Origin of the sequence: Flavobacterium chungbukense, from assembly GCF_020805785.1 — a bacterium.
Lineage (GTDB): Bacteria > Bacteroidota > Bacteroidia > Flavobacteriales > Flavobacteriaceae > Flavobacterium > Flavobacterium chungbukense.
Genome location: NZ_JAJGZV010000002.1, coordinates 865,071 through 922,741, shown reverse-complemented (window position 1 = coordinate 922,741; position 57,671 = coordinate 865,071). Strand labels below are relative to the sequence as shown.

Here is a 57,671-nt window from a genome sequence, read left to right as displayed (position 1 = left end):
AAAACAATCTGAGTTAATTGATTTTTACAAAAATATTTTAGGCGGAAATAATGGCGTTGGAAGTATTGTTGGGGATTTAGATTCTAAAGAAACAGCAAAAATCTTAGAAAATACTTTTGGAAAATGGAATTCAAAATCAAAATATGAAATTGCGAAACCACTCTTTTTTGAAACTAAAAAATTAGATAAAGATTATTTAACGCCAGACAAAGAAAACGCTGTTGCGCTTGGAAGAGTAAGTTTTAAAATGGATAGAAATAGCCCAGATTATCCAGCTTTTATAATGGCTAATGAAATATTAGGAAGTGGAGGGTTTTTGAGTGCTAGAATTCCGATGAGATTACGCGAAAAAGAAGGAATAAGTTATGGAGCGGGAGCATCCCTAAATGTTCCGATTACCAATGATGTAGCATACTGGCAATATTTTGCCCTTTTAAATCCAACTAAAAAGAGCGCGGTTGAAACAGCAGCTAAAGAGGAAATTTCTAAAGCACTAAAAGATGGTTTTACAGCCGAAGAATTGAAATCAAATTTAGGAAGCTGGCAGAACGGTAGAAAAACAAGATTAGGAAACGATAATACTTTAATCGGATTGGTGAATACTTATTTGCAATATGGAATTCCGCTAGAAGATTATGATGATTTAGAAACCAAAGTAAAAGCGCTTAAATTAGAAGATATTAATGCTGTTATTAGAAAATACTTGAGTTTAGAAAAGATGACTTCAATCTATGCAGGAGATTTTAATAAAAAACAATAAAGCTTAGAAAAATTCAAAATAAAAACTCCAAATTCCAATTTTTGAAATACCAAATTTCAATTTAAAGGAATGAAAAATTTAAAAACCGAAATGCATTTTATAATGTTATTTCGGTTTTTTTATTCTCTGCTTTTAACCTTGGAATTTTGAATTTTAAAAATTGGAATTTCAATTTAAGAATTAGCAATTTAAGAAAATTCAAATTTAATTATTCTTTTAAGCATATTTTTAGGTTTTTCAAACAATTGTGTTGATAACTTAAGTGCTTTAACTACTATTTTACTGGATATATAGCTTGCGTTTTTATATATTTGCCTGTTAGACAATAATTACATTTTTTAGAATAAATTATATGAGCGAAGAAATCAAGAAGAACAATTATTCAGCAGATAGTATTCAGGCATTAGAAGGGATGGAGCACGTAAGAATGCGTCCGTCTATGTATATTGGTGATGTAGGGGTTCGAGGACTCCACCATCTGGTTTACGAGGTTGTTGATAACTCTATTGATGAGGCGATGGGAGGACATTGTGATACAATTGGTGTTGCAATAAACGAAGATGGTTCTATTACAGTTGAAGATAACGGTCGTGGTATTCCAGTTGATTTACATAAAAAAGAAGGAGTTTCTGCACTTGAAGTTGTAATGACTAAAATTGGTGCTGGAGGTAAATTTGATAAAGATTCTTATAAAGTTTCTGGAGGACTTCACGGGGTTGGGGTTTCTGTAGTAAATGCACTTTCAGTTCACATGAAGTCTACTGTTTTTAGAGAAGGAAAAATCTACGAACAAGAATACGAAAGAGGAAAATCATTATATCCGGTTAAACAAATCGGAGAAACAGATAAGAGAGGTACTCGTCAGACTTTTTACCCTGATGATACTATTTTTACTCAAACTACCGAGTTTTCATACGATACGCTTTCAGCTCGTATGCGTGAACTTTCTTTCTTGAATAAAGGAATTACAATCACGTTTACAGACAAGAGAGAAGTGGATGAAAAAGGCGAATTTAAAAGTGAAGTATTTCATTCTGATGAAGGTCTTAAAGAGTACATTCGTTATTTAGATGGTAATCGTGAGCCAATTGTTTCTCATGTTATCAGTATGGATAATGATAAAGGTGAAATTCCAGTTGAAGTTGCCTTAATTTATAATACAAGTTATACGGAGAATATTTTTTCTTACGTAAATAATATTAATACTCACGAAGGAGGAACGCATTTACAAGGTTTTAGAAGTGGTTTGACAAGAACACTTAAAAAATATGCTGATGCTTCAGGGTTGTTAGATAAATTAAAATTCGAAATTGCTGGGGATGATTTCCGTGAAGGATTAACGGCTATTATTTCCGTAAAAGTATCTGAGCCTCAATTTGAAGGTCAGACAAAAACAAAGCTTGGAAACAGAGAAGTTGTTTCTCCGGTTTCTCAGGCAGTTGGGGAAATGTTAGAGAATTATTTGGAAGAAAATCCAAATGACGCAAAATTAATTATCCAGAAAGTAATCTTAGCAGCTCAGGCACGTCACGCAGCAAAAAAAGCACGTGAAATGGTTCAGCGTAAAACCGTAATGGGCGGTGGCGGATTACCAGGAAAATTATCTGACTGTTCAGAGCAAGATCCAGCAAGATGTGAGGTTTACCTTGTCGAGGGAGATTCGGCTGGTGGAACAGCAAAACAAGGACGTGATCGTAATTTTCAAGCGATTTTACCATTACGTGGTAAAATCTTGAATGTGGAGAAAGCGATGCATCACAAAGTATTCGAAAACGAAGAGATCCGTAATATTTTTACTGCTTTAGGCGTTACAGTTGGAACTGCAGAAGATAGTAAAGCATTAAATCTTGAAAAACTAAGATATCATAAAGTAATAATCATGTGTGATGCCGATGTCGATGGTAGTCACATTTCTACTTTAATATTAACGTTTTTCTTCCGTTTCATGAAAGAGTTAATTGAAGAAGGTCACGTATACATTGCAGCACCGCCATTGTACTTGGTTAAAAAAGGACAAAAGAAAGAATATGCTTGGAATGATGTTCAGCGTGATCAGGCTAACGAAAGAATGGGAGGAAGTGCCGCTATACAGCGTTATAAAGGTCTTGGAGAGATGAACGCGGAGCAATTATGGGAAACTACAATGGATCCGAATTTCAGAACACTACGCCAGGTTAATATTGATAGTTTGGCAGAGGCTGACCAGGTTTTTTCTATGTTAATGGGTGATGAAGTACCGCCTCGTAGAGAGTTTATCGAGAAAAATGCAGTTTATGCAAATATCGACGCATAAAATGAAAAATTAATAATTTCAATTCGTTTAATTGTTTAAATTTACTAGACAATTAAGCGAATTGTCTTTTTAAGGAGTAGACAATAAATTAATAACCGATAAAGTGAAAAATATGAAAGTTACCATTGTAGGAGCAGGAAATGTTGGAGCTACATGTGCAGATGTTATTTCTTATAGAGGAATTGCAAGCGAAGTAGTATTGTTGGATATTAAAGAAGGTTTTGCCGAAGGTAAAGCGTTGGATATTGCACAATGTGCTACAAACACAGGTTTTAATACTAAAGTATCTGGCGTTACCAATGATTATTCTAAAACTGCTGGAAGTGATGTTGTAGTAATAACATCGGGTATTCCAAGAAAACCAGGAATGACAAGAGAAGAGTTAATAGGTATAAACGCAGGAATTGTAAAAGGAGTTGCTGAAAATGTACTGAAATACTCTCCTGATACAATAATAGTTGTAGTTTCTAACCCAATGGATACTATGACTTATTTAGCTTTAAAAGCGACTGGTTTGCCAAAAAATAGAATTATAGGTATGGGGGGCGCTTTAGATAGTTCTCGTTTTAGAACCTATCTTTCACTAGCTTTAGATAAGCCTGCAAATGATATTTCGGCAATGGTAATTGGAGGGCATGGTGATACGACTATGATTCCTTTGACACGTCTGGCATCTTACAACGGAATTCCAGTTTCTCAATTCCTTTCTGAAGAAGTATTGCAAAAAGTTGCAGCAGATACTATGGTGGGAGGAGCAACGCTTACAGGCTTGCTGGGTACTTCAGCTTGGTATGCGCCAGGAGCTTCTGTAGCCTATTTAGTAGATAGTATTTTGAATGATCAAAAGAAAATGATTGCATGTTCTGTCTTTGTAGAAGGAGAATATGGTCAAAATGATATCTGTATCGGTGTGCCTTGCATAATAGGTAAGAATGGCGTAGAAGAAATTTTAGACATTAAATTAAACGATCAAGAAAAAGCATTATTTGCGAAAAGTGCAGATGCAGTTCGTAGCATGAATGATGCTCTAAAAACGATTTTAGTATAATAAAAACGGCAAAAAATAGAAAAGGCTGCACTTTTGCAGCTTTTTTTTTGAGATTAATCAATAAATAAATTGGTTAATATTTTCGTTAATTATATATTTGCTCGGTTTAAAAAAAAATTGGTAATTCGTGATCTCGTATTTTTGTTTTAAAAAATCATGTCAGGGCTTATTTTATGGGACTTTAAAACAAAAACAAAAATAAAACATAATTAATTTTTAGTAATAATGCAGAATAAAGGACTTATTAAATTTTTCGCAATTCTATTTGCATTGGTAAGTATTTACCAACTATCATTCACTTTTGTGGCAAATGGTGTCAAAAGTGAAGCTAAAGCTTTTGCAGGGGACAATCCTGATAAAGAGCTGAAATATTTAGATTCTATTGGTAAAGAAAAAGTATTAAATCTTGGTTTTACTGATTTCACTTACAATGAAGTGAAAAACAAGCAGCTTAATAAAGGTCTTGACTTAGAAGGAGGAATCAACGTTATTCTTCAAATTTCTATTAAAGACGTATTGAAAGGTTTGGCTAATAATTCTAAAAATCCAGTTTTTAATAAATCATTAGCTGATGCATCTGCAAATTTAGAAGGAAACAAAACATATTTAAATAAGTTTTTTGAAGCTTTCGAAGCAAATTCTAAAGGTTCTGTAAAATTGGCTTCGCCAGATATTTTTGCTAACAGAAGTCTTCAAGGAGAGGGTGGAGTAGACTTTCAAATGTCTGATGCTCAGGTTCAAAAAGTTATCAAAAGAAAAGTTGATGAGTCTGTAGAAAGTGCTTTTAAAGTATTAAGAGAACGTATTGACAAATTTGGTGTTACGCAACCAAACATCCAAAAATTAGGAGAAACAGGAAGAATCTTAGTTGAGCTTCCAGGTGCTAAGGATGTGGATAGAATTAAAAAATTATTAGGTGGAAAAGCTCAATTAGAGTTCTGGGAAACCTATAAAATGGAAGAAATTGGAAATTTCTTAGTTGCTGCTAACGAAGCTTTAAAGAAAACTGAAGTTTCTAAAGTAGAAACAAAAACTGTTGCTAAAGATTCATTGAATGCTTTATTGACAGACACTAAAGATTCTGCTGATGTTAAGAAAGGAAATAATCCTTTATTTGATAAAATCGTTGGTCAAGGTGGTGGACCAGTTTTAGGTTACTTTGCTACAAAAGATACTGCTGCTATTAATGGTTATTTAAAAAGACCAGAAATTAGAGTTTTATTAGCTGCTGACCAGCATTATGCTAAATTTGTTTGGAGTAAACCAACTACAATTAAAGATCAGAAAGCAAAAGATTTAGCAACGGCAAAAGATCTTGAAGTTGTTGAATTATATGCTTTAAAAGGAAATAGAGATAATAACCCAGCGATGAGCGGTGGTGTTGTTACTGATGCAAAAGATACTTTTGACCAAATGGGTAAACCTGCTGTTTCTATGCAAATGAACAGTCAAGGTGCTAAAGTTTGGGAAGAACTTACAGGTAGAGCTTTTGCTCAAAAAAGTTATATTGCTATTGTTTTAGATGATATCGTGTATTCTGCTCCAGGTGTAACAAGTGGTCCTATTGCTGGAGGAAGATCTGAAATTACAGGTTCTTTTGATGTTGCTGAAACAAAAGATTTAGCTAACGTATTAAATGCGGGTAAATTACCAGCTTCTGCAGATATTATTCAGTCAACTGTTGTTGGTCCATCTTTAGGACAAGCGGCTATTGATGCAGGTACAATTTCTTCTGTATTAGGATTCTTATTAGTTTGTGTTTGGATGGTATTCTATTATGGTAAAGCTGGTTGGTATGCTAACCTTGCTTTATTATTAAACTTACTATTCTTATTCGGAATTATGGCAAGTTTTGGTTTTGTACTGACATTACCAGGTATTGCAGGTATCGTATTAACATTGGGTACTGCGGTAGATGCTAACATTATTATTTACGAAAGAGCAAAAGAAGAATTACGTGAAGGAAAATCACTTTCTGAGGCAGTTGCAGCTTCTTACGGATGGCATGGTGCAATGCGTTCTATTATTGATGCTAACGTTACTCACGTTTTAACTGGAGCTATCTTGTTTATTTTTGGAACAGGACCAATTAAAGGTTTCGCTTTAACATTATTAATTGGTATCGTAACTTCATTGTTTACTTCAATTTTTATTGCTAGAATTTTTATTGATAGAAATATTGCTGGAAAAGCAGATTTGACTTTCTCAACAAACATTACTAAAAACTGGTTTACAAACTTCCACTTTGATTTTATTAAAGTTAAAAAATTCACTTATATCTTCTCTTCTATTGTAACAGTAGTAAGTTTAGTTTCTATCTTCTTCGTTAACGGATTAGATGAAGGTGTTGATTTTGTTGGAGGTAGAACTTTCCAAGTTAAATTTGAAAAAGCTGTAGATGCTACCGCAGTTTCAGATGAATTATCTGCTGCTTTCGGTACTCCAGTTGAAGCTAAAATTTTAGGAGATGATGATCAATTGAAAATCACTACTAAATACAAAATTAAAGAAGATGGTGTAGCTATAGATGAAGAAGTAAATCAAAAGTTATATGCTGCTTTGCAGAAGTATTTCCCAAATACAACTTATGATAAATTCATAAACTCTTACAACGGTAAAACGGTAGGGGTGTTACAGGCTTCTAAAGTTGGAGCTTCTATTTCGGAAGATATTAAAACTAACTCATACTGGGCAGTTCTTGGTGCGATGGCAGTTATTTTCTTATACTTAATGATATCTTTCCGTAAATGGCAGTATTCATTAGGTGCAATTGCAGCTGTTGCGCATGACGTTGTATTTGTATTAGGAATTTATTCATTATGTTATAAATTCATGCCTTTCCACATGGAAATGGATCAGCACTTTATCGCTGCGATTTTAACGGTAATTGGTTACTCTATGAACGATACAGTAATTGTATTTGACAGGGTGAGAGAGTTTATCATTGGAAACCGTAAAGGAAGTTTTGAAGATATCGTAAACGCTTCTATTAATACTACATTATCAAGAACATTGAATACTTCATTAATGATGATCATTGTATTATTAACAATGTTTATTTTTGGTGGAGAATCAATCAGAGGATTTATCTTTGCAATGTTAATCGGTATTATTGTTGGTACTTACTCTTCATTATTTATCGCAACTCCAGTATTGGTAGATACGATTTCGAATGATGAGAAACATACAATCGAAGACAAACACAACAAAGCATAATTTAAAACTTTGTTTTAATAATAGAAAGATCCAGTGAAAACTGGATCTTTTTTTTATGTTTGTGTTTAAGTTATAAATGCTAATTATGATTAAAAGGATATTTTTCGTTATTACTTTTTTGTTTTCCATAATGCAGTTAAATGCGCAGAATAGTAATTTTAGAATAGGACTCAGTTATGGCTTTGGAAGTGAGTTCAATAATAAGAATTATACTTTTGCTAATCATTTTTATAAAGCGCAAGTTTATTATGGTTTTAAAGAATCTCGGAATTTTGAATATGAAATTTTATTGCAGCCAGAAATTAATTTTGGAAAGCATCAATTATTGAATTTATATTTCGTAAAACCAGAAACTCCTAACTTTGAGCAAAAAAGAATTGAATATATGAAGTTGAAAGAAGTAAGAGAATATGTATTGAATATTGGTTTTATAATTAGAAAACCATTTGCGAAATCATATTCGATCTATTTTCTTGGTAGCGTTGGCCCAATGATAACTGATACAGAAACAGAACGCATGTCTAGTGGTTTTGCTTTTGCAGATGTTTTAGCTGTGGGTTTTACTGCTGATTATAATCAATTTCGATTTGATGTTCGTCCAAGTTTGAGGCATGTTTCTAATGCTGGCTTAGGAAGTACAAACGCGGGTTATAATACAAAAAATATTGAATTTGGTATTTCGTATCAACTGTAAAAAGAAAAGCCCAATATCTTAGATATTGGGCTTTTTATATTCGGAATGGTTTTTTAAGATTCTGCAAGCGGATTTCTCTGTGCTCTAATGATAAAGAAAAGACCAATTATGATAAAAGGAATACTTAACCATTGTCCAGTAGAGAAATATCCTAAAGTGTCTTCTAGTCCTCCTTGTTTTGATTTAACAAATTCTACAATAAAACGAACAACAAATAAAAGAACTAAAAATAAACCAAATAATAGTCCTGTTTTAAGTCTTGCATTTGTTTTCCAATACAGGAAAAACAAGATTGCGAATACAAAAATGTAGCAAAAAGCCTCGTATAATTGAGTTGGATGTTTTACAGGTACTTCTGCTAATAAATTAGCAAATTTTGGATCTGTTACAACTGCATTATAAGCTTCTTTAGGATCGGTAATTCCTGTTTTGCCCACAATTTGATATTTGTCAAATTTATCGTGTAAAAAACGAATTCCGAAAGAAGATGTAGTTTCGTTACCAACAATTTCCGAATTCATAAAATTACCAATACGCACAAAGATGGCTCCACTTGCCACCGGAATTACAACGCGATCTAATATCCATAACATAGGACGTTTTAAGATTTTTTTGCTGTAATAATACATTGCCACAATAATTGCGATTGCTGCACCATGACTAGCTAGACCTTGAAATCCAGTAAAATGAAATTCTGGTTCAAATTTAACAGGCAGAATAATTTCTAATAAATGGTCTTTAAAATAATCCCAGTCATAAAAGAAAACATGTCCTAAACGTGCTCCGATTAAAGTAGCAAGTACTGTCCAAACAAATAATGAGTCTAGTTTTTCAAGTGATTCATTTTCTCTTTCAAAGATTTTTTTCATTATAAACCATCCTAATCCAAAGGCAATTACAAACATTAAGCTGTAATAGCGAATCATAAAAAAACCTAGATCGATTCCTTCAGAAGGATTCCAGATTAAATGTAGGGCATGTGTCATGTAGTATGTTTTTGTATTTATGTAAAAGTAAATATTTAATGTAAAGTACTTATTTGTATAAAGTTAATGTTTATGATTGCATTTTTTTTCTGGTACAGGATCATAACCAGTTCTTCCCCAAGGATGGCAGCTTAGAATCCGTTTTATTCCTAAAAAGCCACCATAAAATAAACCATGAATTTGTAATGCCTGAATCATATAACTGGAACAAGTTGGTTCAAATCTGCAAGTTGCCGGAGTAAACGGGGAAATCGCAGTTTGGTAAAAGCGAACCAATAGTACAAATGGATATATTAAGATTTTGGAAAGCATCTTTATCAATAATTATTTTCTTGCTACGAACTCTTTAATTAGTTGTTTTTAAAAGAACTTTGTTACAACCAAAATTGAAATAGTTCTTACTGTATACTAAACGAAGTTCCTTCTTTTCCGTCTTTTAATTGTATTCCCAAGGCAATCAATTGATCGCGGATTTGATCGGACAATGCAAAATTTTTGTCTGCTCTCGCCTGATTTCTCATTCCGATAAGCATATTTACAACACCTTCTAATTTGTCGTTATCACCATCTGCGTTTTTCTCATCACTAAGACCTAACACATCAAAAACAAAAGCATTTACTGCTGTTTTAAAACTTTCTAAATCTTCAGTTGAGATCGTTTCTTTTCCGTCTTTTAATAAATTAATAAAGCGAACAGCTTCAAACAATTGAGCAATTAAAATAGGGGTGTTAAAATCATCATTCATTGCGTCGTAGCAAAGCTGTTTCCATGCGCCGAAATCAATTGAACTTGTTTTTCCAGCAACAATGTTTGGTAATGCTTCAACAGCTTCCATTAATCTTCTGTATCCTTTTTCAGCTGCAACAATTGCGTCATCAGAAAAGTCTAGAATACTTCTGTAGTGCGCTTGAAGCATAAAGAAACGAGTTACAGAAGCTGAGAATGGTTTGCTTAAGATATTGTTATCTCCACTTAGAATTTCGCCTGGTAAAATATTATTTCCAGTCGATTTTGCCATTTTCTTTCCGTTTAAAGTCAGCATATTGGCGTGCATCCAATAGTTCACTGGAGATTGTCCTGTGCAGGCTTCATTTTGAGCGATTTCACATTCATGGTGCGGGAATTTTAAATCCATTCCACCTCCGTGAATATCAAAATGATTACCAAGATATTTGGTACTCATTGCAGTACATTCAAGATGCCATCCAGGAAAACCATCGCTCCACGGTGATGGCCATCTCATAATATGTTCTGGTTCGGCTTTTTTCCAAAGTGCAAAATCCTGTGGATTTCTTTTGTCTGATTGCCCATCAAGATCACGCGTATTGGCTAGCATATCTTCGATATTTCTGCCGCTTAAGATACCGTAATTGTTGGTTTCGTTATATTTTACAACATCAAAATATACAGAACCGTTGGCTTCATAGCCAATTCCAGTTGCCATAATTTTTTTGATGATCTCAATTTGTTCGATAATATGCCCAGTTGCAGTTGGTTCAATACTTGGCGGTAAGAAGTTGAAAGATTTTAAAATATCATGAAAATCTACCGTATAGCGCTGTACGACCTCCATAGGCTCTAGCTGTTCTAAACGTGCTTTTTTGGCAATTTTATCTTCACCTTCATCTACATCATCTACAATATGTCCAACATCAGTAATATTTCGAACGTAACGAACTTTATAATCAAGATGAAGAAAATATCTGAAAATTACGTCAAAAGACATAAAAGTTCTCACATTTCCTAAATGCACATTGCTATAAACCGTTGGACCACAAACATACATTCCAACATTTCCTTCATGGATTGGTTTGAAATCTTCTTTTTCACCCGAAAGTGAATTGTATATTTTTAATGGTTGCGATGTGTATAAAGGCATATTGTTTTTTACTATTTAATCGTTTATTTTTTTTAATACTTTAATAATTAATCTAATTATAAAATTAGCTAATTAAGCGACTATTAAAATTGTGTTTCTAACTTGATGTAATCTAAGAATTCTCTTTTCGTTTGAGGATCTTTGAATTTTCCACCAAATTCAGAAGTTACTGTACTGCTTTCGATATCTTTAATTCCGCGTGAATTTACACAAAGATGTTTTGCATCGATAACACAAGCAACATCTTCTGTGCCTAAAGCTTTTTGAAGTTCCTGAACAATCTGCATAGTTAAGCGCTCTTGAACCTGAGGTCTTTTTGCGTAATATTCTACAATTCTGTTCATTTTTGATAAACCGATAACGCGTCCGCTTGAGATATAGGCTACGTGAGCACGTCCGATAATTGGCAATAAATGGTGCTCGCAAGTAGAATAAACCGTGATGTTTTTCTCCACAAGCATTTCGCCATATTTGTAATTATTATCAAAGGTAGAAGCTTTTGGCTGTTTTGCTGGGTTAAGACCACCAAAAATCTCTTTTACAAACATCTTTGCAACTCGATTTGGAGTTCCTTTAATGCTGTCATCTGTCAAATCCATTCCAAGAGTTTGTAGAATGCTTTCAACATCTTTTTTAATTTTTTCTATTTTTTCTTCATCAGTTATGTCAAAAGCATCCGGTCTTAAAGGGTTTTGAGCGTTACTGCTGAAATGATTATCTCCTATTTCGTCTAAAAATTCTTCGTTGTTTATCATTAAAAACTACTATTAGTATATGTATTCCTTTTTAAGGCGGTAAAGATAATTAATAAATAGGAAACCTTTTCTATGGTTTTTAGGATTTAATTGCACGTTTTTGAAGATAATTTAATTTCGAGATTTATATTTTGTTATTTCAAAACAAAAAAGACAATAACGAAATGGTTATTGTCTTTTTAAAATTGTATTTAATCAATTGATTATCTGTTGTTATAAGCCAATAATGCTTCTTTTAAGATATTAACAGCTGTAATTAAATCTGATTTATTTAAAACATAAGCAATACGAACCTGATTTAATCCCATTCCAGGAGTCGAATAGAAACCTTTGGCAGGAGCAATCATCACTGTTTCGCCATTTAAATCAAAGCTTTCTAAAAGCCATTGTGCAAAATCGTCAGAGTTTTCTATTGGCAATTCTGCAATGCAATAAAAAGCACCTTTTGGTTTTGTTACAATTACTCCATCAATTTTATTTAATTCTGCGATCAAAGTATCACGACGTTCTTTGTATTCTGAAATTACTTCATCAAAATAACTTTGAGGTGTGTCTATCGCGGCTTCGCAAGCAATCTGCTCAATTGTTGGCGGACTCAAACGAGCCTGAGCAAATTTCATAACTGTTGCTAAAACTTCTTTGTTTTTAGTTACTAAACAGCCAATTCTCGCACCGCACATACTGTAACGTTTCGAAACTGAATCGACCATGATTACATTTTGCTGTACATCTTCTAAATTCATTACAGAAAAATGTACATCATTTCCGTCATACAGAAATTCACGATATACTTCGTCGGCAATTAAGTATAAATCGTGTTTTTTAATTAAACTCGCTAATTGTTTAATTTCTGCTTCAGAATATAAATATCCAGTCGGATTTCCAGGATTGCAAATCAGAATGGCTTTAGTTTTTGGTGTAATCAACTTTTCTACTTCTTCAATGCTAGGCAAAGCAAAAGCAGTTTCAATTGTAGAAACAAGTGGTACTACAGTTGCGCTTGTTGAAGATGCAAATGCATGATAATTAGCATAAAAAGGTTCTGGGATAATGATTTCATCTCCCGGATCTGTAATTGTGGCCAGCGCAAATAGTAAGGCTTCAGAACCACCTGTAGTAACAATGATGTCTTCTGAGTTAACGTTTACATTTTGGCGCTGGTAAAAATGAGCTAATTTTTTTCTATAGCTTTCATATCCGGCAGACGGACTGTATTCTATAAGAGTTAAATCAATATTTTTTACCGCCTCGATGGCCACTTCGGGAGTCTTGATATCCGGTTGACCAATGTTTAGATGATACACTTTGTGTCCTTTTTTCTTTGCTAAATCTGCAAAAGGAGCCAGCTTGCGTATCGGAGATTCAGGCATGTTTCTGCCTTTGTGTGAAATTGTTGGCATGAGTATAAATTATTGAAGTGCAAATTTGCATTTTTTTTTCGAATTTAACGTAAACAATATGGGTACTTGCAAAAATGTAACAATAATAAATATATTTACTAATTTTATAATAAAATATTGTCAATGAAAAAATATATAGTATTGTTTTTTGGGGTATTCTTACCTTTTACGCTTTTTGGACAAGGCGATTTTTTAATGGAGAACAATGCGACTAAGGTTACAATCCCTTTCAAATTAATAAATAATCTTATTTTTATTCCCATAAAAGTAAATGGAGTGGAGCTGAATTTTTTGCTTGATTCTGGTGTCGAAGAAACTATTTTGTTCAGCATGGAAGAGAAACAAGAAGTAAGCTTTAATAATGTTGAAAAAATCAAACTTCGCGGATTAGGAAGTGAAGAAGAAATCGAAGGACTTAAATCGACTAAAAATATTTTAGAAACTCATGGTTTAAAGTCAAACGACCATATGGTTTATATTATTTTGGACCAAAGTTTCAATCTTTCTTCGCATATCGGAATTCCTGTTAATGGGATTATCGGACATAAATTTTTCAAGAATAATTTGGTTGAAATTAATTATCAAAAAAAGAGAATTGTTGTTCATTCTAAAAACACTAAATTTCAAGAAAAGCTCGATAAAAAATTTAAATTGATTCCGATAACTATTGAAAGATCAAAACCATATATTGTGACCATAGCCACGGTAAATAATGAAAAAATAGATGCAAAGCTTTTAATTGACCTAGGAAACAGTGATGCTTTTTGGATTTTTGAAAACAGTAAAATCAAGCTTCCGGATAAAAATTTCCCTGATTTTTTAGGAAAGGGATTTAGTGGTGATATTGAAGGACATCGTGCCAAAATAGACCAGTTTTCTATGGATGATTTTGATTTTAAAAAGCCTATCGTTTCTTTTCCAGATTCACTATCTATTCGCAATGTAAAGATGGTTCCGGGGCGTATTGGTTCGATAGGTGGCGAAATATTAAAAAGATTTACAGTAGTTTTAGACTATAAAGAGAAAAAACTTTATTTGAAAAAGAATACCAAATTTGGAGAACCTTTTACATATAATAAAAGTGGAATCTCCATTCAGCATAATGGACTTCAATGGGTTCAAGAAACCGTGCATATGGAGACTGTTAGAGTGGCCAATACACTTGAGGAGTTTCAAGGAGATAAGAATAACAATAATTTTAAATACAAATTTGCTCTAAAGCCGGTTTATGAAATCGTGAATGTCCGTAAAAATTCTGCTGCCGAAAAATGCGGATTACGTAAAGGAGATATTATTGTTAGCATTAATAAAATTCAGCCCTACAGATACAGCTTGCAGCAAATAAATAATCTCTTAAAATCAGAAGAAGATATTTGGGTTAATATGGAAGTGGAAAGAAATAGTGTGGTCTTAAAATTTAGATTTAAGCTTGAGGACGAACTGTAATCTCATGTAAAATAGATCTGTAGTATACTATTTTGCTTTAAATTTATTTTTGTGAAAAAATGTTTGTTAAAATCGTGTTTAATATTTAGATATTTTATTATGTTTAACAAAAATTTAATCTATGACAAAAAACTACATTAATTTATTAAGGTTTATAATAATTTTTATTTTTTTAAACTTTTATTCTTCAAAAATTAATGCTCAATGTGCAGGTACAGATGGACAAAAAATAATTTGTGATATTGAGAATCCAGTTAATGAGTCATTGTCTTTATTTTCATTATTAGGAGGCTCTCCAGTTCCCGGAGGTACATGGTCTGATGATAACAATTTAAAAGGTCTAGATCCTGCTACAGGAATTTTGCGTCCTCAAATTATTACTAAGGGAGGTACTTATCATTATACCTATACAGCTCCTGATAGTTCAGGTTGTACCAATAATAAAGCGGTGGTAACTATTACAATTGGTGCATTTCCAGGAGTAGGATCACAAGCAACTGTTTGTAACGATAGTAATTATTTTAACCTTTTTACGGCATTTGATAGTAATTCAATGGGGCCGCATTCAAATGGGCAGTGGAGAAATAGCTTGGGAGAATATGTTGAACCTTCTATATATATTGGTGATATTGATAAAAAAACGACACTTCAATTTACATATACAGTGCCACCCGTATTAGAATGCTCGCCTGCATCAAAATCGACAACAGTCTTAGTAACTGTTTTAAGAGCTCCTAAACCTGGAAGTCCAGAAAATTTACAGTTGTGCGGAAGTAATGGATTAACAGCATACACCAATTTAGATTTGAATGATCGACTTACAGGAGAAGATAGTGGAGGAACATGGACTGGTCCAGGGATTACCTCTAGAACAGATCACAATGTTAATCTTCAAGAATTGTTTGACACTTCTGGACCCGGGACATATAACTTCCGATATAATGTTTTGGCAGTACCTGATAATTTTATATGTAGTAATAAATATTCTGATGTTTCAATTGTACTAGAAAAAAGACTTGATTTTACAGGTGCAAAAATTGAGGTTTTTAGTGATATTTGCGAATCTAGTATTTCTACGGCATCCTACTACGGTAAAATTACTCAAGGTCCTGATAGCATACCTATTGGGCAGTATGAATTATCATATACGATTACTGGACCAAGTTCTGGATCTGAAAAGATATTAGGGTATTTTATAAATGGAGAATTTATTTTTCCAATCAATTCTTCTTATTTTCGCCAAGTTGGAAAATTTACTATAAATGCGACAAAAATTGTAGCAACTTCTAGCTATAATACGTGTACAGATATTTTTAGTCCATTTTCGACAGTTTTGACGATTTACCCATTACCGCGTTTAAATGGAGCTACACTTACTTCAACTCCGACTTGTCAGAACAAAGCGGGATTAATGCAAATAGATGCGCTTCAATTACTTGATGGAGACTATCGCATAACGTACAATGTAAATGGTGATAATATAGCAACAGGGCAAACTGCAATTATAAAAGCAGTAGGAGGAAAGGCAACTTTTGAGGTTCCTGGAAATTTAAATACAAAAAGTGGATTATCGGTTATTACAATTTTGAATATCGTAAACATTACTAGTCCAGCACCACAATGTGCAAATACATCTAATTTAGTTGGAAATTTAAACATACTTCCACTTCCAAATGCTACAACTGTTAGTGTTGCGGTTAATAATTATTGTTTAAATGATCCCGTTTCTGTTGCTATTTCAGGATTAGGAAATTTAACAAATGCTAAGATTTCATATCAGTTATCAGATAGTAATGTTTCTGCTGTCCAAACTATTACACAAGCAGTAACAAACGGAAGGTTAGATTTTGTCATTCCAGCAGCTTTGCTTCAGAATTTTGGCAGCACTAAGATTAACTTACTAAATATAACTAATACTGTCACAACCTGCGATGTTAATTTGACTAATATAGCAGATGATTTTGTTCTGTATCCACTTCCAGTTGCGCCAAATGTGACCGATCAGCAATTCTGTAAAGTGGATGAGGCAGCAATCGCTATTTTGGAACCGAGAGGAGCGCAATATAAATGGTATAATTCTCCAACGGCAACAACACCATTAGCATCTACTTTACTTTTACAATCGGGTAATTATTATGTAAAGGAAACTTCTGCAACCGGCTGTGTCTCTCAAGCATCCATGGTTACTGTTACAATAACTGATACACCAGCTCCAGTTTTAAATTCGGATGGGCAAAATTTCTGTGGATTAAAAAATCCTACTATTGCAGATTTATCTAATAATACCAATGTATCTTCAACAGTAGTTTGGTATGATGCTCCAAACAGCGGAAACTTATTAGCTTCAACGACTCCTTTGACAGAACAAGGCAGATATTACGGATTCAATTTCCCAGATACAGATTGTTTTTCTTCAGAATATATTGAAGTCACTGTAACACTAACATCTTGCGATGATGTATCGAATGACTTTTTTGTGCCCGATGGTTTTTCTCCAAACGGAGATGGTACAAATGATTCGTTTGTGATTAAGGATATTGAATTTTTATATCCTAATTATACTCTCGAAATTTATAATAGATATGGAGTCGGAATGTATAAAGGAGATAAAAATAAACCAGCTTGGGATGGAAAAAATTATGAAAAGAGTGGAATAGCAGGTGGAATAGCGCCCAATGGAGTTTATTTTTATGTGCTTCATTTCAATAAAGAGAATAAACCGCCGAAACAAGGCCGTCTTTATTTAAATCGATAAATCTCTTTTATATTTTTAATATAATTTCCAAATGAAAAAAATACTATTCTTTATAAATTTCCTTTTCTATTTGTCCGTTTCTGCACAGCAAGATCCAGAATACACGCATTATATGTATAATATGAGTGTTGTGAATCCTGCTTATGCAACGGGAGTTCCTGCCATGATGAATTTTGGGGGACTTTACAGAACACAATGGGTTGGTGCTTATGGTGCTCCCAAAACATTTACATTTTTCGGACATAGTGCTATCACAGATAAAATAGAAGCTGGAATTTCGTTTGTCTCAGATGATATTGGTGACGGGGCTAAAAAAGAAAATAATGTCTATGCTGATTTTGCATATGTTTTAAAATTAAGTAATAAAGATAAACTGTCGCTAGGTTTAAAAGCCGGTTTTTCATCTATGCAAAGCAATTTTAATGGATTTCGATTTACAGATCCTCAAACCGATTTTGCTTTTTCAGAAAATATAAATGCAACAAAACCGAATATTGGAGTTGGAGCTTATTATTTTAGAGATAATCTTTATGTTGGATTGTCTGTTCCTAATTTACTTAAATCGAAATACATTCAAGAAAAATCTGGAATAAATGCTTTTGGTTCTGAAGAAATACATACCTTTTTAACGGCAGGTTACGTTTTTCAGCTGAATGATATGTTGAAACTGAAACCTGCATTTATGTCCAAATTTGTCAAAGGTGCGCCTATTACTTTAGATGTTACAGCAAATGTATTGTACAATGAAAAATTTGAATTTGGTGTAGCCTATCGAATTGAGGATTCAGTAAGCGCATTGTTTAATATCAATGTGACACCAACATTGAGAGTTGGTTACGCTTACGATTACACACTTACCAACTTCGGACAGTTTAATTCTGGTACTCATGAAATTATGCTGTTATTCGATTTAGACTTGTTAGGAAAAGGATTTGATAAATCACCAAGATTCTTCTAAGATGAAAAATATGAAAAAACTACTTGTTATTATATTCGTATTTTCAATACAGTTTATAAATGCTCAAGATCAGGAATTGATTAGAGCAAAGAAATTTTTTGATAGAACATATTATACTGAAGCGATTGTTCTGTATCAAAAATTAGCAGACGAAAGACCTTCGCAAGAAGTAATTAAAAATTTAGCAGATTCCTATTTCTATACAAATGATTTAGTGAAGGCACAGCGCTATTACAGATTATTGGTAAAGAATTACAATAAGGATTTAAATAGAGAATACTATTTTAGATACGCTCAGACTTTAAAAGCAACAAATAGTGTTGAAGACTCAAATATTAATTTAAAAGAATATTATGCATTATCTGGAAATCCTGATGATGTTGTAAATTTTGAAAAAAGCTTAAAAACGTTAGAAAATGTTTCAGCAATTGGAAAACGTTTTGAGATCAAAAATCTTGCTATCAATACACCAAATTCAGAATTTGGAGCCGTAAAATATAATGATGATTTAGTCTTTGCCGGAGTAAAACTAAAACCTGGACTATTGGATAAAAAGTTTAAATGGGACAATGAGACCTATTTAAATTTAGTTTCAATTCCATTAAAAAATTTAAATTCAGCTGATTCCGTTGTTCATTATTTTGCTAAAGAATTGAAAACTGGAATGCACGAATCGAATGCTGTTTTTACAAAAGATGGCAAAACAATTTATTTTACCAGAAATAATTCCAAAAACGGAAAAAGAAGAAAAGACGAAAAGAAAATTTCAAATCTTCAAATCTTTAAAGCGGAATTGGTTAATGGAAAATGGACTAATATTACATCACTTCCGTTCAATAGCCCAAATTATTCTGTGGAACATCCGGCTTTAAGTGCAGATGAAAAAGTATTGTATTTTGCTTCAGATATGCCAGGTTCGTTGGGATCATTTGATATTTATTCTGTCAATATAAATAAAGGTGCATTTGATACTCCAAAAAATTTAGGTCCGAATGTAAACACAGATAAAAGAGAGCAGTTTCCTTTCGCTTCAATGGATAATAAACTTTATTTTTCTTCGGATGGACATTTAGGATACGGATCTTTAGACGTTTTTGTTTCTGAAATTAAAGGTTCAGAATATGGAGAAGCCGTAAATATCGGATTGCCTTTAAATTCAAATTTAGACGATTTTGCCTTTAATATTGATTCAAATTCCAAAGAAGGATATTTTGCTTCGAATAGAGAAGGAGGAAAAGGAAGCGATGATATTTATCAATTTAAAGAAATAAAAGACTTAATTGTTGAAGATTGCAAACAGTTTATTGCAGGAACAATCACTGATGTCGATACCAAATTGGCTTTAGAAAATGCAACTGTAATTTTGCAAGATTCAGAAAATAAAACTTTGAATACTATTACAACTACTGCAGACGGGAAATTCAGTTTTACAGTGGCTTGCGAGGCTTCTTATAAAGTTAGTGCTTTCAAAGAAAATTATACTAATGCTTCTACAATTCTGACTTTAGATAAAACCAGAGATAAAAGTAATGATGCTTCATTAGCTTTAAAATCTTTAGAAGCCATTAAACAGGAAGAAAAGTTGATTGCTGAAAATAAGAGAAAGCAGGAAATTATTATAGAAGAAAATAATAAGAAGAAAGAAGCACTTGCAGCAATTGAATTGAAAGAAAAAGAGAAGAAAGCCAAAGAAGCAGCAATAGTTGCTGCTGAAGTGAAAAAGACTGAAAAAGTAAAAGAGATTTTAGCACAGGAAAAAGATGTTATAAAAGATAAAGACAGATTAATCATTAAGACGGATCCGATTTATTTTGACTACAATATGTGGTACATTCGTAAAGAATCGAAAGTCGTTTTGGGTAGAGTTGTCGAATTGATGAAAAAATATCCAGGAATGGTAATCGAAATTGGCTCGCATACCGATTCTCGAGGAAATGCAAAATTCAATGAAGATTTATCTCAAAAAAGAGCCAATTCAACTAGAGAATTTATTATTCAATCAGGAATTGATGCTAAAAGAGTTTCAGCAAAAGGATATGGAGAATCGGTACCAATTATAAAATGCAAAACAGATGAAGCTTGTTCTGAAGAAGATCATGAATTGAATAGAAGATCTGAATTTGTAATTAAAAATTTGTAGATATTTAACTAATAAATTTTAAGAAAGAAGCCTTTATATTGGCTTCTTTTTTATTAATTTTATAATATAACCCTGAAATAAAATATTCAATTATGAGAAAGCTAGTTTTATCTTGTTTGATTTTGCCTTTAATAGGACTTCAAAGCTGTAAAAATGATCAAAAACAAAAAGAAGCTGAAGCAGCAAAAGCTGAAGGAGAAAAAGTTGTAAGTAGTGCATGTTATAAAGCGATTTATGAAAAGGACACTTTAGATTTGACATTGAATACATTAAAAAACGGAAAACTTGCAGGAGATTTGGTTATGAAAGTTGCGCCTTCAACTGTGAGAACAGGAGAAGTTGCGGGTGAGTTTCATGGTGATACTTTATTTGTAGATTATACTTTTAAGGATAATGTGAATAAAGATAAAACTTTCAAAAATCCAATGGCACTTTTAAAACGCAATAACCAGCTTATTTTAGGAAACGGAACCATGCAGACTACGATGGGTGTTACGTATTTAGTTAAAGACAAACCAATTGATTTTGAAAATGTAAAATACAAATTTGATTCAGTTGAATGTGCTGGTAAATAGAGAAAAGATTTGAGTAGCAAGATGCTTTTCGGTAAAGAGAAAATAGGCTGTCTCAAAAGGACAGCTTTTTTGTTGGATATAAATATTTATAAAAAAGATATATCTGAAAAACCCCAGCGGGGTGAAATATTTATAGAGTCGTAGTAGGACAAATGAAAAAAGCTCCAGAGGAGCGATATATTTTTTCTACAGTCTTAATATATTTCGCTCCTCCGGAGCTTTATGCTGTAAACATTTTTTTGCTATAAATATTTCGCTTCTCCGAAGCTCATAAAAAAAGGCTGTCACTAATGACAACCTTTATGTTATTTTTAGATATAAAATCCTTATTGAACTTCTCCTTTAATTTTTAAGGCAACTCGTCCGTCAGGATAATTTACTGCGTTTGTTTCAACGGTAATGGTTTTACGGATAGGACCAGCAACCATATTATATTTTACGTCGATTTTTCCTTTTTTGCCTGGCTGAATTGCTGCCGCTGGTTTTGTAACGATTATAGAACTTACGGTAGATTCTGCACCTGTAATTAATAAAGGAGCATCTCCAGTGTTTGTAAATTCAAAGGAACGAAGTCCATTGTCACCTTTAGAAATCTTTCCATAATCAATTGTATTGTCTGGGGCTGCAAATTCAATTTTTGGGCCATTTTGTGCATAACCTATTGCACTAAACAATAAGACTGCAATAAAAGAGGCTGCATTTTTCATATGAAATTAGTTTTTAATTGTAAGTAAATATACATTCTTTTAATTAACACACAAATTAATAATTCGCTTTTTATAGTCTACTTAATTATTTACTTTTGCTCTCAGTTATAATTACAAAAATTGAACCAATTTTTTTGTTTAACTCTTTAATCGTTTATTTGTTTAATCGTTGAGATTGAATTGTAAATGATGTTAGCAAGATAGAAAAACAATCAAAATAATTCAATTTTACATTATAATAATCAAAACCGATTAACCGGTTAAACAAATAAACGATTAAACATAAATAGATGACAATTCCAGCACAATTTGACGCTAAGACGATTGAGAACAAATGGTATGATTACTGGATGAAAAACAATTATTTTCATTCAGAACCAGATCATAGAACACCGTACACCATTGTAATCCCGCCGCCGAACGTCACTGGAGTCCTTCACATGGGACATATGTTGAATAATACGATTCAGGATGTTTTAATTCGTAGAGCAAGACTTAAAGGTTTCAATGCCTGCTGGGTTCCTGGAACAGATCACGCATCTATTGCTACTGAAGCAAAAGTTGTGGCTAAATTAAAAGCAGAAGGAATCAATAAAAACGATTTAACTCGTGAAGAATTCCTAAAACACGCTTGGGAATGGACAGATAAATACGGAGGAACAATCTTAGAACAGCTTAAAAAATTAGGTGCTTCTTGCGATTGGGAACGTACCAAATTTACCATGGATCCAGATATGTCTGCATCTGTAATTCGCTCTTTTGTTGATTTGTATAACAAAGGATTAATTTACAGAGGATATCGTATGGTAAACTGGGATCCTGAAGCAAAAACGACTCTTTCTGACGAAGAGGTTATTTACGAAGAACAGCAAGGAAAATTATTTTTCTTAAAATATAAAATTGAAGGTTCAGAAGATTTCTTGACTATCGCAACGACACGTCCAGAAACTATTTTTGGAGATACTGCAATCTGTATTAATCCAAACGATGAGCGTTTTACACATTTAAAAGGTAAAAAAGCGATTGTTCCAATTTGCGGAAGAGTAATTCCAATTATCGAAGACGAATATGTAGATGTTGAATTCGGAACAGGATGTTTGAAAGTGACTCCTGCACACGATATGAACGATAAAACGTTAGGAGAAAAACACAATCTTGAAATCGTTGATATTTTTAATGAAGACGCAACTTTAAATAGTTTCGGATTACATTATCAAGGAAAAGATCGTTTTGTGGTTCGTACTGAAATTGCGAAAGAGTTAGAAGAAATTGGCGCTTTAGCAAAAACAGAAACGCATTTAAATAAAGTTGGAACTTCTGAAAGAACCAAAGCGGTAATCGAACCAAGATTATCTGACCAATGGTTCTTGAAAATGGAAGATTTAGTAAAACCAGCAATTAAGGCGGTTTTAGAAACAGGAGATATTAAATTACATCCAAAACGTTTCGAGAACACCTATGCGCATTGGTTAAACAACATTCGCGATTGGAATATTTCTCGTCAGTTATGGTGGGGACAACAAATTCCGGCTTACTATTATGGAGATGGAAAAGAAGATTTCGTAGTGGCTGAAAACATCGAAGACGCGTTAGTTTTAGCAAAAGAAAGAACCAACAACCAACAACTAACAACCGACAACTTAAAACAAGATGTTGACGCGTTAGATACGTGGTTTTCATCTTGGTTATGGCCAATGTCTGTTTTTGGTGGAATCATGGATCCAGAAAGTCCAGATTTCAAATATTACTATCCAACAAATGACTTGGTAACTGGTCCGGATATTTTATTTTTCTGGGTGGCGAGAATGATCATTGCTGGTTACGAATATGCAGGAGAAAAACCATTTACAAACGTATATTTAACTGGTTTAGTTCGTGATAAACAACGTCGTAAAATGTCTAAATCATTAGGAAATTCTCCTGATCCTTTAGATTTAATCGAAAAGTTTGGTGCAGATGGAGTTCGTGTAGGATTGCTTTTAAGTGCTTCTGCCGGAAACGATATTATGTTTGATGAAGAATTATGCCTACAAGGAAAATCATTCACAAACAAAATATGGAATGCCTTCAAATTGATTAAAGGTTGGGAAGTTTCTGAAACGATTCCACAGCCAGAATCATCAAAAGTAGCAATCGAATGGTACGAAGCAAAATTGCAACAGACTTTAGTTGATATCGAGGATAATTTTGAGAAATACAGAATTTCAGATTCATTAATGGCGATTTACAAATTAGTTTGGGATGATTTCTGTTCTTGGTTCTTAGAAATGATCAAGCCAGCTTATCAACAGCCAATTGACAGCGTAACTTTCGCGAAAGCGATAGAAATGTTAGAAAGCAACTTAAAGTTATTGCATCCGTTTATGCCTTTCTTGACAGAAGAAATCTGGCAATTAATTGCAGAAAGATCACCAGAAGAAGCTTTAATTGTTTCAACTTGGCCAGAATTAAAACCATTTGACGCTAAATTAATTGCTGATTTTGAAAATTCTATTGAAGTAATCTCTGGAATTAGAACGATCAGAAAAGACAAAAATATTCCGTTTAAAGATGCAATCGAATTAAAAGGAATTAATAGCGAAAATGTTTCTACTTATTTTGATTCAATCATAACGAAATTAGGAAATGTTTCTGCTTTCGAATATGTTTCTGAAAAAGTAGATGGAGCATTGTCTTTCCGTGTAAAATCAAATGAATATTTCATTCCGATTACAGGAAACATCGATATGGAAGCAGAAATTGCAAAATTGAAAGAAGAATTGAATTACACAAAAGGATTCTTGAAATCTGTTGAAGCAAAACTTTCTAACGAGAAATTCGTAAACGGAGCTCCAGAGAAAGTTTTAATTATAGAAAAACAAAAACAAGCCGATGCGTTAGCTAAAATTGCTACAATCGAGCAGAGTTTGGCTGGTTTGAAGTAAGAAATCAAACTTAGTTTTAATACTAAACCCGACAGATTTTTAAAATTTGTCGGGTTTCTTGTTTTTATACATCTTGTTTGTCATTCCGAGGAACGAGGAATCACACTAGTGAATCAACAAAGATTGGCGACTTTCTTTGTGGAATTTCGCGTGTAATTCCTCGTTCCTCGGAATGACAAAAAAGGTACTTTCGTTTATAAAACATGCTAGAATTGTTATTTCTATTAGCATCGTTTTTTCTCAAAAAATAGTTGTTATTTTTTAATTTTTATATTTCAAAATGATATAAATTTAATACGATTTTACGCTATCTAAATTTTCTTTTTCTAATGAAAAAACACTTCTTTTTTGCCTTTATTTTAGGCTTCTTTTTATCTTGTTCGAATAAGATTGAAAAGGTTGAAAAAGCCATTTATTACTGGAAAAGTAACGGTTGGGAATTGAATTATAAAGAAACTTCAATTCTGAAAGATTTAAAAATAAGGAAGTTTTATATTAAATTTTTTGAGATAGACCATAACGAAGCTTATGGAGATTTTCCAATTTCTAAAACTTCTTTACGTCTTTATCAGTTGGACAGTCTTGATATTGTTCCAACGGTTTATATTAAGAATGAAGTTTTCAAAAATACCAATAAAGAAAGATTAGACACATTGGCGAGCAATGTTACTTTTTTAATTAATAAATATAAAAAAGATAGATTTTTAAAAGCCAATCCAATTAATGAGTTTCAAATGGATTGTGATTGGACATTGACTACAAAAGAGAATTATTTCTATTTTTTAAAAAGGTTAAAATTAATTTCCGGAAAAGAAATAAGCTGCACCTTACGGCTTTATCCTTATAAATATCCCGAAAAAATGGGGGTGCCTCCAGTAGATAAAACCACTTTGATGTGTTATAATTTGATAAATCCATTAGAAAATCATTCTAAAAATTCCATTTTAGATATTGAAGAATTAAAACTTTATCTCGATAAGAAAAGGAAATATCTATTGCATTTAGATATTGCGCTGCCCACTTATTCTTGGATGCAGGTTTATAAAAACGATCATTTTTATAAAGTGATTTATGATGGACAGAAAGAGGTTTTAAAATCTTTAAAAGAAATAAAACCGTTATGGTATGAGGTTACAAAAGATACCGTAGTCGATAATTTTTACTTAAGAATTGGCGACAAGATTAAATACGAAAATCTAACCTCAAAGAAAATTAATGAAGCAATTGAAGTAATCAAAAAAAATGTAGACTTTGATGCTAACACAACAGTAACATTATTTCATTTAGACGAAGAACAATTAAGCAATTACAGCAATGAAGAACTTTCTGGGTTTTATAGCAATTTTAGTAAGTAATAGCATTTTTGCTTGTGGTTTCTATCCGTTTGGAGAAGAAATCAGATATTCATTTCTAAACCCTTCAAATTTTAATTACTATTCTTATTCAGAATTTAATTATTCTTATAATACTTTTTATCCGAATGAAAATGGAGTTTACCCAAAAGGCTCAATTGATGAAAATGAGAAACTTTGGATAAAATATTGCCATGATAAAGTTTCTGTTGAAGCGATAAGAAGTGTTTTGTATGATTTTAAAGAACAAGATATTAACGAAAAAGCTTCTAATGAAATGCTTCAGTATTTATATAAGACTAAAAATATTGAAGCTATAAATTATTTGAAGTTTGCTAAAACCTGCGAATTTTTTAATGGCATATATGAAGATCCGTGGGAGAGAAGGGAAGGCGCAACAATGCCAAAAAGACAAAATCTTATTGATAAAGCAATAGCTGTTTCAAACAAAACGAAAGACAATGAAATCAAACTTCGATATACTTTCTTGGCGATTAGATTAGCATATTATAATTATGATTTTGAGAAAATTAAACTATTGTATGATACGGTTTTTAAAACTCAAAAAAAGAAAGATATATTAAATTATTGGAGTTTGTATTTTAGAACATTTGCTGAAACAGATAAAGCTTTAGCAAATTTTTATGAGGCTCAAGTTTTTGTAAAAGCGCCCGATAAACGTTTTATGATTTCTCAGTCTTTCAATTCTAAAATTCCTTTAGAAGAAGTTCTAAAATATGCTACAACTAACGAAGAACGAGCGAATGTATATTTTCTATCTGGCATAAAAAAGAGCGATCAGGCATTGTTTTGTCTAGAGCAAATATATAGATACAATCCTAAATTTGAAGGGCTTTCGTTTTTATTGTTGCGAGAAATCAATAAAATTGAAGATTGGGTTTTTACTCCTTATTATTCATTATTTAATCCGGCAATTTCAAAATTTAATGATTGGGATCAAGTAAAAAGTAATTCAATACAAGATATTTTAAATCGAGTAGAAAATGACAGAACTTATGCACATAAAGTATTTCAATTTGTAAAAAATGTAAATCTAAAAAAGATCAATGATCCTATTTTGTGGAAAATAGGAAAATCTTATCTGTCTTTTATAACCAGAAATAACCAAAATTGCCTGAATGAAATTGCAACTTTAGAAAAAAAGATTACTAAGAAAGATTCTCTTTATAATCAAATACAAATCATAAAAGCTTTGGCTTTAACTGCAAATCAGGAAAAAGGAAAAGCTGTAATTTTGGAAGAAGTGAAGCCAATTCTGCTTAAAAATCAAAAACACAAAAAATTTCTATTCGCGATTGGAAGAGAATTAGAATACAAGCAGAATTTTACAGATGCCGCTTTTTTATATTCAAAGCTTGATGGTGCAGCAGCAGAATATGGTGATCATTATGAATATAATATTGCGGTTTGGAAAAATAAGAAAAGCAAAAGCAGTTATAGAGATTTTTATTCGGACTATTTCGACTACATTGATGCAAGTTACACGCCAGAGCAAGTAATAAATATGGTTGAAGAAGTCGAAAGTAAAAGCAAAAATTTGGATTCTTTTTCTAAATGGAAAAAAAGTTATGTTAAGAATCAAATTCCGAGGTTGTATGACTTAATTGGAACAAAATATATTCGACAAAATAAGTTAGAACTTGCAGCCCTGTATTTTGCTAAATTGGATAGCAAAAAATTGGCTAGTTATACCGACTGTCTTTGGGAAAAACCAAATTGTACGGGAACAGATAAGTATAATGTAAATCCGTTTTTTGTTCTTAAATACACGCCAACGTTTATTAAGCAGGAAAAGCTTTTTAAATTAAATAAAAGAAGTATTACCGAACATTTGATATTGTACCTTAAAAAAGCTTCAAATCCTAAAGAAGAAAATAGAGACTATTATTATTTTTTGGTGGCGAATGCCTACTATAATATGACTCATAAGGGAAATTCATGGATGATGCGCCGTTATTATTCGAGTTACATAGATGATGATCCTTTTGAAGATGAGAAAGAATATAATGAAAGTAATCTGGCACAGAAATATTATTTGCTGTCATTAAAAAATGCAAAAACGCATCAATTTAAAGCTTTGTGTTTAAGGATGATTGGTCGTTGTGAGAAAAATAAATTGGAATATCAATATCCAAATAATTATGAGAATAGAATTGAAAACTATGATAATTTCCTTTTGAGTAAAAATAGATATTATCAAGATTTAAAATCAAAATATAAAGATGATTATGAGATTCTAATGTCTGATTGCAGTTCTTTTGAAGAGTATTTTAAAGCGAGAAGATAATTAAACCCGACAGATTTTAAAATCTGTCGGGTTTGTTGTTTAGACTTGCAATTTGTCATTCCGAGGAACGAGGAATCTCCACAAGAAACTCCGTAAAGTATATTAATATATTGTCGAGCCACTTACGAAGATTCCTCGTTCCTCGGAATGACAAAAAACACGTATTATTTATTCTTCCTCAAAACCAAAAACAACGGATAAGAAATCGCCGTAATTCCGACAATTATAATAAAGCTTTTCGGATCACTGTAAATAAAACCCATCAATAAACCTATTGAAGCAATAATAGCAATTATGGTTGTCCAAGGATACCAAAAAGAACGATAAGGTCTTGGTAAATCTGGTTCTGAAGTTCTTAGTTTTAAAAGCGAATAATAGGCAAGTCCCCAAACGATAATCGAGATAAATGCGGCGAAAGAAAACAAGACTTCAAAAGAGCCAATACAGATTAGAAATAAACTGAAAAATGACGAAACCAAAAGAGCCACAATTGGAGTTCCGCCTTTATTTACTATTGTTCCTTTTTGAATAAAAAATCCGTCACGACTCAATCCGTAAAGGATTCTTGGCGGAATCATCATAAAGGCATTCAAAATACTGATTAAAGAAAAAATCGAAATTACCGTTACTATTTTAGCTCCGTTTTCACCAAAAAGAATTTTGGCAACATCGGCAGCAGCTAGATTTGACTTAGCCAAAGTTTCAATTGGCAATACATGAAAAAAAGCGGCATTCACTAAAATATAAATCGCAACAACAAGCAAAACACCACTATACAAAGATTTCGGAATGTTTTTACTTGGATCATCGTTTTCTTCGGCAAAAAAGCAAACAGCATTCCAACCATTATAAGTCCCAATAATAAGTTGTAGTGATTTAAAAAATCCGAAAATTAAACCAATTTGAAAGATAGAATTGTCGGTTTGAATGTTAGGAATCTCAATGCCAGTATACATAAAACAGTCAATCACTAAAGCAACGAAGCAAATCACCTTTAAGAAACTGGTAATTTGCTGAATAACACTTCCGTTTTTTACACCACTTAGATGAAGTAAGACAAATGCGGCCAATAATGAAATAGAAATTACAGTAGAATAGTTGGCAAGTTCAGGAAACAAAATGATTGTATATTCGCTAATTACAATACAGTAAAAAGCAGGCGGAATGGCATTAACGATATAATCATACCAGCCAGATAAAAATCCCGCGTATTCTCCTAAAGCTCTTTTGATGTAATTATAAGATCCGCCGGCTTTTGGTAACATTGTAGCCAGTTCAGAATAAGAATTTGCGCCTAATAAAACATATAAACCTCCGAAAAACCAGCAAGCAAGAATAAGCCAGTAATTGTTTAGCATTTCTGCAATTGTTCCGGGGGTTCTTAAAATTCCAACTCCGATTGTTCCTCCAATTAATACGGCAATATTAAAACTAAGGCCTAAGGTTTTTTTTAATTGGTTTTTATTTAAATCAGACATGTTTGGATTTGTTTAAGGGAACAATAGTTAAAGCAAAAATAGTATTAATTGAATTACAATTAGATTTAAAATAAAAATCCCAAGATTTTCTGTTTTCGAAAAATGAAATCAGAAAATCTTGGGAAAAACCAACCTAATTCAATGTTTTTAGAATTTGTAGCGTAAGCTTGTCATAAATTGACGAGGCGCTATCGGGTTCACACTATAATTTTCGTGAACAGTATAATTTAATTCGTTTGTAATATTTGATAATTTGCAAAGAATACTGAACTTATTCCAAGTATAACCAACTGAAGCATCAACAGTAGCATAACCTTTGATTGGAATTTCTCTATGGTAAATTCCGTCAGGATATTTAACAAGATCTGTGCTATATTGATCATTCCATCCACCTAAACGATCACCAATGTAGTTTCCTATTGCTCCAATAGATACACCTTTAAAAAGACCATCTTGCACAATATAATAGAAACTTAAATTTGCCGTATTTGCCGGAGTTCTAACAAGACGATCTCCTTCAATAAAACTTCCGTTTAAACCAGATGTTTTTGTGTAACGCATGTCATTGTAGCTATATCCAGCAATAATATTTAAACCTACTACAGGTCTTGCAGTTACATCAATTTCGATACCTTTACTTTTAGTTTCTCCGCTTAAAACTTTTATGTTTGTATCAGAATTTAAACTTCCGTCAGCTTTAAATTCTGCTGTTTGAGCTAAGTTGTTATTTACGATTTGATAAACAGTAACATTTGTGCTTAACATTCCTTCTAAGAAATCAGTTTTAACTCCAGCTTCGTATTGGTCAATAATAGAAGGTTCAATTGGTTTTAGATCTGCTGTAGTTCCTGTGTTAGGCGTAAATGAAGTAGAATAACTAGCAAATAAAGAAACATCTTTTCTTGGCTGATATATCAATCCAAATTTTGGAGAAAAAGCATTATCTAATTTCTTTGCACCAACGGTTGGAACTGCATTTTCAGGTTTTACAGTTTGAACTCCAGAAGCAAAAGTTTCTTTGTAAGTTGTTACTTCAGCTTCTTGCCATGACCAACGAATACCTGCCAGTACTTTCAGTTTTTCTGTTATTGAAATCAAATCCTGAAAATAGACGCCAAAGCGATTGGTTTCTGTTTTTGCAATTTGAGTCGCTCTAGCATTTGGAATGTCATTTCTTTGCGTTGAAGGATCAAAGTTAAAAAGATTGATTGTGTCATAATTTGCAGGATTGAATGCAAAAGTATAAGCAGTTGCAAATGAGTTTTCCCAATCGGCACCTGTGAAAATCTGATGTTTTACAGATCCAGTATTAAAATTTCCTTGAAGACTTATTTGATCTCCTAATATTTGTTCTGAGTTGTCGTTTTGAACCAATGGTCTTGTCCAATCTCCATTATCTTTTACTGTAGATAATTGTGCTGTAGATTTTGAAGCTCTATTGTAAGTTTGGTAAGAACTGTTAAAATTAAGCTTCCAGTTTTTATTAAAATCATGATTTAATAAGACAGAAGCGCTGGCAGATTTTGTATTTCCATTTGACCATAATGATCCGTAAAAAGTATTGCGAGGCAAATCAAGGATTTTAGTGCCGATAATTCCAGTTCCAAAATCTGGAGTCCAGTCTGCTGTTAAATAATCTCCCTGTACAGTAATCTGCGTTTTAGGATTGATTACAAAAAGTAGGGAAGGATTGATGTATAAACGCTCGTTTTTTACAACATCTCTAAAGCTTTCTGAGTTTTCGTAAGAACCGTTAAGTCTAAAAGCAATAGATTTACTTAGACCACCATAAACATCGAAAGCAGGTTTGTAATAAGAAAAACTTCCTACTTGCATTGATATTTCGCCACCGCTTTTAAATTGAGGAGTTTTAGTAACCAAGTTAAGAATTCCTCCTGGCGCAACATTTCCAAACAAAAGGGCAGAACCACCTTTTAAGAATTCAACCTTATCTAAACCAGAAACATCTGGAATTGATCCTGCGTTGTAACGAAAGCCGTTTTTAAACATATTATTGGCAGACATATCGTAACCTCTTGAGAAAAAAGATTCTTGAGCGCCACCACGAGCAGAACTAACATAAACTCCGTTGGCATTTTTTAGAACTTCACTTAATCTGATAGCTTGCTGCTGTTCAATAATGTCAGATCCGATAACTTGTATAGATTGCGGATTGTCCATTGGCTTTAGGCCAGAACGAACGGCTGTAACTGGTTTTGGCTCTTTATTTTTAGTAACAACTACTTCGTTTAAGATTTCTCCTTTTTTATTTTTTACAGTATCATTTACTGTAGAAGTGCTTTCGTTGCTTGAATAATCTTGACCATAAGAGGCAAGGCTTAATAATCCTAGTGCAAATAGTAAATTATATTTCATGGTATTTATTTAGATTCAATAAAAATTATCGAGTGCAAATATAAATACACCAGTTCTTTAACATGAAATTACGAAGTGGTTTTCTTACTTAAACCTTGCTTATTTTTTTCTTAAGATTTGCTTAAGAATTTTCTAATGTTATTTTAATTTTGTATTTACTTAAATAAAAAAACCTTGCCGTTAAGCAAGGTTTTAAATTGAAATTAAATCTAAGAATGAAATTTTCTAAAATTATTTTACTGCAATTTGGTAAGTAGCCATTTTCCAGATTTCATCATATTTTTTACCATTATGGTCACCAGATGCTTTTTCAGTATGAGCATATTCTACCATATAATTTCCTGACCAGATTGGTGTAAAAGAGAATTCTCCTTTATCATTTGTCCATAATTCTTTTTCCCAACCGTTTGGTGCAATTACTTTAATTTTTGCTTCTTTAGCAATAGCTCCATCATAAGAGGCAACACCAGTAATTTTAGTATCTTTTTTTGCTATATCTGCACTTTCTGAAAAAACAGCAATTTTATTAGTGTTTGATGTAATGTTATTTCCTGCAGCTTTGTTTCCAACAACAACAGTTGCGCTTGAGTTATAATCTAAAACCATAGTTCCGTACACATCTTTAACTTTATGGTGCATTACGACAGTGTAAACTCCATCTTCGTCTGGTGTAAAAAATGCTTGATATTTATTGTCTAAAGCTTTAGAAGTTAATTTGGTTTCTTTTTTTGAAGGAGAAACTAGTATTAAAGAGAAATCTTTTAAATCAGAAAACCATTTATCTGCTTTTGTAATGTCGTTATCAGAGAATTCTCCAAAGTAAATTGAGATTTCTTGCGCTTTACCTTTTGTTCCAGTTGCTTTAGTTTCGATCCAAAGGGCGTGAGCGAAGATCTGCGGTGCAGCAAAAAGCATTAGAAATAAAAAGGTTAATGTTTTTAAAGTATTTGATTTCATAAGATCAAGTTTAAATTATTAGAATGAAATTTTCTACAAACATAAGTCTTATTTAGAATAATTAAAAATAAAAATCATAAAAAAAAGCCTCGAAATCCATTAATATTAAATGATTTCGAGGCTTTTTTGTGATTTAAAGTTGATCTAGAATTTATAAGCAAAACTTGCTACAACGTTTCTAGGTTTTTGCGGGTTAACGGTTGACCATCCTCCGTTAAAATAATCTTTGTTTGTAATGTTATTAACATTTAAGCTTACGCGGAATTTAGTTGTGTTATAAAACACAGAACCATTAATAACGGTGTAAGAAGGCAGGATAAATTTACCAGTAACTTCACTATCTAAAATGGCATTGTCGCTAGCATAATTTCCACCAAAGCCAAGACCGAAGTTTTCTAAAGCTCCTTCTTCAAATTTATATGTCGCCCAAAGATTTACCAAGTTTTTTGGACCAGCCCAGAAAGGTCTTTTCCCTTGATCCAACCAAACATTATTTTCGTCTCCTTTTGTAATTTCACTTTGATTATAGCTATATCCTGCAATAATGCTTAAACCTTTTACCGGCGCGGCATTCAGATCAAATTCAAAACCTTGACTTCTTGCTTCACCGCCTTGAGCGCTGTACATTGGGTTGCTAGTAACTAAATTAGCAACATTAATGTCGTAATAACTCATTGTAGCGGTTAACTTGTTTGAAAACAAATCGGCTTTAATTCCAGCTTCTAACTGATTGGCGTGTTCTGGTTTAAAAGTTTGAGAACCAATAAAAGTTCCATTACTATCGTAAATCGCACTTGGAGCTATATTTCTGAAACCATTCATATAGTTAGCAAATACTGATAATTGATCTTTAATTGGCTGATAAACTACCCCAAATTTTGGAGAAAAAGCTGTTTGGTTATAATTGTCTGTATCGGTTTTAATATTTCCTTCTGTATCAAAATAATCAACTCTTAAACTTGCCATTGCTAATAATGAAGGCGTAATATTTAAAACATCTGAGGCATAAGCGCTATAAGTTGCATCTTTAGAATTATAATTTGGTCCTGCTTCTGATGCTAATAATTTATCTACGGATGTTTGGCTAAGATTATAAGGATTTGCAGGATCAATTTGTCTCACTTCGCCTTGAGCGGTAACATTGTATAATTTTCCGTAACCAGAACCAGCAAACATAAGATTTCTGTCAAAATAATCTAAACCAATAACAAGACGATTTCTCATACTGCCGATTTTAAAATCGCCAATAAAATTCTGCTGAATATCAGTTGTTGCTGTTTGAGAATTCTCTTTAGTAATCCAGAAGGCAAAATCGCGGTTTCCATCTTCATTGTCATAAATATAAGAATAGTATCCTTTTGATTTAGAAGATGTTCTTGATAAAACTGTTTGAGATGTCCATTGCTCAGAAATTTTATAAGTCATTTGTCCTTGCAAATTAAATCTCGGATTTTTCATCGGAAGATCGTTGCTGTAAAAAGACAAGTTGGTATTGTAGTTTAAATCGGCTAAATCGGTAAATTGTAATTGTGAATCTCTTCCTAAAAACAACATGGAAGGCGTTGTTTTTTCTTCAGACATAAATTCTGTATTAATTAAGAAAGACAATTTCTCATTTACTTTATAAGAAAGGGAAGGAGCAACGAAAATTGAAGTACGGAATCCTGCATCTTGAAAACTGTTTTCTGTTTGGTAAGCAGCATTAATTCTAAAAAGTACATCGTTATTATCGTCTAGCGGAGTATTTATATCAGCAGTAACTCTGTTTAAACCGAAACTTCCGGCTAGATAAGAAACTTCACCTCCAAAACCGCTGTAAGGTTTTTTAGTAACCGTATTGATAAGTCCTCCGTAACTTACTAAACTGCTTCCGAATAGAGTTCCAGAAGGTCCTTTGATTACTTCGATTCTTTCAATATTTGAAGGATCTAAAGTTCCGCTTGTAACTCCTGGCAAACCGTTTACAATATTTGCCTGAACTTCAAATCCGCGAAGTGAATAATAAGAACCTCCATCGCCGCCACGACCTGTAGATTCCCATAGTTTCTGAATTCCAGGAACATTTTTTAAGGCATCTTCATAATTCGTAATCGCTTGTTCTTTCATCAATTCAGAAGAAACGATATTGTAAACCTGCGGATTTTCAACGTTTTTTAAAGGCATTTTTGAAACATAAGTACTTTGTTTCGGAAATGCTTTTCCTTTATTATTGGTAATAATAACTTCTTGTAGTTGTTTATTAGAAACAGTCAATTTTAAATTAAGAGAAGTCGTTTCGTTAGCTGTAACTGTAACTTGTTGTTCTAGAGTTTCGTAACCAGTTAAAGAAACTTGTAAAGTGTAAGTGTTGGGTTTAACACGATTAAATTCAAAAGCTCCTTCTTCGTCACTAACGGTGCCATATTTTGAACTTTTAAGGATAATATTGACTCCAACTGCATTTTCTCCGTCAGAGGTTGTAATGATTCCTTTAATTTTTCCTAAGTTCTGCTGGGCAAAAATACTGCTGCAAAATAAGAAGAACAGGCAGAATATGGTACTTATCTGCTTGATACTGCGATTTGAATAATTCATTGGTAATTTTTTTGGATTAATTTCTGCCTTTATTATTTAGAATAATTAAAAACAAGGCAAAAATAGAAATTATAATTTCCTTAACAAAAAAAATCCACTATTTGAAGGTTAATAAATTATAAAAAAAGAAGCCAATTTTTATTAAACTGGCTTCGGAGTTGCTTTTTTCTTCTTATTTCGTCCCCACCAAATTAGAAAACCTGTTATGGGTAAACTGGCACATACAAGACTTGCAAAGAAAGCTAATACTTTTCCTGGAAACCCAAGAATGCTTCCCACATGCAGATCATAATTTAAGAATCGAAATTTTTCGCCATTATTTTTGTCTTCATAAGTTGTTACTTTAAGGTTCTTACCAGTATATTGGTCAAACTCCATTGATATATCATCAAATCGATTTTCGTAGCGGGTAAAGGTTTGATAAGTTGCTAAAGAATCCTTTTCTTCAGGTGTAAATAGAAAATAACTTTTTGCCTCAGGATGTGCTTTTATAGTTGCTAAATATATTTTATCAGTAGCACTAATTTTGGTGTAATAGGTGGTGTCAGATACAATTCTTTCTTTTTTCGGAAATGTTTTTCCGCCATTAAATAACCATTGAACACCTTTATCATAACACTTAAAGGCCCAAACTAATCCAGTTAATGCAATTATTAAAGCGAAAATCATCATATAAAAACCCATAATATTATGCAGATCGTAGTTTTTACGTTTCCATTTTGTCGTGTTTTTCCATTGAAACCAAAAGCGTTGTTTTGCCGCACTTTTATTTTTTGGCCACCAAAGTATCAAACCTGTAATTAGAGAAATAATAAATATAATAGTTGCAGTTCCCACAATTGGATCTCCAATTTCACTATTTAAACAGAGTGTTTGATGAAGCATTCGAACAAAAACGAAGAACTCAAAGTTGTAATCTTCTACCTTTTTTACGCTACCTGTATAAGGATCTAAGTAAATATAAGTGGTATGATATTGATTCCAGTACCAAATAGCGTCTTTATCCAGTTCTTCATAAAACCAGGTTTCAATGGTACGTTTGTCATCATTAAATGTCTTGCATCCGGAAAAGGTTTGTTTAGGACAAATCTTTTTATTGGTTTCCTTTGCGATTTCTATTAAATGACTAATTGGTAGCTTCTTATCTTTTACCTGGTCAACATAATAATGATTGTGAATTATAGGACGTAATTCTTCTTCAAAAGCATACAAGCAGCCCGTAATTCCAAGTATGACAACGATTAATCCAGAAGATAATCCTAGCCATAAATGTATTTTTAGTATTAGTTTTTTAAATGTCATTGAAGTTGCTCTAGCTTGTTATAATTAAAAAGCGCCTCAATTGATAAAATTGAGGCGTTATTTTAAAGGTATGAGGTTTTAAAACTTAAGAGTTAAATTAGCCAAGATGTTTGTTGGAGCCTGAGATGATCCCCAGAAATCCCAGTATTTCTCGTTGGTTAAATTATTAAATTTCAGACCCACTCTCCAGGAAGGTTTTTCGTAATATACTGTTGCATTATAAACAGTGTACGATGGCATATAAAAAGTGTTATCGGCTGTGAAATAATTTTTATCTATGTAGTTAGCGCCTGCACCAATTCCTAAACCTTTTAATTTATTTTGGAAAGTGTAAGTAGCCCAAAAGTTAACTACGTTTTCTGGAGACGATGTTGCTTTGTTTCCTTCAATCGCTGCTACAGATGCTTTTACAATTCGATTATCATTATAGGAGTAACCAGAAACAATACTTAATCCTTGAATTGGAGTTGCCATTAATTCAAAATCTACACCTTTACTAACTTGTTTTCCGTCCTGAACGGTAAAACCTGCAGAGTCAGTTCTTGTCGCGTTATCTATTGTGATATTGTAGTAACTTACAGATCCGCTAAGTTTTTTGCTAAAAGCTTCTGCTTTGATACCACCTTCATATTGTACGGCATAAATTGGGTCTAAAACCAATTGTGTTGCGTCTGGCTGTGTTACAGGCTGCATGTTTTGAAATCCATTCATGTAATTTCCAAATACAGAAACTTGTTCTTTAACCACCTCATATACTAAACCTAATTTTGGCGAAAGTGCTGTTTGGCTGTAACCTTCAACAGTACCCACTTTGGCACGTTCAAAATTATCTAGACGTAAACTTAACATAGCTGAAAGTCTATCTGTAAAGTTGATCACATCAGAAGCATATACACTAAACGTTTTTTGATCTGCAACTGGAGAAGAAGTTAACACAAGTCCAGCATCAACAGCTTTTCTTCTAATTGGAGAAAAAGGAGCCGTTACATCTATATTGTCAAGTGTGAACGTACTTCCGCCAGAGAAATTAGAACTGTAAAGTCTATAATTTACACCCGTTAAGAATTTATGTTTAATGCTTCCTGTAGAGAATTTTCCGTTAATATTTTCTTGGATATTAGTGTAGTTATTGTAAATAGGCCCCCAAAGACCAACTCTTCTAGCCACCTGTGTTGGAGAACTCCAAACAGCATAACTCTGATAACTGCGTTCAACATCTTCTCCAACAAATGAAAATACGGTTGTAGATGTCCAATTTTCTGATATTTCATACGCTGCCTGAGCAAAAACTTTTGTTGCTGTTGATTTTGCATCATTATCGTCATGAAACATCGATTTTTTGTAATCAATTTTCAAGTCATTTGGATTTGTAATTCCAGAAGTTGCGCCGTAAGTATTATAGGTACGTCTTGTGTTATTAACGTTGAAAAGCTCTGCATCAAAATTAATAGTAAGTTTTTCAGACGCTTTGTATGTAAGGCTTGGTGCCACAAGAAGTGTATTATTAAAGCCATAATCCAGAAAACTTTTCTCTCTATTTACAGCAAGGTTTATTCTAAATAAAACCGTTTTGTCCTGATTTAAAGGTGTGTTGATATCAGCTGTAAGTCGATTTAAGTTGAAACTTCCCGTGGTGTACGATACTTCAGCCGCCGTAGTTTCGAAAGGTTTTTTAGTAACAAGGTTTACTACACCACCAAAAGAAGAAACAGACGAACCAAATAAAGTTCCAGAAGGTCCTTTCATGATTTCGATACGTTCTACATTCCCAAGATCAACAGAAGAACGTCCAGAAGCTGTTTCCATTCCATTTCTTGCATTTACACCAGTAGAAAATCCTCTGAAAATAACACCAACACCTCCAGAAGGATAACTGATGGAAACTACACCTGGAGAGTTTTGCACAGCGCTTTTAATGTCAACTGCAATTTGTTCCTGTAAAAGTTCCTTTTGAATAACGCTGTAAACTTGTGGGTTTTCAAGATTTGTTAATGGCATTCTCGCCACATAATCTGTTTTTTTGGATAAGATGCTTTTTTTACTATTTACTACAACTTCTTTTAATTCCTTGTTAGAAACTTTTAATTGTAAATTAATTGATGTGCTTTCTCCTTCCGTAACAATTATTTGACTTTCTGAAGTTTCATATCCAGTTAAAGAAACTTGTAAGGTATACGAATTTGGTTTTACTCTGTTGAATTCAAAATTTCCGTTTTCATCAGAAACAGTCCAATATTTTGAGCTTTTAAGGATAACATTAACTCCAGCGGCCAATTCGCCATCCGAAGTCGTGATGGTTCCTTTAATTTTTCCATTTTGTTGGGCAGATACTATTAAGAACGAAAAGACAAAACAAATTGTCAAAAATAACGTCTTTAGATTAAAATATTTCATTGGTTTTAAAATTGGTTTATGAATAAATTTATTTAGAATAAATAAAAACAATGCAAATGTAAAAATTAAAATAACTTTAGCAATTTTTATTTTTCTCATTTAATCATAAAATTGTTAAATGTTAATTTTAGAGACATTTACAGAAAATCTTATAGAAAGTTGTAGTAAGATAAAGTTTAAAAAGGCTTAATTTTGCAGTCTGAAAAACAATTTCATGATTTTATCTTTCTTTAAAAAAATTCAAAATACACCTAGAGGATACCGAATAGCCAATACTGTTTTTTTCTTTTTATCAGGTTTTGGATATTCTTCGTGGGTTTCTAGAATTCCGCACATACAAGCACAATTACATTTATCTGAAGCACAGTTTGGAGCTGTTTTATTTGCATTTCCAATTGGTTTAATGTTAACAATGCCGTTTACCGGAAAATTACTAAATAAATACAGCAGTCGATATATTATGCTTTTAGGAGCTATTATGTTTAATATTGTACTCTCTTTGCCAGGTTTGGTGGCTTTTGTGTGGCAGTTGGTTATTGTACTTTTAATTTTTGGAGCTTCTCGAAATATTTTCAATTTATCGATTAATGCACAGTCTCTGGAAGTGCAGAAATTATATCCAAAATCTATTATTACTCGTTTTCATGCCGTTTGGAGTATTGCTGTTTTCTCAGGAGCTGGTTTAGGATACGTTATGGTAACACAGAAAATCGCGCCATCACATCATTTATTAGGTGTTAGTGTTTTTATGCTGGCGCTTACGGCTTGTTTTTATCCAATGAGTATTCATAACGAACCAGTACCGGTTAAAAAGAAGTTTTTCTCAATGCCTGAAAAAAATCTGATAAAATTTGCCTTGATTTGTTTCGTTTCAATGGCTTGTGAAAACACGATGTACGACTGGAGCGGAATTTACTTCGAAAATATATTGAAAGCTTCTCCAAAATTAACCAGCGCCGCGTTTGTATTTTTTGCCTCTGCAGTAACTTTAGGACGTATTTTTGGAGATTATGGTGTAATGAGATTTGGAACTAAAAAAATCCTTCTTTATAGCGGAATTCTAATCACATTAGGTTTTGGAATTTGTTTTATTCTTCCGTACGCGTATCCAACTATTTTTGGTTATGTTTTAATCGGATTTGGAGTTTCTTGCGTTGTTCCGCTTGTATTTAGCATTGCCGGAAGATCATCAAAATTAAGCAGCGGTTCTGCTTTAACTTCTATTTCTACAATTGGTTATCTCGGATTTTTATTAGTTCCGCCAATGGTTGGTTTTATTTCTGAATACTTAAGCATGAAATGGGCGTTTTTAGTTATGGCGCTTTTAGGTATTGTAATGATTTTTATGGTCAATAAGATCGGGGAGAATGAGTGATTTTTTTAAGGTGCTAAGGTTCTTAGATACTAAGGTTCTGAGGTTTTTTTAAAGATGGGCTATTTAACTGTTTTGTTTCTGAGTAAGTATTTTTTCTTTTAATTTCTTGTCATGTTGTATACTTTTTATTTTAGAGTTAAGTATCCAATAAATAGCATATCCAAAAGCGATTGACATCATTACTGAAAATAAATTGACACCCCAAAAAGTTAAGGAAGCAATTATTAAAATGAAAAAAAAGATTTCTATATAATAAGTTTCTTTTTGTTGTGTACGTTGCTTTATAACCATAACATTCCCACGTCTTTTCCCAATTCTTTCAATAACTTTTTTGGTGATTTTGTCAATACTATACATTTTATCAAGATCAGGTATAGTAAAGCAAATACTAAATTCGAGCTCTAGTCTTTTCATAAAAGCATAATACTTTTTAACTCCTTTGAAAGAGTTTTTTATATTGTCCTTTTTATGTGGAGGAAATGTTAGGAAATCTAGAAAATGAGATTCTTCAAAGTTTTCATTTGGCTTTTGTCTTTCTTCTGTAAAAATTTCAATAATCTTTTCTTTTATTTCGATTTCAGTCATTACTTTGAATTTAATTTTTACTTTTCATTAAGAAGGTTGTCCAATTTCAGATAATTTATTTTCCTCTTCTTTTGCTATTTTTTCTCTCAATTTGAATGCAAAATTCATCAAAATTATAGCAACAATGTTAATGCTAAATGTGGTAATATTTGAATCTGAATTCCATTTGAAATTAAATGTAGTTAAACCAATATTATACGTAAACAAAGTATCTTCAGTTAAATTCAAACCAAAATAAAGAAATATACCAGATGTATATTGAAAGGTGAATCCTAAAACCGAACAAGTAATAATCTGTAAAACCTGATTGATAATAGATAGATTTAAACCTTTTAAATAGCTTTTTTTGAGCAATAAAAATCCGCAAAAAACCGAAAAAGAATAAAGCGATAAAACAAAAAGGGTAAGTATTAAAATCGGAAAATTAAAAACACCAGATTTACTTGTAAAGTATAGACTTAGAGCTATTCCCATGATTCCTCCCACAATCTGATAAATACCTAAAGCACTAATTTGCTTGTTTATTTTTTCCATTCGAGTTTTCCTGTTTTTTTAGGTTTTAAGCTCAACTTGTCTATTTTCAATTATGCGATTTGTCCATTTTGAAAAGAAAATAACAAGTCCAACAATTAAAAAAAATGATCCTGTTACGATAAAATTTAACTGATAATCATCTATAAAACTACCTATTGCTAAAATTCTAAAATAATCCCATCCTAGAGAATTATATCGGTATAAAAGATAAATTAGTATCAGTACGATGAAGCTATTCAAAACAGACCATTTTTTAATTCTTGAGATTGAAATTGATAAAACAAAAGCAAAAACAATTCCTATCAAACTAGAAACATTAGGCCAAAAACTAAAAAGAGCAATTTCTTCTGGAGTTATTTGAAGATTTTCAAGATTTTCCATGACATATTTAGGACCATGAATTGTCGTTACTTCAATCAGTTTAATATAGTTGAGCCACGAAAATGTTTTAAAAGAAAACATAATAAAATAAGCCGCAACGAAATGAAAAATTATCTGGAAATAATTTATTTTCTGTTTCATTGAATTACTTCTTCGTCATCACAAACTTCTCCGAACTCGGTTTTCCGTTCAAATTCCCAGAAATCTCTGCGGTTAAAGTATTATTTGCTCCTTTTGTATACGTGATTTTTTGAGGATAATCGTGTTTCGGATTTTCGAAAACCAATTGTTGTTCTGTTTCAGAAGTTGATGGAAAAAAAACTGGTTTATCTTCGTTTTGACCTTTTACGGTTGCTTTATAAGTCAATGTTTCTCCCAATTGTGCCAAAATAATGCTTTCAGAATGAATGGTGTCTTTTCCTTTTATAAAATAAGAAACCGCACTAAAAGTGCTATCGTTTAATTTTTCCCAGTTTTCAGTTAAAACGCCATCTGGAGTTGTATTTTCCCAGTTTCCGATTAACCAGTCGGCTTTTTTGATTTTATCTTTTTCAATGGTTTCTTTTTTCTGGCAAGAAACAAAAGCTATAACAAGTGCGATAAGGGTAATTTTCTGAAACATATTTTATAAGGTTTTTGATAGCACTAATGTATGAAAAAAATGTTTGCCACGAATTACACAAATTTCCACAAATTTTTTTCTCGTAGATTTTAATTCTTCTAATCTCTGGCAGATATCAAAAAAATAATTCGTGGAAATTTGTGCAATTCGTGGCAAAAAAACGGTGTGAATCCTTTTAATCTGTGGCTAAAAAAAACTTTTAAATGCTTTCCTGTAAAATAGAATAAACCAATTCTTTAGTAGGCTTTTGATCTTGCAGTTTTGCTCGAACCTCATCAAAAGTCACTTTAAAATCACAACCCGATTTGTATTCAGCACAGCCATAAGCCGTTTTACCTTTTAAAATTGTTCCTTTTTTGCATTTTGGACAAACCAATTCATTAGAACTTTCTGTGGCTGTAGCTTTCTTTTCTGTTTTCTTTGGTTCTAATTTCAGTTTGTAATTTTCTTCAAAACGAATCAATCCTTCAACAGTTCCAGAATCGGTTTTAAAGCCTTTAATATTTACTGTTGAACCCTTTTGTACCAATCTTAAATATTGGCTTTCTGTGATTTTTTTATCAAGAAAAACGAAAGGCAATACAAAGTCGCAGCCTGATTTGTATTCACTGCAACCAAAAGCCGATTTTCCTTTTATCAGATTTCCTTTTTGACATTTCGGGCACGTTTCTGCTGAAATTCCCGAAGATTTCTTTTTTTCTGCTTTTACCACAGGTTTCTGAATTGTTGCGGCATGCGAAATATTGGCATGTTTGGTCTCGCTTCTAACTTCATAAACTAAAGCTTCAACCATGCTTTTCATATTACGAATGAATGCAGCAGCGGTAAAAGTCCCTTTTTCAATATCTTTCAATTGTTTTTCCCAAGTTCCCGTAAGTTCAGCAGATTTAACCAATTCATTCTGAATCGTATCAATCAATTGAATTCCGGTTAAAGTTGGTAAAACCTGTTTTTTATTTCGAACAATATATTGGCGTTTGAAAAGCGTTTCAATAATATTCGCACGCGTTGACGGTCGTCCGATTCCGTTTTCTTTCATCAGTTCGCGTAAATCTTCGTCGTCAACCTGTTTTCCAGCGGTTTCCATGGCACGAAGCAAAGTTGCTTCTGTAAACTGATTGGGTGGTTTGGTTTCTTTTTGAAGGAAAGAAGGTTCGTGCGGACCTTTTTCGCCCACCACAAAACTCGGCAGTAAATCGGGTTCTTTTTCTTTCGCATTTGGATCTTCAAAAACTACACGAAAACCTTTTTTCAAGATTTCTTTTCCGGTCGCTTTAAAAGTAACTTCGGCTGCTTTTCCAATGACTGTGGTATTGGCTACCAAACAATCATCATAAAAAACGGCAATAAAACGCCTTGTAATAATATCGTAAACCTGCTGCTGATTGTACGCCAAATTATTTTGAACTCCTGTCGGAATAATCGCGTGGTGATCGGTCACTTTTTTATCATTGAAAACCTTTGGCGATTTCTTGATTTTTTTCTCTAAAACAGGTTGTGTTAATTCGGCATAATTAGTTAATTTCTGCAAAATACTTGGCACTTTCGGATAAATATCACCAGGTAAAAAAGTCGTATCAACTCTGGGATAGGTAATCACTTTTTGCTCGTATAAAGTCTGTGCGATTTTCAGTGTTTCTTCAGCCGAAAACCCAAACTTTTGATTGCAATAAACCTGTAAACCAGTTAAGTCGAAAAGCTTTGGTGCATATTCGTTTCCGTTCTTTTTGTCTACAGAAACAATTTCAAAATCGCTTTCTTTAACTTTTTCAGCCAAGATTTCTCCGTCTTCTTTTTTCAAGAAACGACCTTCTTCGTAACTAAAGAGTGTTTCTCGGTATAAAGTCTGCAATTCCCAATACGGTTGCGGTTTAAAATTTTCGATTTCTCTAAAACGATCTACAACCATCGCCAGTGTTGGCGTTTGCACACGTCCAATTGACAAAACTTGTTTGTAACCGCCATGTTTTACGGTATACAAACGTGTTGCATTCATACCTAAAAGCCAGTCGCCAATAGCTCTAGAAAATCCGGCGTAAAATAAATTATCGTAATTCGTAGATGGTTTTAAGTTTTCAAAACCTTCTTTAATAGCTTCAGTTGTAAGAGACGAAATCCATAATCGCTGAATTTCACCTTTATAATTCGCCTCGTTCATCACCCAACGCTGAATCAATTCTCCTTCTTGTCCAGCATCCCCGCAGTTTATGACTACATCGGCTTTGTCAAAAAGACTTTTTATGATTTTAAACTGCTTTTGGATTCCAGAATTCTGAACCACTTTGGTTTCAAATTTTTCGGGAAGCATCGGAAGATTGTTCAAATCCCAGCTTTTCCAATGAGGTTTGTAATCGTTGGGTTCTTTTAAGGTGCATAAATGCCCGAAAGTGTAAGTTACTGCATAACCGTTTCCTTCGTAATAGCCATCGTGTTTGGTATTGGCGCCCAAAACGAATGCGATTTCACGTGCTACACTTGGTTTCTCGGCAATACAGACCTTCATTTTTTCTTTTCTATTTAGTGAGCGAAATTACGTATTTTATTGTAAAGAGGCAAAGGTTCGTAGACGCAAAGGGCCAGAGATTTCTATTGATTTTTACTTTTTTTTTTGCAATTGTATAACTTGTAAAAACTAAAATTTTAAGGTAGAAATTATTTCCTGATAGAAATCATTTGCGTCCAAAAGACCTATCACAGAATAAATGATAAGAGCCAAACCAATGAAAATAAACAGAATCAAAATAGCGCTGTTTGATTTTCGTTCTTTTATTACAAAATTTTCAGGACTTTTGGCGCTGTAAAGGATTGCGATTTTGATGTTTATGTTTTGCTGAAATGCTCCCAATTTATCCAAATCAGATGAGCCATGTATAAAAGGCTCTCCTCTAAAATTCTTTCCATCTATGGTTTGGTATTCAATAGTTGGAGTTTTATATCCTTCTTGATCTGATTTGTACGACACGATTTTTCCAATACCTTCGATTCCGTTTTTATGGATATTATCTAAGAAAATATAACCTGCAATAGAATAAATTAAAAACAAGAGCCCAAGTAATAATAAACAAATTAAGATATTATAAAAGCTTAAAGCCACGAAGAGAATAAAGAAAATGACAAAAAAATGGGTACGTATTTTTTATTAAATAACATGTAATGGGTGTGTTGGCTTATACTTTAAAAATATCAATTCTTTTCATCCAAGGAATTTCCGATTCTAAAAATTGAAGCTTCGTCTTTACAACTTTATCGCTTTTATCTCTTGGGTTTTTAGCTACAAATCTAGCTTTAGAATTAGTAAAATCTAAAGTGTTTTTTGCATCAAAATCTTCACTTTTATTTGACGAAAAAGTAATGACATTATCTTTTACGCTCCATTTTCCTTTTCCGTATTTATTTTCTTCCGGAGGAGTTCCACCTTGTAATTTTGTATACGAATGAAATACAAAAGTTCCGTCTTGATTTAAGGTCAGTTTATATTCAATTATATGTTTTCCTTCTTCAGAAAGTGTGCGTGTATAATCACCAGCAAACTGATTAGATTGTGCTGACAAAGTGAAGTTGAAAATTAAAAAGAATAAGATGATAATGTGTTTCATTTGATTGTTGTTTTGAATTTAATTTTTATTGTTTTAAAGTAAAATGATTGATTATTAGTGTGTTTGTAAGCTGTTTTTCTTTTGTAATAATACTTTAATTATTAATCATCGGATTTAGATTGCTGTCTTTATTTCTTAAATCCAATCCGCCTTCGTAAACCGATTTAAGATTGGTCAGATAAAAATGCCAACCGTTTGAACAGCCTAATCTTATATATTGTTTAGAAAAATCATCTGTTGGAATATTATGGTGACGAAGCTCTATCAAAGTGTAATCATTTGTTTCGCTTAAATTTATATCAACCAGACAAGTTCCTTCAAAAGTAAATTGCAAATGGTCTTTTCCGTTTGCCGAAGTAATTTTTCCTTTCATGGAATCTTTGTACAAATACCAAAACCATTCATAAGTATTGCTTTCTGTAGCATTTTCATCTTTATTTATAAGGTTTTGATTAGAATCGAAAAAAGATACTTTCTCCAGAAACCACTTTTCCAAATCTTCAGCTTTTGTCCAAGCATTGTAAATATCAGAAAGTTTAGCTTTTACAGCTATTTTTTTAGTGAAGGATGTCCAGTCGAAGTTTTCCAAAGTTCGGGTTTTTATTGTATGATTATAATTAATTTGATGAAATTCCTACTTATATCTTTTATTCCGATCCTCTAAATTTCTCTTTAAGTCTTTAGTCCGATCGCTCGTACATTCGGCAAGACAAGTATAATAAATTAATGGCTGAATGCTTCCTCCGTTATATTCTTCTTTTTCAAATGCACATTTTGAATCTCTAAATTTAATCCAGTTTTTCTGAGCAGTAATGAGCAGGTTTTTCTCTTTTTCAGATACTTTTTTTAATAGTTTTTTATAAACTTGATTAAGTTCAATATCTGCTTTATTAAAATTATTGATAGCAGTCTGATTCATTTCAGCTTGTGTTTGCGCCAATAGAGTAGTGCTGAAACTAAAAAGAAAGAAAGTCGAGAGATAGAGCAGTACGTTTTTCATTGGTTTGTTTTTTTGCATTTTATCCTTTCTGTAATCAAGTATTCATTTTTAAATTTTGGAGAGAAATTATTTAAAGATTTAAAGATTTAAAGATATTGATTTTTAACGAAATAGAAGTTTATCATTTTATTATTCATAAGAAAAAGTTTATATTTGTAGAATATTCGAATAATTACAATAATGGTAACCGCAAATTTTTATTTACTAAATAGCTGTTTGATGTGCTTAATGTACACCTTATTGTATTTGCATGATGATACTTTCTTAAAAAGCTCAAAAGAATTTATTCCTTTTGCCCTGTCGTAACTCTAGACAGGGGATTTTTCCAATTTTACTGCTCATTTTATTAATCTTCAATTTTCATTTAAGATGAAGTATCATTGCATTGGCATGAGCCGCTCAATAGCAATGAAGAGTTATATTGCATTATCTATGAAAATGAAGCAAACAAGAAAGTCATGTCACAACATATTATTTTAACAACAGGAACATACGATTTAATTAAAGATCACGTAAGAAGAAAAAAAGTAACAGTACAGGAAGAAGAATTATTATTAAATCAATTAAAAAATGCTTCTCAGGTATTGCGCAAAAATCTGCCAGAAGATATTGTTTCTATAAACCGAAGAATTACGTATAAAGATCACGTCAATAATGAAGAAAAAACGATTCTTCTTGTTGGTCCAGAAAAAGCAAAAACAAGCAAAAACAAAATTTCGGTTCTTTCAGATGAAGGAATTGCAATGGTTGGCTACAAAGTAGGAGATCTTGTAGAATGGCCAGCTAAAAAAGGAAATCTGAAATTAGAAATCCTAAAAGTAGAAGAGGAAGCTTAATATAGTTTGGTCTTCGTTTTAAAGTTAGTACAATCCCAAAAAGAGTTTTCTTTTTGGGATTTTTTATGTGGATTTTTTTAAAATAGTATTGAAATTCCTTTCTTACTATTTAAATATTCAATTTCTAAAAGCATTGAACTCAATTCCGATTGAGCATCTTTTTCTGTTTTTTCAACATCTTTATAATATTGATCATCGCAAACAATCGGATCGTAATAGGCTTGAGTTTCCATGTTTGACCCGCCCATTGGATAATTTTCTGGAATCTCTCGTTTGTATCTCTCAAAAGTTCGGAACTTTTTATCGTAAATAGATTTATAGAATTTTTCTAAATCTATTTTAATTTCGATTTCTGTATCCTTGTTTCGGTTTAGATAATTATCTAGCCTTGTTTCAAAATCTAGTAAACAATTCTTATTGTACTCGTAGATTTTTAACAATTGAAGCATATCAATTTTGAAAGAATCTAGGTTTTCGAATGGTTGAATTTTTAATTTTCGAATGCTCATAAAATGTTTTTTACCTAAGTATTTAAATTTTTCTCGTACTATTTTTATTTATCTACCTAAAATAAAATCGAGAAAATTATCAATAACTATAAAAAGCCAATTTTTCTTTGTTTTTTCAGTTTTTTTCATCTGAACATATTATAAGGATGATTTTATTTTCGTCTTTTATTATTTTTCTAAGATCTAGCTTTCATTGCTTTTATTAGTTTGCGATTTCGTTTATCGGCTCTTGAATTCTGTAAAGAAATAACAGCCCAAATAGCCGCAGGAATCCAGCCAATTAAAGTGATTTGCAAGATGAGACAAACAATTGAAGTGAGTATTTTTCCTCTCAAAAAGAAAGAAAAACATGGAAAGAAAATTGCAATAAGGGTCATCATCTTTTTTTCTTGTTTTGGTTTACACAAAAGTAAATTCTATTTTTTAGGAATACTTATTTGTATGTGTTTTATTTTTAATGTTACATTTTTTATTGAATATAGTTTTCATGATTTAAAGCGCAATGTTGTCGATGTTGGCAATGCTGTGCGAAGTCTCCCGACTTCGTACCCGTTCCAATATTCCATACAGTTTTACATCTTTAATAATCATTATGCTTAGAAAAATTATTTAAATTTTGTACATCAGTAATAAGTATATCGGCTTTTTCTATTTTTAAAAAACCAGAGTCAGAAACGTAATTTGTTGCACTTGAATATACATAATGCGAGGCTTTTTCAACTAAACCCGCACGGACTGGATTAAGATGAATGTAGTGCAGCTTTGACCACATAAATTTATTGCTGAAAATTTCTTCGGGATGATTTCCATACTCCCAAAATTGATAATTTTTATTTCTGGAATGGCTTTTCGTTGCTAATTGAAAACGTTCTAACATCCATTCTCTTCTGCTTTCTGGCTCAGATTTTATCGCATTTATAATTTTTGAAGCAGTAAATTTTTTAAAATCCCGAATCAAATCAGATAGTTCACCACTTTCGGACTGTACAATCATATGTATATGATTGCTCATAATGACATATCCGTACAAAATCATTGACTTATTTTTAATGCAATAATCCAAACTTTCAATTATAATATCTCTGTAGTTTTTTCTCGTAAAAACATCAATCCAATCTATGACGGTTGCTGTTATAAAATGAGGTAAAATTTGATTTCTTATTTGATATCCGCCTTGCATTTTTTTTGCGTAAAAATACAATAAATTCTTACTTTTTGATAATCGCTTTGTGGAATATTGGGACGCGTACAAAGTTGGGAGATTTCGCACAGCTCTTCAGGATATTTAATAAATCTGTGTCTCGCTGTGCAAAGTCTCCCGACTTTGTACCGACTGCTATATTCCGTTACTATTGTTTATTTATATTGTGGAATATTGGAACGTGTACGAAGTCAGGAGACTTCGCACAGCATCCGTGTTATTTAAGAATGAATACTTCGCAGAGCAGGATTTTTGTTTTTATGAGATTTTTATTTCGCTGTGCAAAGTCTCCCGACTTTGTACCGACTGCTACATTCCGTTACTATTGTTTATTTATATTGTGGAATATTGGAGCGTGTACGAAGTCGGGAGACTTCGCACAGCATCCGTCTTATTTAAGTAAGAATACTTTGCAGAGTGGGATTGCATCTGAGCTATTGAGCGGAGGATTTATCTTCTTTTAGGTGCGCTTCTTGTATGAGGTCTTACATAAGTTCCGTCTTTTCTGTAATATCCTTTTACCTGAACTGTTCCATTTGAATAAGATTTTGGTTTATAACTATTTTGTACAGAGCGATAAGATTGAGAATTAGTATAATTGGAAGTTGTACTACTACTACTACTACTACTACTACTACTATATGTAGGATTTATAGCCCAGCCTTTATATTTTTTCCATTTGATACGTTTGTACTTTTTTGTGGTTGAAGAAACATATACTTTTTCACTTTTTGGTATAAAATAATAACTGATAGTTCCTTCTCTTTTATTTTCATATATAGGAGTATCTTCTTCTAGATTTACATAATAATAATTGGTAATACAAGAGCTTGTTAGGGAAAGTATTAAAAAAAGAGTTAGAATTTTTTTCATATATGGTATTGGTTTTTATATCAATTTAAGCGCGATTAATTATTTTATTTCCTTCAACATCGTAAGCAATTCAGGAATTTTATTTACTTGCGTTTCTGTCCAGAAATAATGTAGATTATCTGTAACACCATTATCTTTTAAATAAATAGAAATTCTTCTGGTGCTTTTCTCTATATAAAAACTGAACGTGATTTCTCTTGAATTAAAAATATAAGTAACAGATTGATTTCGTTCGGTTTTGTCTTTTAGATTTGGAATGACATATTTTTCTATAAATACTATAAATTCCTCTACTTCATTTAAATCTATCCATGAAGATTTGAAGTAAGTGGTACTCGCTGTTAGATATTTAACAGTCATATCCATTTGTAACGATTTTACTTTTTTATTTGATTTTAAATCTGTTGCTTCAACTGGAAAGAAAGAAACTATTTCACCAATTCCAGATTTAAATTCAGCTTTTATATTCCAATCTTTATTTATTTGCGTTATATCTGCATTATCAATAAATTGTCTAGTTTCAGAATTTGGTTTTTGAGAATGAATTTTTGTTATTGTTAAAAGTAAAAGTAATGCAAGTAGTAATTTTTTGATTTTCATTGGTATGATGTTTTTATTGTTATCAAAAATAACTTCTTAAAGTTCAAATACATTACGGAAATCCGTAAACGCAATTATAAAAACGAAACGCCCTAGCCCTGATAGCAGCGGCATCCTTTTTAGGCAAACCAAAAAGAACTTATTAAAATGTAAACCTTCTGCCTAAAAAGATATAGCGGATAGCAGGAAACAGCTCCTAAAAACCACTATAATTCCACTAAATGTCCTCCTCAAAAAACACAAAAACACAACACTAGAATAATCAATAAATATTTTGTAATTTTGCAGTCCAATAAAAGGAATTAGAAAATGTTAGATAGACTTCAATATGTAAAGCAGCGTTTTGATGAGATTTCGGATTTGATTATTCAGCCGGATGTTATTGCTGATCAAAAACGTTATGTGCAACTCAACCAAGAATATAAAAGCATAAAAGCTTTGGTTGAAAAGAGAGAAGAATACATTCTTGTTTTAGCAAATATTGACGAAGCAAACGAAATTATTGCTGACGGAAGCGATGCAGATATGGTTGAAATGGCCAAAATGCAGTTGGACGAAGCAAAAGAACGCTTGCCGCAACTAGAGGAGGAAATCAAATTTATGTTGATTCCTAAAGATCCTGAAGATGCTAAAAATGTAATGGTGGAGATTCGCGCGGGAACGGGTGGAGACGAAGCGAGTATTTTTGCAGGGGATTTATTCAGAATGTATACGAAATACTGTGAATCACAAGGTTGGAGAACTTCTGTGGTAGATATGAATGAAGGAACTTCTGGAGGTTTTAAAGAGGTAATTTTTGAGGTTTCTGGAGAAGATGTTTACGGAACTTTGAAGTTTGAAGCAGGTGTGCACCGTGTACAGCGTGTTCCTCAGACTGAAACGCAAGGTCGTGTGCATACATCGGCGGCTACTGTTATGGTTTTACCAGAAGCAGAAGAGTTTGATGTACAGATTGATATGAACGAGGTTCGTGTGGATTTCTTCTGTTCGTCTGGACCTGGAGGACAATCGGTAAATACAACAAAATCGGCTGTACGTTTAACGCACATTCCAACTGGATTAGTGGCGCAATGTCAAGATCAGAAATCGCAGCATAAAAATAAAGACAAAGCCTTAATCGTATTGCGTTCTCGTTTATACGAAATGGAATTGGCGAAAAAACAAGAAGAAGATGCTACCAAACGTAGTTCTCAGGTAAGTTCTGGTGACCGTTCGGCTAAAATTCGTACGTACAACTATGCACAAGGTCGTGTAACCGATCACCGTGTTGGTTTAACGCTTTACGATTTAGGAAACATCATGAATGGTGATATTCAGAAAATTGTTGCCGAGCTTCAATTGGTAAACAATATGGAGAAATTGAAAGAAGCTTCTGAGGTTTACTAATTTTTAAAGTTTCTGAGTTTCTAAGATGCTAAGGTTCTAAGTTTTTTTCTTTGAACATAAAATATTTAAGCTGGACATTTGTTCGGCTTTTTTTTGTTTTAAAAATAAAGAAATCTGAGAATGTTATCGACTTAGGTTTAAGATAAATAAGACATCACAATCTTACGAAGTAAGATTTATAAGACTAGTCTAAGACTTAGAATCTTAGAACCTTAGCGCCTAAGAACCTCAAAAAAAAACTTAACGAATTCATAATTCGTTAAGTTTTTTTTTGACTTTTTTTACCTCATATTTGCTACACCAAAAATAACCAAACATTAAAATTAATCTATGAAGAAAACTTTACTTTTATTATGCTTCTTTGGAAGCTTTTTTTATGCGAGATCGCAATCGTATTTTGGATTTAGAGATGATAATTATGCCGGAATCCAGTCGGCTATTTTTAATCCTTCTGTTATTGTCGACTCTAAATATAGAGCAGATGTAACCCTTTTTTCTGCCAGCGGAACTGGTCAGAATGACTTGTACAGTGTCAATTTTGCCAGTATTTTAGACGGTGGTTACGATTTTGACACCGAAGCCAACAAAAATTTTAAATCGAACAACAGAGGAAATTTCAATATCGATATTCTTGGACCATCGGTTATGCTGAACATTACGCCTGTGCATAGTGTGGCGCTTTTTACGCGCGTGAGAAGTGTTACTAATCTTGTAGATGTAAACGGACAGCTTGTAGATGAAGTGAACAAGGATACTGATTTTTCTAACAGTTTTATGATACAAGGCGGAAATCCGAATGGCGTTACCAATTCGTGGGCAGAAATCGGAGCAAGCTATGCAACTGTTTTGCTTGATCGAGACGATCATTTTGTAAAAGGGGGAATTACCGTAAAATACTTAATGGCAGGAGTAAACGGTTATCTTAACGGAAATGATATCAGCGTAGCATTCAATAGGAATAATGTTAATCCAGAATTGAGTGAATATTATTCTACAGGAACGTTAAGAACTGCAGCGAGTTACGATTATGATAATGGTGAAGATCCGAAATTTGATGCTGGTTCTGCAGGAGTCGGATTTGATTTAGGTTTTACGTATGAATACCGTACCAATTGTCATACCTGTATCGGAAATCGATACAAGTTTAAAGCAGCGGCTTCTATTACCGATATCGGAAAATTAAATTATAAAAATGTTGTCGAAAACACGTATAACTTAAACGGAAGAGTAACACAAGACGATATCGAAAGTGCCGATAATATTTTTGAATTCTTCAATGCTAATTATACTAAAATTTCATCACGAAAAGGAATCCAAGCCAATCTTCCAACCGCTTTGCATACTAACTTTGACTGGAATATCAACCAGAAATTTTATTTGAATTTAAGTACAGATTTTAGTTTGGTAGACGCCAAAAAAGTAAACGGAACGGCGATTGCCAATTCGGTAACTTTTACACCAAGATACGAAACAAGACAATTTAGTTTTTACGTTCCTGTAACTTATATGGAATACAGCGGAACGCAAATCGGAGCAGGTTTTAGAGCAGGACCTTTGTTTGTTGGTTCTGGAACTCTGTTTACTAATTTATTTTCAAACACTTCAAAAGGCTGTAATATTTACGCTGGTTTGAAAATTCCGATTTATCAAAATTATAATTAAAGGTTCTGAGTTTCTAAGATGCTAAGGTTCTAAGTTAGCTTTGCAAACCTTTATAAATGAAAAGAGACTTTTTCACATTTGTGAAAAAGTCTCTTTTTGATTAAGATTAACAGGAAATGATAATTAAGGTTTAAGTATAATATATTTCGATTCATCGAAATAGAACCTTAGTATCTTAGAACCTCAGCATCTTAAAAAAAATATAGTGAAGGTCTTATCTTCATTAACCGCTTTCCCCATTAAGCGTATAATGAAAGTTAGATACCTAGAAATACTCTCGTATATTCAAAACATTTATATAGATTAGAGTAAACGTATACACCATTTTTTAATACTATTTCGCTTAACTTTTCCATAATACTTAAATATTAAGTTTGACAATTACTCTTTAGACGTTTTATTAGTATGTTGAATCTTCTTCTTCTTCTTCCGAAGTTTCATTTGAAGATTCGTTTTGTGGTTTAGAAACCAGATTGGTTACAATTAGCTGAACTACAGAACCTAGAATGCCTTTAAACATTGAATCTCCTTTTCCAACAATAAATCTTTTGGCAACATATCCGATTCCGATACTGATTGCAGATTGAGCCAAATGACTTTTAAAACCGACAGTTTCATTAATTTCTTCAACCGTATTTCGAATTAGATTAATAGGTTTTAGATTTTCTTTAATTTCGTCAACATTGTTTTTGATGGCGCACCATTCTGTATCTTGACGAACTTCTAATTCTTTAATTTTTTGATTTAATTGATCAATATTGTAAATGGCTTCCATAAATTAGTCTTTTAAAATTATCAATAAATTAAACCTTTAGTTTTTAGTTTCTTTTAGTATACTAGAAATGATAGTATTACCGATTGGAGTTTTTATTAATTTATGATGTGATTTTACCACAATTATGGTTATCAATAGATAAAAAAGAGCCATAATAAAAAATCCATAATAATATTCTCCCAGTTCTTTACCAATCCATAAACTGATTCCGATATTTAAAAACAAGGTAAAAAATGCAACAACAATACCGATTGCAATCTTAGATGCCAACGATGATACACCATCGGCCACTGAACATACAGTTTTCAGTTTTAATAATTCTAAACTTGTTTTTGCGTAGTTTTCAGCTTTTTCGTAAAGATTTAAATCTTCGTTTGTTGTTGCATTTGGTTCCATGATATAGGGTTTTATGGTTTGAAAATTTCACTAATTAATTCTTTCGATTAATAGTTTGATTTTACTGTTTTAACATCATCTTTCAAGGTGTTGTAATCCTCTTTCACTTGGTTTAGTTTAGATTTTCCTTCTTGAAGAATTTCTTTACCGTTTGAAGTGATTGTGCTTACCACGTTATCAAATTTTGTTTTAATGTTATCTCCGTAATCTTTCGATTTATCTTTGATTTTTTTTCTTGTGTTTGAACCCTTGTCTGGTGCGAATAATACTCCAATAAATGCTCCCGCCGCTGCGGCTCCTAATATTCCTAAAATTGTGCTACTTGCTTTCATAATAATTGATTTAGTGATTAATATTTAATAAATTGTTGATTTAATAGAATTGTGATTTTTAAATTTCTCGACCTTTAATAAGTCTAAGAAGAATGGCAATAATGGCAATAACTAACAGTATATGGATAATGCTTCCGAAACTGTAAACAAAGAATCCTAAAGCCCAAAGTATTACCAGAATTACTGCGATTGTATATAATAAGTTTGACATGGTTTTTTATTTTTCTGGTTAATAATTAATTTTTCTTTCTTAATTCAACTTATACGAAAGGTATAAAGTTAAATTGCTGTTTTTTGCGTCTGGAATAGTGTATGTAGTTCCTCCAACAGTTCTTTCTTTTCCAACAGTTGTTAAACCGTAATTGTAACGTACACCGATGCTAATTGGATCGAAATCAACTCCTACACCTGCAGCAATACCAGCATCAAATTTCGCAAGATCATCTCTGTCTATTTCCTGATCAAAATCGAAAGATCCGTCTCCAGTTATTTTAGAGCTTACTAAGTAAGATGCGTAACCACCGGCGTGAATATTAAAGTTCTTAGTTACATTTACCCTAACTAGTAATGGAACTTCAATATAATTCAGTTTGAATTTTGTGCTTCCACTTGCAAAAGCATTATTGTATTCAAATTCTGCTCCTTTTGTAGTGAATAAAACCTCTGGCTGAATGGCTACAAAATCTGAAATTGGAAGAGTGGCATAAACCCCAGCATTAAATCCGTATAAAATGTTGTTGTCATCTACGTCATCTCCGCTTCCATATAAGTTAGACATGTTGAATCCTCCCTTTACACCGAATTCGGTATTTACATTATTGTCCTGAGCGTGCAACATTCCAAATGAAGCTGATAAAAAAAGTGTTAAGGCGCATAAAAAATTGGCTTGTAATTTCATAGTTAAAAAATTTAGTTAATAGATTGAAAAAGGCGTTTATACATTTTGTTTTATAATTCTTTCGGTTTCCCGTAATAACTTATATTGTTCAGGCAGATATCGTAATACTAATTCAAGAATTTTTTTATCATTTGTTTCTCTCGAAATAGATTCAAATAACTCGATTTGATCGTTTAAGGCTTCTTTCGTGGCGCTTAGATAAATTTCATTAAAATCATTTGCTCCTGCATCGGTAAGATTGTACATGTCTATTTTGTGCGTGGCGTTGATTTCCGTTATTACTATGAGCTTTAAATCGGCCATTCTTGTTATTTCATTTAGCAATTGTTTTTGCTTGAATTCAATTCTTTGACTTAATTGCTTTACGATAACATCTGAACTTTTTTGCTGTGCAATTAGACTTTTTGAAATAATTCCTTTACTTAAATTCGCCGTAGAAATAAAAAAGAAAACTTCTGTTTTTTCTTTTTGATTAATTGCAAAAGACTGATTCTTCAATGTCTTTTCTATTGGGTTTATTCTCTTGCAAGATGAGTTGCAGATTAGTATTGCCGATAAGAAAAAAACTTTAAAAAGGTTGGTCTTTATAAGGTGAATTTTGTTCATTATTACTTCCTAAAGTATTACATTACAAAGATGCTAACGAATGCAAGAATTTACTTTACAGCATAAAAAAGAAACGTTATATAATTCCCATAATGGGTTTATATAACGTCTTTTATGTATTTTTTTGATGAAGTTTAATCGGGTAGAAACACCGTAAACACTGAGCCTTCGCCTAAGTTACTATTGGCTGTAATATGTCCTTTGTGGTTCTCGACAATTTTTTTAC

At 32.4% G+C, this 57,671-nt stretch carries 50 protein-coding genes (2 of these 50 cut by a window edge); 17 read left to right on the top strand and 33 right to left on the bottom strand.

Annotated elements, in window-relative coordinates:
• The 5 genes from LL966_RS09290 to LL966_RS09270 all read left to right on the top strand — a co-directional run.
• Positions 1–760: the end of a M16 family metallopeptidase gene (locus LL966_RS09290; protein WP_229352631.1), read on the top strand. The gene continues 1,976 nt to the left of window position 1, outside the view; 760 of the gene's 2,736 nt are visible here — the last part of the coding sequence; the start codon falls outside the window, past its left edge; its stop codon occupies positions 758–760.
• Positions 761–1,112: 352 nt separating this feature from the next.
• Positions 1,113–3,053 (top strand): DNA topoisomerase (ATP-hydrolyzing) subunit B, encoded by a 1,941-nt coding sequence (gene gyrB / locus LL966_RS09285; protein WP_229352629.1) that lies wholly within the window; start codon positions 1,113–1,115, stop codon positions 3,051–3,053.
• Between the two features lie 112 nt (positions 3,054–3,165).
• Positions 3,166–4,101 carry a malate dehydrogenase gene (gene mdh, locus LL966_RS09280; protein WP_229352627.1) on the top strand — a complete coding sequence of 312 codons (936 nt, stop codon included), beginning with the start codon at positions 3,166–3,168 and terminating at the stop codon, positions 4,099–4,101.
• Positions 4,102–4,326: 225 nt separating this feature from the next.
• Positions 4,327–7,317 (top strand): protein translocase subunit SecDF, encoded by a 2,991-nt coding sequence (secDF, locus tag LL966_RS09275; protein ID WP_229352626.1) that lies wholly within the window; start codon positions 4,327–4,329, stop codon positions 7,315–7,317.
• A gap of 85 nt (positions 7,318–7,402) precedes the next feature.
• Positions 7,403–8,011 carry an acyloxyacyl hydrolase gene (locus LL966_RS09270; protein WP_229352625.1) on the top strand — a complete coding sequence of 203 codons (609 nt, stop codon included), beginning with the start codon at positions 7,403–7,405 and terminating at the stop codon, positions 8,009–8,011.
• 53 nt (positions 8,012–8,064) lie between these two features.
• Here LL966_RS09270 and lgt read toward each other — a convergent pair whose 3' ends face one another.
• The 5 genes from lgt to LL966_RS09245 form a co-directional block, all read right to left on the bottom strand.
• A complete protein-coding gene (lgt, locus tag LL966_RS09265) occupies positions 8,065–8,997 on the bottom strand; it encodes a prolipoprotein diacylglyceryl transferase (protein ID WP_229352624.1) in 933 nt (310 codons plus the stop codon).
• Between the two features lie 63 nt (positions 8,998–9,060).
• On the bottom strand, positions 9,061–9,309 hold the full coding sequence (yidD, locus tag LL966_RS09260; RefSeq protein WP_229352622.1) for a membrane protein insertion efficiency factor YidD: 249 nt from the start codon (positions 9,307–9,309) through the stop codon (positions 9,061–9,063).
• Between the two features lie 86 nt (positions 9,310–9,395).
• Complete coding sequence (cysS, locus tag LL966_RS09255; RefSeq protein ID WP_229352620.1) at positions 9,396–10,877, bottom strand: cysteine--tRNA ligase; 1,482 nt, start codon at positions 10,875–10,877, stop codon at positions 9,396–9,398.
• An 83-nt stretch (positions 10,878–10,960) separates the two neighbouring features.
• Positions 10,961–11,632: a GTP cyclohydrolase I FolE gene (folE, locus tag LL966_RS09250; protein WP_229352618.1), complete on the bottom strand. Its 672-nt coding sequence runs from the start codon at positions 11,630–11,632 to the stop codon at positions 10,961–10,963.
• A 203-nt stretch (positions 11,633–11,835) separates the two neighbouring features.
• Positions 11,836–13,032, bottom strand: a complete 1,197-nt coding sequence (locus LL966_RS09245) for a pyridoxal phosphate-dependent aminotransferase (RefSeq protein WP_229352617.1) — start codon at positions 13,030–13,032, stop codon at positions 11,836–11,838.
• Between the two features lie 123 nt (positions 13,033–13,155).
• Here LL966_RS09245 and LL966_RS09240 point away from each other — a divergent pair, with 123 nt between their 5' ends.
• From LL966_RS09240 to LL966_RS09220, 5 genes are all read left to right on the top strand, one after another.
• Positions 13,156–14,478 carry a PDZ domain-containing protein gene (locus tag LL966_RS09240; protein ID WP_229352615.1) on the top strand — a complete coding sequence of 441 codons (1,323 nt, stop codon included), beginning with the start codon at positions 13,156–13,158 and terminating at the stop codon, positions 14,476–14,478.
• 121 nt (positions 14,479–14,599) lie between these two features.
• Positions 14,600–17,233, top strand: a complete 2,634-nt coding sequence (locus LL966_RS09235) for a gliding motility-associated C-terminal domain-containing protein (protein WP_229352613.1) — start codon at positions 14,600–14,602, stop codon at positions 17,231–17,233.
• 31 nt (positions 17,234–17,264) lie between these two features.
• On the top strand, positions 17,265–18,191 hold the full coding sequence (locus tag LL966_RS09230; protein ID WP_229352612.1) for a PorP/SprF family type IX secretion system membrane protein: 927 nt from the start codon (positions 17,265–17,267) through the stop codon (positions 18,189–18,191).
• Positions 18,192–18,201: 10 nt separating this feature from the next.
• On the top strand, positions 18,202–20,331 hold the full coding sequence (locus LL966_RS09225; RefSeq protein ID WP_229352611.1) for an OmpA family protein: 2,130 nt from the start codon (positions 18,202–18,204) through the stop codon (positions 20,329–20,331).
• A 92-nt stretch (positions 20,332–20,423) separates the two neighbouring features.
• On the top strand, positions 20,424–20,906 hold the full coding sequence (locus LL966_RS09220) for a hypothetical protein (protein WP_229352610.1): 483 nt from the start codon (positions 20,424–20,426) through the stop codon (positions 20,904–20,906).
• 326 nt (positions 20,907–21,232) lie between these two features.
• Here LL966_RS09220 and LL966_RS09215 read toward each other — a convergent pair whose 3' ends face one another.
• Positions 21,233–21,613 carry a DUF1573 domain-containing protein gene (locus LL966_RS09215; protein ID WP_229352608.1) on the bottom strand — a complete coding sequence of 127 codons (381 nt, stop codon included), beginning with the start codon at positions 21,611–21,613 and terminating at the stop codon, positions 21,233–21,235.
• Positions 21,614–21,903: 290 nt separating this feature from the next.
• On the opposite strand from LL966_RS09215, the gene LL966_RS09210 reads away from it, so the two are divergent.
• The 3 genes from LL966_RS09210 to LL966_RS09200 all read left to right on the top strand — a co-directional run bounded on the left by LL966_RS09210 (position 21,904) and on the right by LL966_RS09200 (position 28,197).
• Positions 21,904–24,537 (top strand): valine--tRNA ligase, encoded by a 2,634-nt coding sequence (locus LL966_RS09210; protein ID WP_229352607.1) that lies wholly within the window; start codon positions 21,904–21,906, stop codon positions 24,535–24,537.
• A gap of 329 nt (positions 24,538–24,866) precedes the next feature.
• Positions 24,867–25,892 carry a hypothetical protein gene (locus LL966_RS09205; RefSeq protein ID WP_229352606.1) on the top strand — a complete coding sequence of 342 codons (1,026 nt, stop codon included), beginning with the start codon at positions 24,867–24,869 and terminating at the stop codon, positions 25,890–25,892.
• Positions 25,852–28,197 (top strand): hypothetical protein, encoded by a 2,346-nt coding sequence (locus tag LL966_RS09200; RefSeq protein WP_229352605.1) that lies wholly within the window; start codon positions 25,852–25,854, stop codon positions 28,195–28,197. Before LL966_RS09205 ends, LL966_RS09200 begins: the two co-directional genes overlap by 41 nt.
• A 164-nt stretch (positions 28,198–28,361) precedes the next feature.
• On the opposite strand, the gene LL966_RS09195 is transcribed toward LL966_RS09200, so the two are convergent.
• The 6 genes from LL966_RS09195 to LL966_RS09170 all read right to left on the bottom strand — a co-directional run bounded on the left by LL966_RS09195 (position 28,362) and on the right by LL966_RS09170 (position 39,377).
• Positions 28,362–29,675 (bottom strand): APC family permease, encoded by a 1,314-nt coding sequence (locus LL966_RS09195; RefSeq protein ID WP_229352604.1) that lies wholly within the window; start codon positions 29,673–29,675, stop codon positions 28,362–28,364.
• A gap of 147 nt (positions 29,676–29,822) precedes the next feature.
• Positions 29,823–32,051: a TonB-dependent siderophore receptor gene (locus tag LL966_RS09190; protein WP_229352603.1), complete on the bottom strand. Its 2,229-nt coding sequence runs from the start codon at positions 32,049–32,051 to the stop codon at positions 29,823–29,825.
• A 231-nt stretch (positions 32,052–32,282) separates the two neighbouring features.
• Positions 32,283–33,008, bottom strand: a complete 726-nt coding sequence (locus LL966_RS09185; RefSeq protein WP_229352602.1) for a DUF4198 domain-containing protein — start codon at positions 33,006–33,008, stop codon at positions 32,283–32,285.
• Between the two features lie 144 nt (positions 33,009–33,152).
• A complete protein-coding gene (locus LL966_RS09180) occupies positions 33,153–35,582 on the bottom strand; it encodes a TonB-dependent receptor (RefSeq protein WP_229352601.1) in 2,430 nt (809 codons plus the stop codon).
• 141 nt (positions 35,583–35,723) lie between these two features.
• The gene (locus tag LL966_RS09175) at positions 35,724–36,884 is read right to left on the bottom strand and encodes a PepSY-associated TM helix domain-containing protein (RefSeq protein ID WP_229352600.1); all 1,161 of its coding nucleotides are present in this window, start codon (positions 36,882–36,884) and stop codon (positions 35,724–35,726) included.
• A gap of 78 nt (positions 36,885–36,962) precedes the next feature.
• Positions 36,963–39,377, bottom strand: a complete 2,415-nt coding sequence (locus LL966_RS09170) for a TonB-dependent receptor (RefSeq protein ID WP_229352598.1) — start codon at positions 39,375–39,377, stop codon at positions 36,963–36,965.
• Between the two features lie 115 nt (positions 39,378–39,492).
• On the opposite strand from LL966_RS09170, the gene LL966_RS09165 reads away from it, so the two are divergent.
• A complete protein-coding gene (locus LL966_RS09165) occupies positions 39,493–40,653 on the top strand; it encodes an MFS transporter (protein ID WP_229352596.1) in 1,161 nt (386 codons plus the stop codon).
• A gap of 63 nt (positions 40,654–40,716) precedes the next feature.
• Here LL966_RS09165 and LL966_RS09160 read toward each other — a convergent pair whose 3' ends face one another.
• From LL966_RS09160 to LL966_RS09120, 9 genes are all read right to left on the bottom strand, one after another.
• Positions 40,717–41,238: a hypothetical protein gene (locus LL966_RS09160; protein ID WP_229352594.1), complete on the bottom strand. Its 522-nt coding sequence runs from the start codon at positions 41,236–41,238 to the stop codon at positions 40,717–40,719.
• Between the two features lie 27 nt (positions 41,239–41,265).
• A complete protein-coding gene (locus LL966_RS09155; protein ID WP_229352592.1) occupies positions 41,266–41,772 on the bottom strand; it encodes a hypothetical protein in 507 nt (168 codons plus the stop codon).
• A gap of 18 nt (positions 41,773–41,790) precedes the next feature.
• Positions 41,791–42,153, bottom strand: a complete 363-nt coding sequence (locus LL966_RS09150) for a hypothetical protein (protein WP_229352591.1) — start codon at positions 42,151–42,153, stop codon at positions 41,791–41,793.
• Positions 42,154–42,298: 145 nt separating this feature from the next.
• Positions 42,299–42,775, bottom strand: coding sequence for a DUF6265 family protein (locus LL966_RS09145; protein WP_229352590.1), 477 nt, complete (start codon positions 42,773–42,775; stop codon positions 42,299–42,301).
• Positions 42,776–42,974: 199 nt separating this feature from the next.
• Complete coding sequence (locus LL966_RS09140; protein WP_229352588.1) at positions 42,975–45,278, bottom strand: type IA DNA topoisomerase; 2,304 nt, start codon at positions 45,276–45,278, stop codon at positions 42,975–42,977.
• A gap of 129 nt (positions 45,279–45,407) precedes the next feature.
• Complete coding sequence (locus LL966_RS09135; RefSeq protein ID WP_229352587.1) at positions 45,408–45,818, bottom strand: DUF3592 domain-containing protein; 411 nt, start codon at positions 45,816–45,818, stop codon at positions 45,408–45,410.
• A gap of 124 nt (positions 45,819–45,942) precedes the next feature.
• Positions 45,943–46,371, bottom strand: a complete 429-nt coding sequence (locus tag LL966_RS09130) for a copper resistance protein NlpE N-terminal domain-containing protein (RefSeq protein ID WP_229352586.1) — start codon at positions 46,369–46,371, stop codon at positions 45,943–45,945.
• 94 nt (positions 46,372–46,465) lie between these two features.
• Complete coding sequence (locus LL966_RS09125) at positions 46,466–46,960, bottom strand: SRPBCC family protein (protein WP_229352584.1); 495 nt, start codon at positions 46,958–46,960, stop codon at positions 46,466–46,468.
• Between the two features lie 45 nt (positions 46,961–47,005).
• Positions 47,006–47,371 carry a lysozyme inhibitor LprI family protein gene (locus tag LL966_RS09120; protein ID WP_229352583.1) on the bottom strand — a complete coding sequence of 122 codons (366 nt, stop codon included), beginning with the start codon at positions 47,369–47,371 and terminating at the stop codon, positions 47,006–47,008.
• A gap of 458 nt (positions 47,372–47,829) precedes the next feature.
• On the opposite strand from LL966_RS09120, the gene LL966_RS09115 reads away from it, so the two are divergent.
• Positions 47,830–48,207, top strand: coding sequence for a GreA/GreB family elongation factor (locus tag LL966_RS09115; protein WP_229352581.1), 378 nt, complete (start codon positions 47,830–47,832; stop codon positions 48,205–48,207).
• A 77-nt stretch (positions 48,208–48,284) separates the two neighbouring features.
• On the opposite strand, the gene LL966_RS09110 is transcribed toward LL966_RS09115, so the two are convergent.
• From LL966_RS09110 to LL966_RS09090, 5 genes are all read right to left on the bottom strand, one after another.
• On the bottom strand, positions 48,285–48,716 hold the full coding sequence (locus LL966_RS09110) for a hypothetical protein (RefSeq protein ID WP_229352580.1): 432 nt from the start codon (positions 48,714–48,716) through the stop codon (positions 48,285–48,287).
• A gap of 176 nt (positions 48,717–48,892) precedes the next feature.
• Positions 48,893–49,093, bottom strand: coding sequence for a YqaE/Pmp3 family membrane protein (locus LL966_RS09105; RefSeq protein ID WP_229352922.1), 201 nt, complete (start codon positions 49,091–49,093; stop codon positions 48,893–48,895).
• Between the two features lie 203 nt (positions 49,094–49,296).
• Entirely contained in the window at positions 49,297–49,896 is a 600-nt protein-coding gene (locus tag LL966_RS09100) for an REP-associated tyrosine transposase (protein ID WP_229352579.1), read from the bottom strand.
• A 471-nt stretch (positions 49,897–50,367) separates the two neighbouring features.
• Positions 50,368–50,790 (bottom strand): hypothetical protein, encoded by a 423-nt coding sequence (locus LL966_RS09095; RefSeq protein ID WP_229352577.1) that lies wholly within the window; start codon positions 50,788–50,790, stop codon positions 50,368–50,370.
• 39 nt (positions 50,791–50,829) lie between these two features.
• Positions 50,830–51,390, bottom strand: coding sequence for a hypothetical protein (locus tag LL966_RS09090; RefSeq protein ID WP_229352576.1), 561 nt, complete (start codon positions 51,388–51,390; stop codon positions 50,830–50,832).
• 309 nt (positions 51,391–51,699) lie between these two features.
• Here LL966_RS09090 and prfA point away from each other — a divergent pair, with 309 nt between their 5' ends.
• Positions 51,700–52,776: a peptide chain release factor 1 gene (gene prfA / locus LL966_RS09085; RefSeq protein WP_115886433.1), complete on the top strand. Its 1,077-nt coding sequence runs from the start codon at positions 51,700–51,702 to the stop codon at positions 52,774–52,776.
• A gap of 330 nt (positions 52,777–53,106) precedes the next feature.
• A complete protein-coding gene (locus LL966_RS09080; RefSeq protein WP_229352575.1) occupies positions 53,107–54,438 on the top strand; it encodes a DUF5723 family protein in 1,332 nt (443 codons plus the stop codon).
• Positions 54,439–54,838: 400 nt separating this feature from the next.
• Here the strand turns inward: LL966_RS09080 and LL966_RS09075 are convergent, their stop codons facing one another.
• From LL966_RS09075 to LL966_RS09045, 7 genes are all read right to left on the bottom strand, one after another.
• Entirely contained in the window at positions 54,839–55,213 is a 375-nt protein-coding gene (locus LL966_RS09075) for a hypothetical protein (RefSeq protein ID WP_229352574.1), read from the bottom strand.
• 36 nt (positions 55,214–55,249) lie between these two features.
• The gene (locus LL966_RS09070; protein ID WP_229352573.1) at positions 55,250–55,609 is read right to left on the bottom strand and encodes a hypothetical protein; all 360 of its coding nucleotides are present in this window, start codon (positions 55,607–55,609) and stop codon (positions 55,250–55,252) included.
• Between the two features lie 47 nt (positions 55,610–55,656).
• Positions 55,657–55,941: a YtxH domain-containing protein gene (locus tag LL966_RS09065; protein WP_229352572.1), complete on the bottom strand. Its 285-nt coding sequence runs from the start codon at positions 55,939–55,941 to the stop codon at positions 55,657–55,659.
• Between the two features lie 58 nt (positions 55,942–55,999).
• Positions 56,000–56,152 (bottom strand): lmo0937 family membrane protein, encoded by a 153-nt coding sequence (locus LL966_RS09060; RefSeq protein WP_143102046.1) that lies wholly within the window; start codon positions 56,150–56,152, stop codon positions 56,000–56,002.
• A gap of 39 nt (positions 56,153–56,191) precedes the next feature.
• Complete coding sequence (locus LL966_RS09055; RefSeq protein ID WP_229352570.1) at positions 56,192–56,839, bottom strand: porin family protein; 648 nt, start codon at positions 56,837–56,839, stop codon at positions 56,192–56,194.
• Positions 56,840–56,875: 36 nt separating this feature from the next.
• A complete protein-coding gene (locus LL966_RS09050; protein WP_229352569.1) occupies positions 56,876–57,337 on the bottom strand; it encodes a DUF4142 domain-containing protein in 462 nt (153 codons plus the stop codon).
• A 242-nt stretch (positions 57,338–57,579) separates the two neighbouring features.
• Positions 57,580–57,671 carry the final stretch of a sensor histidine kinase gene (locus LL966_RS09045; protein ID WP_229352567.1) on the bottom strand. 1,693 nt of this gene lie beyond the right edge of the window, so the window shows 92 of its 1,785 coding nt (coding positions 1,694–1,785); its start codon lies off the right edge, out of view; its stop codon occupies positions 57,580–57,582.

What these genes read in the sequence shown, in the direction of transcription:
- gyrB (WP_229352629.1), top strand. Translation starts at nt 1,113, where the DNA reads ATGAGCGAAGAAATCAAGAAGAACAATTATTCAGCAGATAGTATTCAG.
- mdh (WP_229352627.1), top strand. Translation starts at nt 3,166, where the DNA reads ATGAAAGTTACCATTGTAGGAGCAGGAAATGTTGGAGCTACATGTGCA.
- secDF (WP_229352626.1), top strand. Translation starts at nt 4,327, where the DNA reads ATGCAGAATAAAGGACTTATTAAATTTTTCGCAATTCTATTTGCATTG.
- LL966_RS09270 (WP_229352625.1), top strand. Translation starts at nt 7,403, where the DNA reads ATGATTAAAAGGATATTTTTCGTTATTACTTTTTTGTTTTCCATAATG.
- lgt (WP_229352624.1), bottom strand. Translation starts at nt 8,997, where the DNA reads ATGACACATGCCCTACATTTAATCTGGAATCCTTCTGAAGGAATCGAT.
- yidD (WP_229352622.1), bottom strand. Translation starts at nt 9,309, where the DNA reads ATGCTTTCCAAAATCTTAATATATCCATTTGTACTATTGGTTCGCTTT.
- cysS (WP_229352620.1), bottom strand. Translation starts at nt 10,877, where the DNA reads ATGCCTTTATACACATCGCAACCATTAAAAATATACAATTCACTTTCG.
- folE (WP_229352618.1), bottom strand. Translation starts at nt 11,632, where the DNA reads ATGATAAACAACGAAGAATTTTTAGACGAAATAGGAGATAATCATTTC.
- LL966_RS09245 (WP_229352617.1), bottom strand. Translation starts at nt 13,032, where the DNA reads ATGCCAACAATTTCACACAAAGGCAGAAACATGCCTGAATCTCCGATA.
- LL966_RS09240 (WP_229352615.1), top strand. Translation starts at nt 13,156, where the DNA reads ATGAAAAAATATATAGTATTGTTTTTTGGGGTATTCTTACCTTTTACG.
- LL966_RS09235 (WP_229352613.1), top strand. Translation starts at nt 14,600, where the DNA reads ATGACAAAAAACTACATTAATTTATTAAGGTTTATAATAATTTTTATT.
- LL966_RS09230 (WP_229352612.1), top strand. Translation starts at nt 17,265, where the DNA reads ATGAAAAAAATACTATTCTTTATAAATTTCCTTTTCTATTTGTCCGTT.
- LL966_RS09225 (WP_229352611.1), top strand. Translation starts at nt 18,202, where the DNA reads ATGAAAAAACTACTTGTTATTATATTCGTATTTTCAATACAGTTTATA.
- LL966_RS09220 (WP_229352610.1), top strand. Translation starts at nt 20,424, where the DNA reads ATGAGAAAGCTAGTTTTATCTTGTTTGATTTTGCCTTTAATAGGACTT.
- LL966_RS09215 (WP_229352608.1), bottom strand. Translation starts at nt 21,613, where the DNA reads ATGAAAAATGCAGCCTCTTTTATTGCAGTCTTATTGTTTAGTGCAATA.
- LL966_RS09210 (WP_229352607.1), top strand. Translation starts at nt 21,904, where the DNA reads ATGACAATTCCAGCACAATTTGACGCTAAGACGATTGAGAACAAATGG.
- LL966_RS09205 (WP_229352606.1), top strand. Translation starts at nt 24,867, where the DNA reads ATGAAAAAACACTTCTTTTTTGCCTTTATTTTAGGCTTCTTTTTATCT.
- LL966_RS09200 (WP_229352605.1), top strand. Translation starts at nt 25,852, where the DNA reads ATGAAGAACTTTCTGGGTTTTATAGCAATTTTAGTAAGTAATAGCATT.
- LL966_RS09195 (WP_229352604.1), bottom strand. Translation starts at nt 29,675, where the DNA reads ATGTCTGATTTAAATAAAAACCAATTAAAAAAAACCTTAGGCCTTAGT.
- LL966_RS09190 (WP_229352603.1), bottom strand. Translation starts at nt 32,051, where the DNA reads ATGAAATATAATTTACTATTTGCACTAGGATTATTAAGCCTTGCCTCT.
- LL966_RS09185 (WP_229352602.1), bottom strand. Translation starts at nt 33,008, where the DNA reads ATGAAATCAAATACTTTAAAAACATTAACCTTTTTATTTCTAATGCTT.
- LL966_RS09180 (WP_229352601.1), bottom strand. Translation starts at nt 35,582, where the DNA reads ATGAATTATTCAAATCGCAGTATCAAGCAGATAAGTACCATATTCTGC.
- LL966_RS09175 (WP_229352600.1), bottom strand. Translation starts at nt 36,884, where the DNA reads ATGACATTTAAAAAACTAATACTAAAAATACATTTATGGCTAGGATTA.
- LL966_RS09170 (WP_229352598.1), bottom strand. Translation starts at nt 39,377, where the DNA reads ATGAGAAAAATAAAAATTGCTAAAGTTATTTTAATTTTTACATTTGCA.
- LL966_RS09165 (WP_229352596.1), top strand. Translation starts at nt 39,493, where the DNA reads ATGATTTTATCTTTCTTTAAAAAAATTCAAAATACACCTAGAGGATAC.
- LL966_RS09160 (WP_229352594.1), bottom strand. Translation starts at nt 41,238, where the DNA reads ATGACTGAAATCGAAATAAAAGAAAAGATTATTGAAATTTTTACAGAA.
- LL966_RS09155 (WP_229352592.1), bottom strand. Translation starts at nt 41,772, where the DNA reads ATGGAAAAAATAAACAAGCAAATTAGTGCTTTAGGTATTTATCAGATT.
- LL966_RS09150 (WP_229352591.1), bottom strand. Translation starts at nt 42,153, where the DNA reads ATGGAAAATCTTGAAAATCTTCAAATAACTCCAGAAGAAATTGCTCTT.
- LL966_RS09145 (WP_229352590.1), bottom strand. Translation starts at nt 42,775, where the DNA reads ATGTTTCAGAAAATTACCCTTATCGCACTTGTTATAGCTTTTGTTTCT.
- LL966_RS09140 (WP_229352588.1), bottom strand. Translation starts at nt 45,278, where the DNA reads ATGAAGGTCTGTATTGCCGAGAAACCAAGTGTAGCACGTGAAATCGCA.
- LL966_RS09130 (WP_229352586.1), bottom strand. Translation starts at nt 46,371, where the DNA reads ATGAAACACATTATCATCTTATTCTTTTTAATTTTCAACTTCACTTTG.
- LL966_RS09120 (WP_229352583.1), bottom strand. Translation starts at nt 47,371, where the DNA reads ATGAAAAACGTACTGCTCTATCTCTCGACTTTCTTTCTTTTTAGTTTC.
- LL966_RS09115 (WP_229352581.1), top strand. Translation starts at nt 47,830, where the DNA reads ATGTCACAACATATTATTTTAACAACAGGAACATACGATTTAATTAAA.
- LL966_RS09110 (WP_229352580.1), bottom strand. Translation starts at nt 48,716, where the DNA reads ATGAGCATTCGAAAATTAAAAATTCAACCATTCGAAAACCTAGATTCT.
- LL966_RS09105 (WP_229352922.1), bottom strand. Translation starts at nt 49,093, where the DNA reads ATGACCCTTATTGCAATTTTCTTTCCATGTTTTTCTTTCTTTTTGAGA.
- LL966_RS09100 (WP_229352579.1), bottom strand. Translation starts at nt 49,896, where the DNA reads ATGCAAGGCGGATATCAAATAAGAAATCAAATTTTACCTCATTTTATA.
- LL966_RS09095 (WP_229352577.1), bottom strand. Translation starts at nt 50,790, where the DNA reads ATGAAAAAAATTCTAACTCTTTTTTTAATACTTTCCCTAACAAGCTCT.
- LL966_RS09090 (WP_229352576.1), bottom strand. Translation starts at nt 51,390, where the DNA reads ATGAAAATCAAAAAATTACTACTTGCATTACTTTTACTTTTAACAATA.
- prfA (WP_115886433.1), top strand. Translation starts at nt 51,700, where the DNA reads ATGTTAGATAGACTTCAATATGTAAAGCAGCGTTTTGATGAGATTTCG.
- LL966_RS09080 (WP_229352575.1), top strand. Translation starts at nt 53,107, where the DNA reads ATGAAGAAAACTTTACTTTTATTATGCTTCTTTGGAAGCTTTTTTTAT.
- LL966_RS09075 (WP_229352574.1), bottom strand. Translation starts at nt 55,213, where the DNA reads ATGGAAGCCATTTACAATATTGATCAATTAAATCAAAAAATTAAAGAA.
- LL966_RS09070 (WP_229352573.1), bottom strand. Translation starts at nt 55,609, where the DNA reads ATGGAACCAAATGCAACAACAAACGAAGATTTAAATCTTTACGAAAAA.
- LL966_RS09065 (WP_229352572.1), bottom strand. Translation starts at nt 55,941, where the DNA reads ATGAAAGCAAGTAGCACAATTTTAGGAATATTAGGAGCCGCAGCGGCG.
- LL966_RS09060 (WP_143102046.1), bottom strand. Translation starts at nt 56,152, where the DNA reads ATGTCAAACTTATTATATACAATCGCAGTAATTCTGGTAATACTTTGG.
- LL966_RS09055 (WP_229352570.1), bottom strand. Translation starts at nt 56,839, where the DNA reads ATGAAATTACAAGCCAATTTTTTATGCGCCTTAACACTTTTTTTATCA.